The 57,671-nt window shown below is 69.4% G+C and carries 44 protein-coding genes and 4 pseudogenes (2 of these 48 cut by a window edge); 26 read left to right on the top strand and 22 right to left on the bottom strand.

Features of this window, described 5'->3' with window-relative positions; all coding sequences use genetic code 11:
• Nucleotides 1-238 carry the start of a TauD/TfdA family dioxygenase gene (locus tag BX286_RS31810; RefSeq protein ID WP_121017137.1) on the bottom strand. The gene continues 542 nt to the left of window position 1, outside the view, so 238 of the gene's 780 nt are visible here — the first part of the coding sequence; its start codon is at nucleotides 236-238; the stop codon falls past the left edge of the window.
• A gap of 168 nt (nucleotides 239-406) precedes the next feature.
• Between BX286_RS31810 and BX286_RS31815 the strand changes: the two genes are divergently transcribed.
• The 4 genes from BX286_RS31815 to BX286_RS31830 all read left to right on the top strand — a co-directional run bounded on the left by BX286_RS31815 (nucleotide 407) and on the right by BX286_RS31830 (nucleotide 4,480).
• A complete protein-coding gene (locus BX286_RS31815) occupies nucleotides 407-853 on the top strand; it encodes an NUDIX domain-containing protein (RefSeq protein ID WP_121017139.1) in 447 nt (148 codons plus the stop codon).
• 3 nt (nucleotides 854-856) lie between these two features.
• On the top strand, nucleotides 857-2,026 hold the full coding sequence (locus tag BX286_RS36815) for a helix-turn-helix transcriptional regulator (protein WP_187344236.1): 1,170 nt from the start codon (nucleotides 857-859) through the stop codon (nucleotides 2,024-2,026).
• Between the two features lie 379 nt (nucleotides 2,027-2,405).
• Nucleotides 2,406-3,776: a helix-turn-helix domain-containing protein gene (locus BX286_RS31825; RefSeq protein ID WP_261993567.1), complete on the top strand. Its 1,371-nt coding sequence runs from the start codon at nucleotides 2,406-2,408 to the stop codon at nucleotides 3,774-3,776.
• Nucleotides 3,773-4,480 carry an HAD family hydrolase gene (locus tag BX286_RS31830; RefSeq protein ID WP_121017141.1) on the top strand — a complete coding sequence of 236 codons (708 nt, stop codon included), beginning with the start codon at nucleotides 3,773-3,775 and terminating at the stop codon, nucleotides 4,478-4,480. The genes BX286_RS31825 and BX286_RS31830 overlap by 4 nt, the downstream gene beginning before the upstream one ends.
• A gap of 350 nt (nucleotides 4,481-4,830) precedes the next feature.
• On the opposite strand, the gene BX286_RS31835 is transcribed toward BX286_RS31830, so the two are convergent.
• Nucleotides 4,831-5,442: a hypothetical protein gene (locus tag BX286_RS31835; RefSeq protein WP_121017143.1), complete on the bottom strand. Its 612-nt coding sequence runs from the start codon at nucleotides 5,440-5,442 to the stop codon at nucleotides 4,831-4,833.
• Between the two features lie 388 nt (nucleotides 5,443-5,830).
• Here BX286_RS31835 and BX286_RS31840 point away from each other — a divergent pair, with 388 nt between their 5' ends.
• From BX286_RS31840 to BX286_RS31850, 3 genes are all read left to right on the top strand, one after another.
• Nucleotides 5,831-6,505, top strand: a complete 675-nt coding sequence (locus tag BX286_RS31840; protein ID WP_121017790.1) for a hypothetical protein — start codon at nucleotides 5,831-5,833, stop codon at nucleotides 6,503-6,505.
• Nucleotides 6,506-6,992: 487 nt separating this feature from the next.
• Nucleotides 6,993-7,172: a helix-turn-helix domain-containing protein gene (locus BX286_RS31845; protein WP_121017145.1), complete on the top strand. Its 180-nt coding sequence runs from the start codon at nucleotides 6,993-6,995 to the stop codon at nucleotides 7,170-7,172.
• A 49-nt stretch (nucleotides 7,173-7,221) separates the two neighbouring features.
• Nucleotides 7,222-8,502, top strand: a complete 1,281-nt coding sequence (locus tag BX286_RS31850) for a site-specific integrase (RefSeq protein ID WP_148710315.1) — start codon at nucleotides 7,222-7,224, stop codon at nucleotides 8,500-8,502.
• A gap of 926 nt (nucleotides 8,503-9,428) precedes the next feature.
• On the opposite strand, the gene BX286_RS31855 is transcribed toward BX286_RS31850, so the two are convergent.
• The gene (locus BX286_RS31855; RefSeq protein WP_079423945.1) at nucleotides 9,429-10,052 is read right to left on the bottom strand and encodes a DUF6461 domain-containing protein; all 624 of its coding nucleotides are present in this window, start codon (nucleotides 10,050-10,052) and stop codon (nucleotides 9,429-9,431) included.
• Between the two features lie 294 nt (nucleotides 10,053-10,346).
• On the opposite strand from BX286_RS31855, the gene BX286_RS31860 reads away from it, so the two are divergent.
• Entirely contained in the window at nucleotides 10,347-13,592 is a 3,246-nt protein-coding gene (locus BX286_RS31860; RefSeq protein ID WP_148710316.1) for a NucA/NucB deoxyribonuclease domain-containing protein, read from the top strand.
• Nucleotides 13,593-14,657: 1,065 nt separating this feature from the next.
• Here the strand turns inward: BX286_RS31860 and BX286_RS31875 are convergent.
• Nucleotides 14,658-15,065: pseudogene (locus tag BX286_RS31875) on the bottom strand (transposase); the annotation flags it as partial.
• Between the two features lie 548 nt (nucleotides 15,066-15,613).
• Between BX286_RS31875 and BX286_RS37650 the strand changes: the two are divergent.
• The 3 genes from BX286_RS37650 to BX286_RS31890 all read left to right on the top strand — a co-directional run bounded on the left by BX286_RS37650 (nucleotide 15,614) and on the right by BX286_RS31890 (nucleotide 18,206).
• Nucleotides 15,614-16,171 carry a hypothetical protein gene (locus BX286_RS37650; RefSeq protein ID WP_261993568.1) on the top strand — a complete coding sequence of 186 codons (558 nt, stop codon included), beginning with the start codon at nucleotides 15,614-15,616 and terminating at the stop codon, nucleotides 16,169-16,171.
• A gap of 233 nt (nucleotides 16,172-16,404) precedes the next feature.
• Entirely contained in the window at nucleotides 16,405-17,259 is an 855-nt protein-coding gene (locus BX286_RS31885) for a papain-like cysteine protease family protein (protein ID WP_159036886.1), read from the top strand.
• 14 nt (nucleotides 17,260-17,273) lie between these two features.
• Nucleotides 17,274-18,206 (top strand): hypothetical protein, encoded by a 933-nt coding sequence (locus BX286_RS31890; protein WP_079423937.1) that lies wholly within the window; start codon nucleotides 17,274-17,276, stop codon nucleotides 18,204-18,206.
• Between the two features lie 175 nt (nucleotides 18,207-18,381).
• Here BX286_RS31890 and BX286_RS31895 read toward each other — a convergent pair whose 3' ends face one another.
• A complete protein-coding gene (locus BX286_RS31895; protein ID WP_261993569.1) occupies nucleotides 18,382-18,867 on the bottom strand; it encodes a hypothetical protein in 486 nt (161 codons plus the stop codon).
• Between the two features lie 210 nt (nucleotides 18,868-19,077).
• On the opposite strand from BX286_RS31895, the gene BX286_RS31900 reads away from it, so the two are divergent.
• Both BX286_RS31900 and BX286_RS31905 read left to right on the top strand, forming a co-directional pair.
• A complete protein-coding gene (locus BX286_RS31900) occupies nucleotides 19,078-19,314 on the top strand; it encodes a hypothetical protein (protein WP_187344237.1) in 237 nt (78 codons plus the stop codon).
• 462 nt (nucleotides 19,315-19,776) lie between these two features.
• A complete protein-coding gene (locus BX286_RS31905) occupies nucleotides 19,777-20,253 on the top strand; it encodes a cupin domain-containing protein (RefSeq protein ID WP_079423935.1) in 477 nt (158 codons plus the stop codon).
• 563 nt (nucleotides 20,254-20,816) lie between these two features.
• Here the strand turns inward: BX286_RS31905 and BX286_RS31910 are convergent.
• The 3 genes from BX286_RS31910 to BX286_RS31920 form a co-directional block, all read right to left on the bottom strand.
• Nucleotides 20,817-22,790: a fructose-specific PTS transporter subunit EIIC gene (locus BX286_RS31910; RefSeq protein ID WP_121017150.1), complete on the bottom strand. Its 1,974-nt coding sequence runs from the start codon at nucleotides 22,788-22,790 to the stop codon at nucleotides 20,817-20,819.
• Between the two features lie 201 nt (nucleotides 22,791-22,991).
• Complete coding sequence (pfkB, locus tag BX286_RS31915; protein ID WP_079423932.1) at nucleotides 22,992-23,936, bottom strand: 1-phosphofructokinase; 945 nt, start codon at nucleotides 23,934-23,936, stop codon at nucleotides 22,992-22,994.
• On the bottom strand, nucleotides 23,933-24,694 hold the full coding sequence (locus BX286_RS31920) for a DeoR/GlpR family DNA-binding transcription regulator (protein WP_079423930.1): 762 nt from the start codon (nucleotides 24,692-24,694) through the stop codon (nucleotides 23,933-23,935). The genes pfkB and BX286_RS31920 overlap by 4 nt, the downstream gene beginning before the upstream one ends.
• A gap of 339 nt (nucleotides 24,695-25,033) precedes the next feature.
• Between BX286_RS31920 and BX286_RS31925 the strand changes: the two genes are divergently transcribed.
• Both BX286_RS31925 and ptsP read left to right on the top strand, forming a co-directional pair.
• Nucleotides 25,034-25,306 (top strand): HPr family phosphocarrier protein, encoded by a 273-nt coding sequence (locus BX286_RS31925; protein WP_079423928.1) that lies wholly within the window; start codon nucleotides 25,034-25,036, stop codon nucleotides 25,304-25,306.
• Nucleotides 25,303-26,961, top strand: a complete 1,659-nt coding sequence (gene ptsP, locus BX286_RS31930; RefSeq protein ID WP_121017152.1) for a phosphoenolpyruvate--protein phosphotransferase — start codon at nucleotides 25,303-25,305, stop codon at nucleotides 26,959-26,961. The genes BX286_RS31925 and ptsP overlap by 4 nt, the downstream gene beginning before the upstream one ends.
• Nucleotides 26,962-27,303: 342 nt before the next feature.
• Here ptsP and BX286_RS31935 read toward each other — a convergent pair whose 3' ends face one another.
• Both BX286_RS31935 and BX286_RS31940 read right to left on the bottom strand, forming a co-directional pair.
• Nucleotides 27,304-28,722 (bottom strand): non-reducing end alpha-L-arabinofuranosidase family hydrolase, encoded by a 1,419-nt coding sequence (locus BX286_RS31935; RefSeq protein ID WP_121017153.1) that lies wholly within the window; start codon nucleotides 28,720-28,722, stop codon nucleotides 27,304-27,306.
• A 90-nt stretch (nucleotides 28,723-28,812) separates the two neighbouring features.
• Nucleotides 28,813-29,909: pseudogene (locus BX286_RS31940) on the bottom strand (glycoside hydrolase family 43 protein).
• A gap of 420 nt (nucleotides 29,910-30,329) precedes the next feature.
• Between BX286_RS31940 and chvE the strand changes: the two are divergent.
• The 3 genes from chvE (at nucleotide 30,330) to mmsB (ending at nucleotide 34,323) form a co-directional block, all read left to right on the top strand.
• Nucleotides 30,330-31,412, top strand: a complete 1,083-nt coding sequence (chvE, locus tag BX286_RS31945; RefSeq protein ID WP_107438220.1) for a multiple monosaccharide ABC transporter substrate-binding protein — start codon at nucleotides 30,330-30,332, stop codon at nucleotides 31,410-31,412.
• 106 nt (nucleotides 31,413-31,518) lie between these two features.
• Complete coding sequence (gene mmsA / locus BX286_RS31950; RefSeq protein WP_079423920.1) at nucleotides 31,519-33,066, top strand: multiple monosaccharide ABC transporter ATP-binding protein; 1,548 nt, start codon at nucleotides 31,519-31,521, stop codon at nucleotides 33,064-33,066.
• A 3-nt stretch (nucleotides 33,067-33,069) separates the two neighbouring features.
• Nucleotides 33,070-34,323, top strand: coding sequence for a multiple monosaccharide ABC transporter permease (mmsB, locus tag BX286_RS31955; RefSeq protein WP_121017155.1), 1,254 nt, complete (start codon nucleotides 33,070-33,072; stop codon nucleotides 34,321-34,323).
• 58 nt (nucleotides 34,324-34,381) lie between these two features.
• On the opposite strand, the pseudogene BX286_RS31960 reads toward mmsB, so the two are convergent.
• The 9 genes and pseudogenes from BX286_RS31960 to BX286_RS32000 form a co-directional block, all read right to left on the bottom strand.
• Nucleotides 34,382-34,516, bottom strand: a pseudogene (locus tag BX286_RS31960) (AbfB domain-containing protein); the annotation flags it as partial.
• A gap of 123 nt (nucleotides 34,517-34,639) precedes the next feature.
• Nucleotides 34,640-36,151 carry an L-arabinose isomerase gene (araA, locus tag BX286_RS31965; RefSeq protein ID WP_121017157.1) on the bottom strand — a complete coding sequence of 504 codons (1,512 nt, stop codon included), beginning with the start codon at nucleotides 36,149-36,151 and terminating at the stop codon, nucleotides 34,640-34,642.
• A gap of 16 nt (nucleotides 36,152-36,167) precedes the next feature.
• The gene (locus BX286_RS31970) at nucleotides 36,168-36,839 is read right to left on the bottom strand and encodes an L-ribulose-5-phosphate 4-epimerase (protein WP_121017158.1); all 672 of its coding nucleotides are present in this window, start codon (nucleotides 36,837-36,839) and stop codon (nucleotides 36,168-36,170) included.
• Nucleotides 36,836-38,569: a ribulokinase gene (locus BX286_RS31975; protein ID WP_121017160.1), complete on the bottom strand. Its 1,734-nt coding sequence runs from the start codon at nucleotides 38,567-38,569 to the stop codon at nucleotides 36,836-36,838. The genes BX286_RS31970 and BX286_RS31975 overlap by 4 nt, the downstream gene beginning before the upstream one ends.
• 112 nt (nucleotides 38,570-38,681) lie before the next feature.
• Entirely contained in the window at nucleotides 38,682-39,656 is a 975-nt protein-coding gene (gene yjfF / locus BX286_RS31980) for a galactofuranose ABC transporter, permease protein YjfF (RefSeq protein WP_121017162.1), read from the bottom strand.
• Nucleotides 39,653-40,699: an ABC transporter permease gene (locus BX286_RS31985; protein WP_121017164.1), complete on the bottom strand. Its 1,047-nt coding sequence runs from the start codon at nucleotides 40,697-40,699 to the stop codon at nucleotides 39,653-39,655. The genes yjfF and BX286_RS31985 overlap by 4 nt, the downstream gene beginning before the upstream one ends.
• Nucleotides 40,696-42,231, bottom strand: a complete 1,536-nt coding sequence (locus BX286_RS31990) for a sugar ABC transporter ATP-binding protein (RefSeq protein ID WP_121017166.1) — start codon at nucleotides 42,229-42,231, stop codon at nucleotides 40,696-40,698. The genes BX286_RS31985 and BX286_RS31990 overlap by 4 nt, the downstream gene beginning before the upstream one ends.
• A 73-nt stretch (nucleotides 42,232-42,304) precedes the next feature.
• Entirely contained in the window at nucleotides 42,305-43,285 is a 981-nt protein-coding gene (locus BX286_RS31995) for an ABC transporter substrate-binding protein (protein WP_121017168.1), read from the bottom strand.
• A gap of 284 nt (nucleotides 43,286-43,569) precedes the next feature.
• On the bottom strand, nucleotides 43,570-44,613 hold the full coding sequence (locus BX286_RS32000) for a LacI family DNA-binding transcriptional regulator (protein ID WP_121017169.1): 1,044 nt from the start codon (nucleotides 44,611-44,613) through the stop codon (nucleotides 43,570-43,572).
• 980 nt (nucleotides 44,614-45,593) lie between these two features.
• Between BX286_RS32000 and BX286_RS32005 the strand changes: the two genes are divergently transcribed.
• From BX286_RS32005 to BX286_RS36820, 7 genes are all read left to right on the top strand, one after another.
• Complete coding sequence (locus tag BX286_RS32005) at nucleotides 45,594-48,242, top strand: RICIN domain-containing protein (protein ID WP_121017171.1); 2,649 nt, start codon at nucleotides 45,594-45,596, stop codon at nucleotides 48,240-48,242.
• A gap of 146 nt (nucleotides 48,243-48,388) precedes the next feature.
• On the top strand, nucleotides 48,389-49,336 hold the full coding sequence (locus BX286_RS32010; RefSeq protein ID WP_121017172.1) for an expansin EXLX1 family cellulose-binding protein: 948 nt from the start codon (nucleotides 48,389-48,391) through the stop codon (nucleotides 49,334-49,336).
• 128 nt (nucleotides 49,337-49,464) lie between these two features.
• Entirely contained in the window at nucleotides 49,465-49,995 is a 531-nt protein-coding gene (locus BX286_RS32015; protein ID WP_121017174.1) for a SigE family RNA polymerase sigma factor, read from the top strand.
• Nucleotides 49,992-50,771, top strand: a complete 780-nt coding sequence (locus BX286_RS32020) for a hypothetical protein (RefSeq protein ID WP_121017176.1) — start codon at nucleotides 49,992-49,994, stop codon at nucleotides 50,769-50,771. The genes BX286_RS32015 and BX286_RS32020 overlap by 4 nt, the downstream gene beginning before the upstream one ends.
• A gap of 179 nt (nucleotides 50,772-50,950) precedes the next feature.
• On the top strand, nucleotides 50,951-52,492 hold the full coding sequence (locus BX286_RS32025) for a sigma-70 family RNA polymerase sigma factor (protein WP_261993570.1): 1,542 nt from the start codon (nucleotides 50,951-50,953) through the stop codon (nucleotides 52,490-52,492).
• Nucleotides 52,493-52,791: 299 nt separating this feature from the next.
• Nucleotides 52,792-55,155, top strand: a complete 2,364-nt coding sequence (locus tag BX286_RS32030) for a non-reducing end alpha-L-arabinofuranosidase family hydrolase (protein ID WP_121017179.1) — start codon at nucleotides 52,792-52,794, stop codon at nucleotides 55,153-55,155.
• 207 nt (nucleotides 55,156-55,362) lie between these two features.
• Entirely contained in the window at nucleotides 55,363-55,881 is a 519-nt protein-coding gene (locus BX286_RS36820; protein WP_187344318.1) for a WecB/TagA/CpsF family glycosyltransferase, read from the top strand.
• A gap of 72 nt (nucleotides 55,882-55,953) precedes the next feature.
• On the opposite strand, the pseudogene BX286_RS37655 reads toward BX286_RS36820, so the two are convergent.
• Nucleotides 55,954-56,075 (bottom strand): annotated as a pseudogene (locus BX286_RS37655) (IS5/IS1182 family transposase); the annotation flags it as partial.
• A gap of 59 nt (nucleotides 56,076-56,134) precedes the next feature.
• Between BX286_RS37655 and BX286_RS32045 the strand changes: the two are divergent.
• Nucleotides 56,135-56,461 carry a hypothetical protein gene (locus tag BX286_RS32045; protein WP_237292589.1) on the top strand — a complete coding sequence of 109 codons (327 nt, stop codon included), beginning with the start codon at nucleotides 56,135-56,137 and terminating at the stop codon, nucleotides 56,459-56,461.
• A 143-nt stretch (nucleotides 56,462-56,604) separates the two neighbouring features.
• Here the strand turns inward: BX286_RS32045 and BX286_RS32050 are convergent, their stop codons facing one another.
• Complete coding sequence (locus BX286_RS32050; RefSeq protein WP_100864682.1) at nucleotides 56,605-57,174, bottom strand: GNAT family N-acetyltransferase; 570 nt, start codon at nucleotides 57,172-57,174, stop codon at nucleotides 56,605-56,607.
• A gap of 446 nt (nucleotides 57,175-57,620) precedes the next feature.
• Nucleotides 57,621-57,671, bottom strand: partial view of a DUF5988 family protein gene (locus BX286_RS32055; RefSeq protein WP_100864876.1) — the 3' portion only. It continues 162 nt past the right edge of the window; only the last 51 of its 213 coding nucleotides appear in the window; its start codon lies beyond the right edge, outside the window — the gene reads right to left on this strand; the stop codon is at nucleotides 57,621-57,623.

Consider the following 57,671-nt stretch of genomic DNA (forward strand, 5'->3'; position numbering starts at 1 on the left):
GCTGCCGTGCGCGGGCTCCGATGTTCCGCAAGGTCGTCAGCCCGTCCGAGTCACTGTCGCGGTGCGGTTCCACCACCATGAGCCGAGCTGCGAAGTCCAGAACGCGGGTCCGGGTGGTCAGACCGGAGACCAGCGCCATGCCCGTCGCCGCCACTGCCTCCGCCACTGTCGGCGCGTTGGGCAAACCGAACGGCTCGGGACGGGGCAGTCCGTAGCGGGTGAGCGACATGGTCGACATTGACTGGCTCCTCACGTGATGGGCGGAGGTCTCAGGCTGCGGACACGTGCGGCCGCTGGTAAAGCGACAATTTGTCGACTCGGACAATCCGCTCAGCCCGACGTCCGGACGCGCGATGGCTGCTACGGTCCGAACGGCCGAACGCCCAGATCGCCGTGGGGATGAGTCATGCACTACAAACCGTCGCTGTGGCCCGTTTCCGTCAAGGGCGTCGCCCTCGACCGCGAACTGCGGGTCCTTCTCCTGCGCAACGAGCGCGATGAGTGGGAACTGCCCGGCGGCAGGCTGGAGATCGGACCGGCAGGAGGCGGATCCGCGGCTCCGGACAGCAGCCCCGCGGAGACCTTGGAGCGAGAGCTCCTGGAGGAGACCGGCTGGCGCGTCACGGTGGGGCCGCAGTTGGAGGCCGGCACGTGGATCTACGAGCCGATCCCCGACCGCCGAGTGCTGATCCTCACCTACGGCTGTATCGTCCAGACCCCCGACCAGAAGCCGGTCCTGAGCCACGAGCACAAACAGCTCGGCCTCTTCCACCGCCGTGAAGTGCCGGACCTGAACATGCCCGAGGGATACAAGCGAGCTATCGCCGCCTGGTACGAACAGACCGTCGAGTAGGCCATGGCCGCCCCCGACAACCTGCGCCAGCGCTCCGGCCGCCTCCTGTCCTGGCACTGGGCCACCCCTGAGGCCCAGGCTGTGCTGGCTACCCGCGATGTGGGAGCCATCCTGCGCTACTACCGCCGCGTGTACGCCGAGAGTCAGTCCGCGACGGGCGAGCGCCTCGGCTACGACAAGACCTACGTCTCCGCCCTGGAGCTGGGTAAACGGCGCCTGGCGGACGTCGGCAGCCTGCGCCACATCGCCGAGCAGCTGTCCCTGCCCCCGCATGTCCTGGGCGTCACCGATCTCGCCGACACCGACCACCGGGCCATGTGCCAGTTTGGACACTCCACCATCCGCCTCGCCGAGATCGCACGCCAGACCGGGCACGCGGCAGAAGCCGTCGCTGAACTCTGGCCTTTGGTCGCCCGCCTGGAGGCGCGTGCCCGCGACGGCTACATCGAACGTGAGGTCCTCAGGCTCCTGGCGGAAGCCCGTCTCGGTCTCGGCACCGCCCTCGGCAACGTCCTCCCAGAGGAGCGTTTGGCCACGGCCGCGCACTGGACGGCCAAAAGCCTCGAGGTGACGAAGGCCTTCGATGACCCAACGCTGACCGCGACCGCCCTGCGGATGCACGGGAATGAGCTGCGCAAGCTGGGACTGGCAGGCGCGGCTGTTCAACGCCTGGCCCAAGCCGCCTCGGTGGCGCCGAACATCGCCGACCGGGCTGCGGTCCTCCCGCTCCTTGCACGTGCCGCCGGCGTTCTCGGCAACCAGGCGCTTTTCGATCGGGCCGTACGCGAGGTCCACCAGCTGATGGACACCGTCGACCACACCAGCCTCGTCAACCCCGTAGCCCTCCACGAGATCCACCTTCGAGGCCTGATCAGCACAGGACGGGCCCGCGAGGCCATAAGACTTGCTGAGGGACCTGTGCCCTCTCCCACGATCACCGTCGCGCCCCAGTGGCGCGTCATCGAGCTCATCACCACCGGACGGGTCCGCCTCCTCGCCGGCGACCGGCACGGGGCCACCCAGCTGCTCGAGACGGCCGTGCAGCAAGCGCGAGCGCAGCGCCTGCCCCACCAGCTCCAACGGGTCCTGCGAGCCGGCGGTGAGGCCCTGCCCCAGGTGACCAGTGCTGCCAGTCTCGCGCTGGAGGAACTGCGCACCGAGATGGCCGCCTGAGCTCAGCCGCGATCGACGCGGCACGCTCTCCCCGCTGCACCTGGAGTCCGATCTGATTCCTCGCACTGGACTCCTCCTCCCGACGGCCGGACGAGCACCCAGCGGTTGTGGGTGCCTCAGCGGTGAGAAGAGTCTGAGGGCCACCGAGATCTGAAGCCCTCGCTGTCGCGATATCGCTGCTGCGATACCGATCTGCCCATAGCCTGTGGAGGGGGCCCATCCCCTCCGAACCGGACACCGGGAAGGCAACGTGAACTCGCCGCAACGCGTCTGCCGCCAGTGCGGTCACGCACTGAGCCAGTACAACCCCGACGACCGCTGCGCCTCCTGCGCGCGGGCCGGCGCCACATGTCAGGTACCCGACCGAGCCTGGCGCGACATGGATGTCCAGCGCGCCCTCTCTACCTGGGATTTCGGCCTTCTCCTCAAGCGGGTCCGCTGCCGCGCCGGACTGTCTCAGAAGACGGTCCAGTCCCTGACGGGTCTGGCGCAGAGCTTCATCTCGGACCTGGAGAACGGCCACCGACAGCTCGGCGGACGTGATTCGATCATCGACCTGCTGACCGGTCTCGGGCTGCCCGCCGACCTCCGCCCGCTCCTCCTCACCCCCCTGGAACGAGCCGACGCGCAGGGCCGGGCAGAGACCTACGACCCGTCTCTGCCGTGGACCACGGCTCGTATGGTGGCGTCACTGGAGACGGCAGTCGGAGGCGCCATGAACACGTTGACCCGCCGGAGCGCGCTCGCGGCTCTGAGCGGCGCCGCGCTCGGGCAGTTCGTACTGCAATCGGTCATCGCACCGACCGAAGCCATCGCGTCCACCTCACGCGACGGCATTCGAGTGTCGACCCCGCTCTTGGATGGCCTGCAGGCCACCACTGATGCCCTGCGTCTGGCCGATGCCAGCCAGGGCAGTGGCAAGCTCGCGGCAACAGCGCGCACGCACCTCACGGTCCTCCTGCGGATGCTGAAGGACGGGACCTTCGACGAGGAAACCGGCCGGCGCCTCGCCGCCGTCACCGCTGACACAGCCATCCAGGCCGGCTGGTACCTCTTCGACAGTGGCGCCCACGCCGCCGCCCAGGAACTCCTCCGCGGTGCGCTGCGCGCGGCCCACGCCTCCGGCGACTCGAGGCTGCACGCCGGTGCCCTGTCCTTCCTGGCCATCCACAGCTACAGCGTCGGTGACCCCCGCGACGCGATCAGCGCCGCCCGCGTCGCCCGCCAGGCCATCACCAGCCAGGACAGCCCGTCCCTCCACGCCATGCTGCTCACCCGGCAGGCACGCGGCCACGCTCGCCTCCGCGAAGACCGCCAGGCCCGGGCCGCGCTCGAGGAAGCCGAAACCCTATGCGCCGCCGGGGCTGGCGAGGACGACCCTCACTGGCTGTACTGGATCAACCAAGGCGAAATCCACGGTCAGGCCGGGAGCTGCTACCTCGACCTCGGGCGCCCCGCCGAGGCCGCGCAGGCGTTCGCCGCCGCCCGCGGAGAGCTTGGCGCTGACGACATCCGTACCCGGGCCCAGTTCCTCTCCCGCGCGGCAACCGCGCAAATGCGCGCCGGCGATGCCGACGCCGGATGCGCCACTGGCCACGAAGTCCTCTCCCTCGTCACCGGGGTCCAGTCAGCGCGCCTGGACGAGAACCTCGACTCCATGCTCGCCGAGCTACGACGCTTCGGCTCGGCGCCCGCAGCAGTCGAGCTCCACGAGCGTGGACTGGCCGTCATGAGGGACCGAGCCGCGTGAAACTCGTGCTCTGGGACATCGACCGCACCCTCGTCTACACCGGTGGCATCGACCGCCAGGTCTACAGGGAGGCGTTCACCGCCGTCGTCGGGCGACCCCCGGAAGCTCTGCCCGCCAAGGGCACGGGCGTCACCATGCCACTGGCCGTACGCGAACTCCTCCTGTCCAACCACGTTCCTCCAGACCGCCTGGACGAACTGGCGGACAGCATCATCGAGCAGCTGCCCTGGAGACTCAACGCCCACCGTGAACTCATCGCGCGTGAGGGCATTGTCCTGCCAGGTGCCCGCGAGGCCCTCGCAGCAGTACACGACGACGAACTGTTGGTCCCATCGGTGGTGACAGGCAACCTTCGCGGGAGTGCGCTGGTGAAGCTGTCCGAGCTGAACCTGGCCCAGTATCTCGACATGAGTGTCGGTGCCTACGCCTCCGACGACGCTCACAGGCCATCCCTGGTCAGAATTGCCCAGGAGCGAGCAACATTGGCCTACGGATGCGCCTTCGACCGGATCAACACCGTCATCATCGGGGACTCGCTACAGGATGTGATCACCGGGCAGCAGGGGGGCGCACAGGTCATCGGCGTCGCATCGGGCACCACGTCCGCTGAAAGTCTCATGGCTGCTGGCGCCGACCATGTGCTTCCCGACCTGACCGCCACCGACTGGCTGCTGCACCTTCTCACCCACCGCAACACTGAATGACTGAACCGGCGTCCCCCGAGAGCCTGCTGCGCATTTGAACCGGCGCGGTGGAACACCGCCGGGCTGGGGGCCGGACCATGCCGCCGCTGCCCGTCGCCGGGGTGCGTCGTTGCCGGACCGGAAAATGGGGCCTCTTCGAGCTCCACCCGCCGGGCTTCTTCGGGCCCACGCGTCTGAGGAAGCCGGGCGGCGTGCCCTGCCGGGCGAGTGGTTCTACCGGCCGCCAGGAGGGACGGCGCTGGTCGGCGTGGCCCTGCTTGGTGCCGGTCTTCGACCGGTGGTGGCGGGCGGGCGAGGAATTCCTACGGCGCGGATCCGAGCCTCGCTGTGACAGATCGGAGCGGTGGCCATCAAGGCCGGTACGGGCTCCAGCGTCCCAGGCGGGCGAGTTCGCGGCGGGCGGCGGCTTCGGTCAGGCCGAGTGCGGTGGCGGCCTGGGCCGGGGTGGTGTCGTGCTGGGCGGAGCGGGCTATCCAGTACCCCGCCGCGTGGGCGGCGGCCTCCAGCCGGCGGACGGCGCGGACCGCGGCGAGGGGCGAGTTGTCGCCGAGCTTGCCGATCTCGGCTTGCAGTTGCTCAACGAGGTGGGTGACAGACTCGGGGAGCGGGATCGTGGCCGCTTCGACGGCGGTCGTGTGGTCGTCCCAGTCCTGGCTGCACGCGTCTGCCTGTTCATCGGCGGCGTCTTCCAGGTCCTGTTTGCCGATCGCCTCCCAGTCCAGGGGGTGTTCGGGGCCGGTCCATCCGCACGAGCAGGTTCCGCGGAGGGCGGCCGCGCGCGGGATGTGCGTGAAGCGGCCGTCGTAGACGGACCAGTGGGATGTCTGGTGGACGTCGGGGCCCGACCCGGTGTTGAAGAGCGCCGGCGCGGGGACGGTGCCGTCGGCCAGGAGGACCCCGACCCAGCCCTCGTGGGAGGTCCCGAACTCTTCCGTCGTCCACGTCTCCCTGTCGCTGGCCATAACGCCCCTTCACCGCCTGGCAGGGCCCGCCCGGCTGCGGGCCCGTCTGCCACGACCTTCGCGCACCGGCGCCGTCTGGTCAGGCGAACCGGGGAAATCCGTCCCGAAAGGCTGACCACGAAGGAAGGGAGCGGCGGGGAGAAGCCGGACAGCGGCTCAACCGTCGACGGACCGGGGCTGGTCGCTCTTCGGTGGCCGAGGACAGCAAACTCTGGCAAACCGGCAGGTGGACAGCGCACCTCCTCGCGGCCACGAATCCGGACCGAGTCACGGAAACCGTGCCGGGACCCGAACCAGAGCGTTACTGAGGTCGGCGTTTCAGGGTGACGGCTGCGGTCCCACCCGTCGGCGGCGTGACCGCCTGGACGCGGTGGTTAGGCTGCGGAGCATGCTCGTTGCCGCTGCCGTCTGTCCCTGCCTGCCATCGCTCACGTTCGCGACGGACGTGAGCGCGCCTGCCGCGCCGGAGCGGCTGCGCGCGGCGTGCGCGGAGGCGGTGGCAGCGGTACTGGCCGAGGATCCCGAGATCGTGGCCGTGGTCGGCCCCGGTACGCGATCCTTTCTCCACGAGGAGGGAGCCCTGCGACTTGGCCACGGCCGGGCCGCAAAGGCACCGACGAGCAGGCTGCCGGTCGCGCTCAGCGTCGGTGCGTGGCTGCTCCAACAGGCAGGCTGGACCGGTCCGGTGCGCGCCTACGAGCTGAACGACGCCCGGAATTGGCCCACGAACGGCGAGGACGGCGTCCATCTGGCGGGATGGGCGGACCGCGTAGGGCTGCTGGTGATGGGGAACGGTCCGACTCGCGCCGGCGCGGACGGAGCCCGGCGCCCCGACCCGCGAGTCGAGGAGATCGACGCGGGCATCGGTGCCGCGCTGGCCAGCGGTGACGTGGACGGATTCTTCCCGACCATGGACGAGGACCTCGCTCGTGAGCTAAAGGTGTCGGGCCGCTCCCCCTGGCAGCTGCTGGACGGGGCCGACTGGGACCTGACTACTCACCGTCTCCTGTACGCCGAGACCGTGGACAGCGTCAGCTGCTTCGTGGCGACTTGGTCACCCTGAAGCACGCCGGTGATCTCCCGCAAGGGCACACCGAACATCAAGGGTCGGATTGGGTGCTTGCGCAGTCCTTCCCGGTTCGGGTTCGAGTCGTAGCCCTTGTCGCCGAGCAGGGCTTCGGGGCAGCTGCGGGGGCGTCCGGGTCTGCGAGTCCAGGACAGTCGCGCGCCGCTGATGAAAGTTTTCCGTCTGCTACTGCCTCCTGCACTGTCGATCCGGTGGGGCCACATGTCTGGCACGCAAGGGTGTTGACACGGCATTCGCCCACGGCAGACAGGAATCACCCTCATCCGGGTGGAATTTCACCTTCGGTCATGTGAACCTACAACACTCCCGAGAAGCGGTGCCTGTGTTCAGGGCATCTCTTCGTATAGCAGGCGATCCCCGGTTAGCCAAACCGGGGATCGCCCGCACCATGGAAGGAGTGTGCGTCGCCGGAGCAGCTGGCGCGACATTTGGCAGTGGTATTCGGCGGAGAGGAACAGATTTGATGCGTGGAGGAAGTTACGTTCTGCTGACGCCAGCAGAGGTGGCGGACTGGCTGAAGGTGAGCGAAGGGACCGTCAAGAACAAGTATCGAACATGGGGGCTTAGGTCGCAGAAAGTGGGGCGGCTGTTGCGATTTCGTGAGCGAGATGTCGTTGATTACCTCGACCGGAAATATGGATAGAGGTTGACACTGTACGTGAACCGGGCTGCAGAAGGATAGGGGCACTAGTTTGGCCAAGGTTTTCCAGAAGTGCAAGGAAGGGCAACGGGGTAAGGACCCCTGTAGCGGTGTTCGCTGTGGTCACCCTTGGACTGTCAGGTATAGAGAGCCAGGTGGTCGTAGCGGCCGCCAACGTGAGGAATCCTTCGACAAGAAGGGGGCAGCAGACGCGTTCGCGGCGAAGGTCGAACGTGAAAAGGACCTTGGTACCTATATAGAACCGCTTGGGTTCATGACGCCGCTTGTTGCGGTGTACCAGGAGTTCATTGCGTCCGGAGACCGCGTCAATGGCACGCGCTACCAATACGAGACCAGTCTCCGTCTGCACGTCGAGCCGTACTTTCAGCGCAAGCCGATTGGAGCGGTCAAGCCCAAGGATCTCACGGCCTGGCTGCGGTGGATGGTTGAGGAACGCGGCTACGAATCGAGCACAGCCGTGAACCGGTACGAGACCCTCAGTGGTGTCTTCAGCTTCGCCGTTGCCAATGACTACATCATCAAGAACCCCTGCCAGCACGTACAGGCTGGTCGGAGGAAGGCCAAGCGGCGGATCAAGAAGACGATCCACCTACCTACGCTGGAGGAGATCGCTGCGCTCGCCGCGCACCTTCCGGGGCCCTACCAACTGTTGGTGTGGCTGATGGCCGGATGCGGGCTTCGTATCGGCGAGGCGAGCGCAGTGTCCCTCCAGCAGATCGATTTCGAGGCAGGGGTCCTTTACGTCGATAGACAGATCACCCAGGATGGGGAGAACGAGGAGCCTAGGACCCGACGACAGAAAGCCGCAACCAAGGGGCGGGGGAGAGCGCACTGCATCCGCCACTTGAAGTGGCGTGATCAAGATGAAGGGCGCGGGGTCCCGATTCCGACCACGATCGCGGCCAAGATCCGGGACCACATCGACAAGTACGGTACCTACCGTGTCGAGACCGGGCTGAACCGGATCGAGGGTGACTACCTGTTTTCGAACGTGGGTCGTACCAACATTCTCATGTACTCCCTTGTGGACAGGCTGTGGCGGACGGCAAAGAGGGCCGCCGGCATCACCAGGAAGATCACACCTCACTGGCTCCGGCACTTCTTCGCCTCGGCCGGATTGTCCAAGGGCGTGCCGGTGACCGACATGGCTGAATGGCTCGGACACCGCGACCCCAAGATCACCTATCAGACGTACGCGCACGTGATGCCGGACGCGCCACAGCGTCTGCGCGTGGTCATGGACTCGGTGTTCACGCTCGACGTGGAGCTGTCGCTGCCTCTGTCGTTCGAGGCGCTGACCGAGGCGGCGTAAGCGTGCCAAGCCGACCCCCGGCCACGTCAAGCAGGAACGGCGTCGTCGCGGCCACTGCCTGGAGCGGGCTCGCCTCGGTGGGTGGGACTTGCCGCCCGCCCGCTCGCCTCCCGCGGCGGCACCCACGCCGCGAGCGTCACCCAGCCAGCGCACACCACCACGGCTTCCGCTACCTCGCGGCAGGCGACCAGTGGTCCGACGAGAGCGACGCCGATGTTACCCACAGTCGCCCCGCCCCGTAACCAGCGGCCTGGGCCGCTTGACGGGCTATGCCGGCGGTCACGTAATTCGGCTCCGTCGGGGACCCTTTGATGGCGCAGAGCCAAGCTGGGGCGCCTATGCGGAAGGGTTCGGAATGGTGCCCTGCAGACGGTGCAGATCGCCGACGCCTGGCATCTGTGGCGGAATGTCGCGGATGCTAGAGACAACGGTCGGCTCACGCTACGGGTGCATCCAGGCCGCGTTCGCGGCGAACCGCGGTCATGGCGGAGGCAACCGCGAGGGGCCTGGTCGCGCCGGAGCCGTTTAGTCCGGTGGCCGTGCCGTTCGTCCCGCCGGACGGCACCCTCGCCGTTCATGGGCCAGCCCCGGCGCCTGGTGGCTCCGAGACGTGAAGATGTGAGGCAGTCCAGGCGCTGCTGACTGAGGGAAGGTTCCTGGCCGCGATCGGCCGGACACCGTGGCTGGACCGCTCCACCGTCCGCCGTTTCGCGCGCACTGGCAGCCTCGACGACATGCGCTGCGCCGCCCGCCGCGGAGTTGACCCGACCGGCCCGACACCCGGATCTCGATGAATGGCGGATGGGAGAGGCTGATCGGGACTCCAAGGAGGTTCCGGTCGCGGAACATGGCGAAGAACCCGTCGGCCGCCGCCTGGTCAGGCATGCCGGCAGGTGGTGGCGGTCCGTTCGATGACGGGCGGGGCGCTACGGTGAGCTGCGGAGTGTGGAGCGGTTGCTTCGACCGGTCACAGCGGTCAGAGCGGTATCCAGGAACTCGGGCTTCAGGCGGATGGCGGTGACGTGCTCGGTGAGGGCGAGCAGCATGGGGAGGGTGTACTCGACATATTGAGGGTCGTCGTCGAGTTCCTCAAGGTCGGGCGGGATGTCCGGGTCGAGGCCGATGAGGCGCATGGCGTCCACGAAGCGGTCGGGTTCAGTACCGTGGCGCGTATGGGGGGACAGGGCGTCGAAATACGTGAGTGTCTGGCCGTCGGCTGCGTAGCGGAAGCGGTAGTGGGCGAGAACGTTGGTGTGGATGCTGACGGCTTCCGTGCCGAGTGACAGCTGGCCCAGCAGGCTGGGATCGGAGCCGCGGGATCGCTCTTCTTCGAACGCCACGGTCCACTCGCCGAGCTCGATCCAGCTCACCAGGTCCGGGAACGCTGGGTGGGTGCGGCGCTCGTGCGTGGTCAGGGGTACCGCAGCTCGGGGGTCGGCACCGTAGTAGCGGGCGGTTTCGGCCGGATTCCTGCCCCGGACGAAGGTGAGGCAGCCGTAGTTGAGTCCTTCGTTTTCCGCCCATATATAGGGCTGGTATCCGATTCCCATCCGGTCTTCCTGACTCTTTGGCGGCAAGTATCCGCTTCTTCCCTGCACCCACAGGAACAGGTCACAGTGGCCATACGCTAGCTGACTAGGCGTTAGGTTATCCGCTGCTCGGCGGCACAGGCCGCCCGCAGCACAGCCTAAGGGGGACGTGTGAGACGCAGGTTCAGTACGCGGCGGGGTGCCCTCGCCTGGCTCGTTGCTTTAACGATCCTGCTGCCCGTTCTCGCACCTGGAGGCGCCGTCGCCACGGCCTCCAGCGCGATCGGTGGGCAGCAAGTAGGCGGTGCGCAAGAGGTGACCACGGTCGGGCCCGCCGCTTCGGCGAACGGCGCGGCCGACCGGCCGGCATCGCCCGCCCCCGGCCCCGCCGCGATCCCGGAAGCCCCGTCCGCGACCGTCCGGCCGCCGGACGCTTCGACGGCCACGTTGCCGCATGAGGAAGCACCTCGCGCTTCGGCCCAGTCCGGCAGTCCGGCGGCTGGTGCCGCGGAGATACCGGCCGGCGCGAGCGGCCCGGTGAACATCCTGCGCACCGTCCCGGATCCGCAACTGGCAGGCCGGCAGCCGCTGGAGTTCTTCCCCGGTACCTCCATACCCAAGGAGACATCCGAGCAGTTCGCCGACCGGAAGGCAGTTGCCGAAGCGGACGCGGCTACGGCCCGGGCGGCCACCGGTTCCCGCTCCAAGGCGCTCGCCGGGGCGGGAGCCGCTTCCAGCACGGTGCCCGACCTCTCGGTCGAGGAGTGCCGCAAGCGCCCGTCGGCCGAGTTTCACCGCGGGCTGGTGGTCAGTCACCGGTTCATGTGCCAGGTCCAGCGAGTAGAGGCCAAGCGTATGGTCTGCTCGACGGGAGAGTGCGAGGAAGTCGGCAAGTACACCTTCCGGGTCACGACGATCGGCAGGGTCTCCTACGACACCCAGGGCCGCGTGACGTTCAACATCCTCGTCGACGACTGGAAGCAGTCCGGCACCCCCGATCCGACCGCGTTCCTGCGCATCGACGTCGGGTGCACGGCGGGCCCGTACTCGTGCGGCGCGGAACCTACGAACGGGCTCGATGACACGATCACGAACTGGCAGCGGAACGGCCTGACGTTCGCCGCGTTCAACCCGCCGGCCTTCCAGAGTCCGCCGAGCGCCCCGGAGGGGGAGATAGCCGACTTCCCGTTTTACGTCCGGGTCAGCATGCCCGGTTACCGGGGCGTCGGCGACGTCTTCGCGGACAACGAGTTCCGTTGCGACGCGGACCCCAAGGTAGGGGGACCGAAGGCCGGCTGCGTCTTCCAAAATGTCGTCGAAGAGCTCATCATGGACCGGAATATTGGAGAGTACAAGTATTCGGCCCAGCACATCTGGGACGCCCAGTACAGGCCCGAGTCCACGGAACCCAAAGTGGCAGGCAAGAAGATCCCGGGGAGTGTGCAGAGCGGGGTCCCGCTGACCCGCCTCGCGCCGGGCGATGCCTCAGCGATCAAGAAGAACCGGGGCCGCTCAACCAGGACCTGCACGCGCGTCTTCGGCGCGAACTACGCGCAGTACGATCCCGCGACCAACACCCATCTCTACGACTGCGACGAGTACCCGTTCGCCAGCACCCAGCAGGGCGCCCAGATACCCCGCGGAAACACGAACTTCTCGGTCCGAGCCCTGCCGGAAGCCGACAACCAGGCGGGTGGCCGGGTCCTGGGCGACTTCTACCGCACGCAGCGGATCATCAAGGACGACCGCTTCTACGTAACGATCACCGGTCCGGCGATCCCTCCGGCGCCTGGGGCACCGGCTCCTCTGCCCGGGATGGAGACGTGGGGGCGCTGCGAGCAGTTCGACACCCCCTCCGGCGGCGAAGCCGACGTGTGCGGTCCGATCCTGGACAAGTACAAGGAGCGCGGCGGGCCCGCGAGTCTGGGTTACCCGCTGGACAATGACGTGATCGCCCCGGACGGCACGGGGCGTTTCCAGCACTTCAGCAACGACGCTTCCATCTACTGGAGCCCTGACACCGGCGCCCACACGGTCCGTAAGGCGATCCGTGACAAGTGGGCCGAGCTCGGTTGGGAGAGCGGGCTGGGTTACCCGACGACCGATGAGTCGGGTACTCCGGACGGCGTCGGGGCCTTCAATCATTTCCGCCGCACCGATGGCTGGGAGAACTCCGTCTACTGGACGGCCGGGACCGGAGCCCATGCGGTCATGGGCGAGATCCGCAAGAAGTGGGCGGCACTCGGCTGGGAACAGGGCTTGGGCTACCCCACCACCGACGAGGCGATCACCCCTGACGGGGTGGGACGCTTCAATCATTTCCGCCGGCTCGACGGCTGGGAGAACTCCGTCTACTGGACTGCGGGGACCGGTGCTCACGCGGTGATGGGTGAGATCCGTAAGAAGTGGGCGGCTTACGGCTGGGAACAGGGCCTCGGCTACCCGACCACGGACGAGAGCGCCGCGCCTGACGGTGTCGGGCGCTACAACCATTTCACCAACGACGCCTCGATCTACTGGACACCCGACACCGGCGCCCACACGGTCCGTAAGGCGATCCGTGACAAGTGGGCCGAGCTCGGTTGGGAGAGCGGGCTGGGTTACCCGACGACCGATGAGTCGGGTACTCCGGACGGCGTCGGGGCCTTCAATCATTTCCGCCGGCTCGACGGCTGGGAGAACTCCGTCTACTGGACTGCGGGGACCGGTGCTCACGCGGTGATGGGTGAGATCCGTAAGAAGTGGGCGGCTTACGGCTGGGAACAGGGCCTCGGCTACCCGACCACGGACGAGAGCGCCGCGCCTGACGGTGTCGGGCGCTACAACCATTTCACCAACGACGCCTCGATCTACTGGACACCCGACACCGGCGCCCACACGGTCCGTAAGGCGATCCGTGACAAGTGGGCCGCCTATGGCTGGGAGCGAGGACTGGGCTACCCCACGACCGATGAGTCGGGCACCCCGGACGGGGTCGGAGCCTTCAACCACTTCACCAACGGCGCCTCGATCTACTGGAGCCCGGACACCGGAGCGCATACCGTACGCATGGCGATCCGTGACAAGTGGGCCGAGCTCGGTTGGGAGAGCGGGCTGGGTTACCCGACGACCGATGAGTCGGGTACTCCGGACGGGGGCGGGGCCTTCAATCATTTCCGTCGGCTCGATGGCTGGGAGAACTCCGTCTACTGGAGCCCTTCCACCGGCGCTCACGCGGTCATGGGGGAGATCCGCAAGAAGTGGGCGGCGCTCGGCTGGGAGGGCGGCCTCGGCTATCCGACCACGGACGAGAACACCACCCCCGACGGTGTCGGACGCTACAACCACTTCCGCCGCACCGATGGCTGGGAGAACTCCGTCTACTGGACGCCCGGCACCGGGGCTCACGAGGTCCTGGGGGAGATCCGGAAGCGGTGGGCATCGCTCGGCTGGGAGCGGAGCTGGCTCGGCTACCCTACCAGCGGCGAGTACGCCGTCTCGGGCGGACGCCGGACCGACTTCCAGCACGGCTACGCCTTCTGGAACGCCGCCAACAACACCGTGACAACTATCGCCTACTGACCGAACGCAAGGCTCCAGCCGCGGCAGTCAGGGCCATCCATAAGTTGCGTGAGATGGCCTGGACCATTGTTCCAGGCGAGGCACCCCGTTGCCCCTTTCGGCGGACGGGCTGTGGGTCTCCGGGCCTCGATACCATCGGCCGCGGACTGCCGTCGCCTTGGCCTCACTGAAGTGCTCGGGCCCTGCCTTCGGCGGGGCCCGAGCCACGGCATCCCTGAGACACCAGGTTCCTCTTGAGGCGGTTGATCCCGCACTCGACCGCGTGACGGGGGTCGGCCGCCGCGGGAGGCTAGACCTGGCCGACGATGTCCTCGGTGAGGACGAGGTGTCGGGTTGGGGCACGGACGAGAGCGCCGACGACCTCGCCGCCCTGCCCGGGGGCTGGGGGCGAGGGTGTGCAGGCTGGCTGTGCAGCGGCCAACGGCGGCTTTGCACGGCTGACCCGGCCTGACCGCGTCGGGCGATGAGGGCCCCTCCACGCCCGATGGAGGGGCGCGGTCTGCCCGTCTCATTGCTGGGGCGTCCGGGTGTCTGCTGGGGAGTGTCGGGCCCTACAGCGGCGAGCCGCCCCACTGACTGCAGGCGGTTACGATCCCGTTCTCCTGAAAGCCTGTTGGCGTAGTGGATCGGGCCGCCGCCTGGCCGTCGCCCTCAGCTCCTGGCTCACTCCGGTGCTGGTTCGGTGCTGACTTTTGGTCGTCAGAGACAGGGAAGCCCCAGGTCATAGCGTCGATCGGATGAGTTGTCGTACCACTCGATGGTGGTCCCGACGAGACTGGCGGCGACGATCCTCCGTATGCCGGACGGGCTCGTTCTGCTCGCTGCGGGGGAGACCATGTGCACCACTTCCAGGGGGTCTGCGGGGACGTCGGGTGTGGCCACAACGTAGAAGTCCCTAGGTCAGCGGCATATGTGGCAGACCATCACAATCGCAGGCCATCTTGTGTGCCGGATCACCACGCGACCGCCGCTTGCTCATTCCCTGCCCCCGGAGGAAGCCCATCCACATCGTGTCGGATGTGCAGAATTCCGCCGGTTTTGGAGGGACGGTACTGACTCCCGAAGCCGACCGGCATGCAGTGTCCGGGGTTTGAAGTGTCGGCCGCGGTGGGCGTCGTTTCTCGTTTGGTGACCGAGGACCATGGGCTTCAGGGCCTGGCTGTCGTGGGTGTTGGCGGCCGAGAGGCCGGACAACGAGGGGCAGTCCGGCCGCGTCCGGCAGGCCCCGCACTCCGGCCCTCGACCTGATCAGGAACCGGCGGTGGGCGGTCGACTTCAATATCCCGAAGCAGGGCGGCAGGGCCCGCCAGGCACACCCGGAGACCAGTACATAGATGATCGCCGCGAACAGCGTGTCGTCAGGCGTGTCCTGCGTACCGCCGCCCTGCGGCCGCACCCTCGACGGCGGGATCAGCGGCTTGGCGGTCTCCCACAACCCGTCGGAACAATCCAACTCCACGTACCCCGCCCCATGCCGAGCCCAACGACCCATCGCCACAGATAGGACACGGTCTGGACTCCAGGGCCGTGACACGCGGCCCGGCCCACGCCGATCACCCGTGCCGGGGGCGTGGGAGCGAGGGGATGCGCGACGAACGTCCGGGCATAGGGGGTCAGTTCGACCCCAGGCCGTGCGACCCGTCGGCAGCTGGACCTGTCGCGCATCAAAGCCCTTCGCATCGCCGAGTTGTCACCCTCGGGCGGAGCGAGGGATTCCTTACCGCTCGTAACAGGGGAAATTCGTCCGGTAGTAATTAGGTGAATCGTTGACTGAATTTCCGTCAGCAAGCCTCGCCTGGTTATCTCGATTCCATAACGACATCACCGAAATGGCCTGGACCTGCACGTGTCCATGCGTGCAACTTGCCGTATTTTAAAGCTACTTGATAGATCATCAGATTCGGCCACCAAGGTAACAGTCAGATATCTCGAAGCCCATTCCTGTTTGTCCGAATTCTCCACCGTGCCCGTCTGGCAGGCTTCCGTGCACCCACTCCTCCGTCGCAGAAATTGAGGTGCGCATGACGGCCTACCGTCGAGAGAAAGGCGAACGCCGACGCACACCCCGCCGGTTGTTACTCCTCACCACCGCCATGGCCTCGGCCGCGGTGTTAGCGCTCGGCGACAATGCCCAGGCAGGGACCGCCGCTCAGGCGTACGCAGCCGCGGACGTCCCCACACCGGCCGCCGCTCCGGCCCGCCCGGAGGCCGGCGAAGTGGCTGCCGCCGAAGTCAGCGGGCGTCCTCAGGACGTGCCCGCCGGGCCCGCCGGGCAGACCGTCCGGTGCGACGGTGACGGCAGCACCGGCAACCGCGTCCAGGTCGGCTACGTGCACGGCCCCGACCGCGATCGGTACTCCGGGCCTCACCTCGTTCCGCAAGTGGGCGGCCGACGCCGACCTCATCCACGCGGCGAGCACGCAGGAGACAGGCGGCATCCGACACATCCGCTACGTGACGGCCGCGGACTGCGCGCCGACCACGTGAGCAACCGCCCGCACTACGGCGCACGGCTGCTCGACCTCCAGCGCGCCGACGGGCGCGCAACGCAGGTCTGGACGGTCCAGAAGGTCGGCTGACCTCCGACCGTCTGATCAACCGCCGGCGCACGGTCACCTTCCCCTGCGGCCGTCCGCCGGTCCCTCACAGCACCACGCCTCCACCGCACCACCGTGGTGGCAGCCAGTGGGCTGACTTGCCATCACCTGACGGTGCCACCGCCGAGCCAGGCGCCCTTCGGCATCTGTCGCGCAGACCGGACGATCCGGCTGCCGGGCAAGCAAGTTCCCGCATTTTCAGATCAAGGAGCATGATGCACAAACGTCGCGCGTCCCGCCGCAAGAAGGCGCTGACAGCCACGGTCACCGCCGCACTCTCCGGCGGCCTGCTGTTCGGCTTCGGTGCGCTCGCCCAAGCCGATGTGGTGAGCGGCACGGTCATCGGCGGCCAGGGCAACTACACGACCGTCAACCACCGGGCCAAGCCGTCCCTCTCGGCCCAGGTGAACGGTTCCTCGAAGGTAGGCGACAGGATCCAGATGTCCTGCCGGACCACCGGCGACACCGTGGAGAACAACCCGCGGTGGATCTACACCGGCTCGTACTACATCGCTGACGCCTTCATCAACGAGAACACCACGGCCCTGCCGGTCTGCGGTTCGACGCCGAACCCGAAACCCACCCCCACCACCGTGAAGACGCTCAACATCGAGATGCAGAAGCAGGTCAGGACCCAGTGGTGCTGGGACGCCTCCGGCGTGACCATCGCCAAGCACTGGGGCCGCTCCGTCAGCCAGGAGCAGTTCTGCCAACTCGCCGCCCAGGGCTCCTGGGTGGACTGCAACAACCAGCCCGCGACGCTGGAAGACATGGCCAACGGCCTGGCCAGGCTGGGGCTGAGCAACAGCGGCCGCAGCCTGTATCGCAACGCTTCGTTCAGCGAGTCGGTCGCCGAGATAGCCGCGGGCCGGCCGTTCGCCGTCCGGATCGGCTGGCGCACCGGCGGTGGTCACATGAACGTCATCTACGGCTACGACAGCGCCACCAACATGGTCGCGGTCGGGGACCCGTGGCAGACCACCCAGACCTACACCTGGTGGAACCACGCCACTTACGTGAACAACAACTCGTTCCAGTGGACCCACTCCCGCATCGGGATCCAGGGCTGAGGAGTAGACCGACCATGCAGACCACCCGACACACCAAGCACACGGCAGTCCGGGCCGCCGTCCTCGCCACGGCCGCGCTCGCCGCGGCCCTGAGCGGAATCGTTCCCGCACAGGCTGCGGAGGGCGACGGCATCGCGGGTTACCCGTCCGCCCAGCAGGCCGTCCGCAGCGACCAACTCCGTGACACGGTCTCCCGCTTCCTGGTCTCGGCCCGGCAGCACGGCACGGGCACCGGCGCGGACGGCGGCACCGTCGGCACCCCCGGCAACGCACCCGCCGCGGTCGCCGCGCCGCCGGGGTTCGCTCTCAAGGACCCGGTGCCGATGTTCGAGATCAGCCCCGAGTTCGTGACCGGCAAGGCCCCGGCGACCCCGCAGACCGCGATCCGGCTCTCCTACCTGGCCTCCCGGGTGACCGCCTCCGACGGCAAGAACGCCGCCGTACTGCTCGCACCCAAGGGGGCTGCCGCTACGACGGGAAGCGGCCCGCAGAACGTCGGTGCCGAGGGCTGGCAGCTGGCCGGCATCCGGGACGGGGACGCCGAGGTCGGCTTCGCCGAGCGCGGCACCGCACAGGCCCGTACCTTCACCGAGCCGCAGATCCACGCCTGGTACCGGCTCACCGCCGACGGTATGGTCGAGCCGCTCAACGAGGAAGCGACCACCGGCCTCGGCGGAAAGCGCGGCGTCACCCTCGCCGCCTACCAGAAGCTGGTCACCAGCCGCTACGGCGACAAGATGCCCGGCTCGGAGTACGACCGCAAGGGACTGGCCGGCGGGTTCGCCGGCCTCGCGGAGGAACAGCCGGAACAGGTCGCCGCCGCATCCGGGACACCGGCGGCCGAGGCGTCGTGGCAGCCGGTCTCCGCCACCGCGGCCGCAGCGCTGGCGGCGATCGGCGGTGCGGTGGTGTACGTGCGCCGCCGGCAGACGGCGGCCCTCCGCTGACCTGACCCCATGAGGGCCGGGTCCCCTCCGTGCGCGGCGCCCAAGCAGCGGACGCAGGTCAGCGCGCACTGCGCCGCAGGACCGAAGCCCAGTCTCCCCCTGCCTCGTTGTCGCGCGGGTGATGACCGCAGCGACAGCTGCCCGGCAGGTGGCAAAGGGGTGCCTGACCTGCTGTTCATGCGGAGGGCTGGGCCAGGTCCGGGTGGCGGCGGCGCCAGTCCGCGTAGACCGGGCTGGCGGTGCAGGTCTCCAGGTAGCCGGCCGCCACCGTGCGCAGGACGGCGTCGCCGTGGGGGGCCAGCGGGCCGTCATGGTGCCAGGCCAGGACGTGGCGGTACCAGAGCGGGTTGCCCGCGAGGGGGCGGACGGTGACGCCGGGGGTGACCGCCGCCTCCAGGCGGCCGGCGGCCAGGACCTCGGCGTCGGGCAGCAACGTTCCTATGGCCAGCACGAGGTGGCCGATGAGGGGAGCGCCGACCGATCCGACGCGGACCCGGTCCGGGGACGCCAAGTGCCGGGCGGTGTCGGCGAGGAGCGCGTCGATGCCCGGCAGGACGGCGTGGGCCCGGGCCGGCACCAGTTCGCCGAAGGCCGTGGGCGTGGCTCCGGCCCGCCGCCGGTCGAAGAGCACACCGCCGAGCATCGACTCGATGCGACGCAATCGGCCATCAAGAACGGCCGCCAGGTCGACTTCGTGGTCAAGGTCCGCTACGCCAAGACCACAGACGACGGCAGGTACGAAGCGCCCGGGGCGAAGGGGAAGGCCGGAGTCAGCACGGCCTGGTGCCGGGGGATGCAGAAATGCCCGTCATGGGTCAACTGACCTGCTCCGAGGACTGCCTCGCCCGCGCTGTTCCTACTTGTCCCGCGGGTGTCGGGTGGACTGCCCGTCCCGCCGCGGCGCGTCGTCGCGGGGCTGATGCGGCTCGGCCGCAGTACGTACCTGTTCGGCTCTGTCGGGCGGCGCTTCGACGGCAAACTCCTCCTCGACGGCAGCGCTCTGGTGGAGGGCGGGGGCCGGCCCTGCCTGTGTGACGGTGCCCCGGAACCCGAAGGGCCGCGGGGCTTCTACTTCGAGCGCCCCGGCGAACCGAGGCGCTACCCATGACCGGCGGCCGGGATGAGATCCCCTTCGTCCTGCGGGCTGATGGATGCTCTTGACGATGGTGCGGGCGGGGGCCGTGCTGACTGGCGAAGCGAGCGGCGACTGAGGGCGTTGGTGGATCAGTGCTCGATCTGGAAGCGGCTTTGGCTGATGACGGACTGCCGGATGCGGTTGGTGAATTCGGGGCTTCGGGCGATCCGGTCGACCCCGCCGGCCTTGTTGTTGCGCAGGCTCACTCCGGAGCTGACGACCGGGCTGGACCTGCCCGCCCGGACCTCGACTCCTGCCCGGCCCTCGCCCGGCTGCGCGGCGAGGGCGCGGCCGCCCCCGCGTCCTGGCGCCCGTGACAGCCCGGCTCGAGTGTTACTGGCGTCGGGCCACAACACCCCGGTGAGTCTGGAAGGGTTGGCCCGGCGCAAGACCTGCGCCCGAGCGCGCACCACCTCCGTCGACCGGGAGAGAAGCATGAACATCAAGGACATCGGGCCCGAACCTCAGAGTTTCGACCTGGAGCAGGCGACGCTGGAGAACGCCAACTACCGCTCGGTCGCCTGGTCCGGGAAGTACCTCCAGCTGACCCTCATGTCCATCCCGGTGGGTGAGGACATCGGCCTGGAGGCACACCCGGAGACCGACCAGTTCCTCCGGCTCGACGCGGGCCGCGGCCGCGTCCAGATGGGCAGCGCGAAGGACCGTCTCGACTTCGACCAGGAGGTCGAGGACGGCTGGGCGGTCTTCGTACCCGCCGGCACGTGGCACAACGTCACCAACACCGGCGACGAGCCCATGCAGCTCTACGCCGTCTACGCCCCGGTCCACCACGCCCCGGACAAGATCCACGCAACCTTCGCCGACGCGGAAAGCGACGAGGACTCGGGCAACGACGAACCCCCGGCCTGGTCGGTCCAGCCCACCCGCCACCCCGCGGACAAGCACGCCTGACCACCAGCGGGGGCCCAGGAAACAAACAAGCCCCAGGTCGCTGACCTGGGGCTTTGCTATGGAGCGGATGCCGAATCCGTATCAACTTCCGGCACACGATCCGCCAGGGCGAATACGACGGCCTTCTGCTGTCCGTCCTCCACGCCGAAAGAGGAACTTCGGACACCGTAGGACTCGCCTTCGCAGGACACGGGACGTTCACCGAGCGGGACCGCACGGGATAGCGCCCCGGCCGGGAGGCCCGTTGCCCGATCGCGGCACCGGCACGAGAATGTGCGGTACCGGCGCCGGAGCTGCTCGCCTGTGTGGGGGAGCGGTTGCCGGGACGCCGTCCGGGCGGGGCGGGTGGATCGACCCGAGCGCGGCCGGGTTGTTCGCGGCACTCTTCTGGCGGTGATCGACGCCTGAGGTGATGGCCGGCCGGGACCGGTCGGGCGGGTGGTGGCCGTCCGGACGCCCCCGCCACGGCCGGAACTCGAAGGCTCCTGTGGCGGAAGTGCTCACGCGGGCGGCTACGGAACCGGGGATTCCCCGGTTCCGTAGCTCCCATCAGGCGGCTCCCGTCAGGCGGCGACCAGCTCCCGTCCGGCGACGGGGGAGCCGGGGGCCGGCGGGGCGGCGGGCTTCCGCATCCCCTTCAGCACGACCACCACCGCCGCGGTGACCGCCGTGCCCGCCGCGACCGCGATCAGGTACAGCAACGGGCTGCCGATCAGCGGGAGCACCCAGATTCCGCCGTGAGGGGCCCGCAGGGTGGAGCCGAAGGCCATCACCAGGCCGCCGGCGGTCATGCTGCCGACGATGTTGGCCGGGATGACCCGCAGCGGGTCGGCCGCCGCGAACGGGATCGCACCTTCGGTGATGAACGACGCGCCGAGCACCCACGCAGCCTTGCCGTTCTCCCGCTCCTCGGCGGTGAACAGCCGACGCCGGACGACGGTCGCCAAGGCCATGCCCAGGGGCGGGGTCATACCGGCGGCCATCACGGCGGCCATCACCTTGAGACTGCCGGAGTCCGGGGTGGTACCCGCGGCGGTGAGCGCACCGGCGGCGAAGGTGTAGGCGACCTTGTTGAGCGGACCGCCCATGTCGAAGGCCATCATCGCGCCGAGCAGCGTGCCGAGCAGGATCGCGTTGGAGCCGGAGAGGCCGTTCAGCCAGTCGGTCAGGCCGTGCATGGCCGAGGCGATCGGTGAGCCGGCCACCACGAACATCACGAAGCCGACCACCCCCACCGACAGCAGCGGGATCACCACCACCGGCATGATGCCCTTGATCGCCTGCGGCACGTTCCACCGGATCATCCACAGCACCAGGAAGCCCGCGATCAGACCTGACACGATGCCGCCGAGGAAGCCCGCGCCGACTGCCACCGAGACGGCACCGCCGGCTATCCCGGCGGCCAGTGCTGCCCGGTCCGCGATCGCCCAGGCGATGTATCCGGAGAGGATCGGGACCAGGAAGCCGAAGGAGGCCTTGCCGGTCTGGAACAGCATCGCCGCCCAGCTGTGCGACGAGGTCCATTCGAAGTGGCCCAGTACGGACGGGGCGGAGGCGATCTGGTAGCCGCCGATCGCGAAGGCGAGGGCGATCAGCAGACCACCGGCCGCGACGAACGGGATCATGTAACTGACGCCCGTCATCAGGTACGTGCGCAGTCGCTGGGCCCAGTGCTCGCCCGCCGGCGCGCTCGGTGCCGCGACCGGTGCGGCGGCGGCACGTGCGCCGCCGCCGGTCTCGGTGACCAGCCTGGCGGCCCGGGAGATCAGGTCGTCGGCGCGGTTGACGGCGGCCTTCACGCCCACGTCCACGGTCGGCTTGCCGGCGAAGCGGGCGCGGTCCCGGACCTCGACGTCATGGGCGAAGATCACCGCATCGGCGGCTGCGATCATCTCGGGGGCCAGCGGCGTCGTCCCGGCCGAGCCCTGGGTCTCGACCTGGATCTGCGCACCCGCCCGGGCGGCGGCCAGTTCCAGGGCCTTGGCGGCCATGTAGGTGTGGGCGATGCCGGTCGGGCAGGATGTCACCGCGACCAGCCGCAGCCCACCGCCGGGGGCGGCCGTCTCCGGAGCGGCGGCCGGCGCCTCCTCTCCGTTGATCCGGGCCGCGACCGCGTTCGGGCTCTCGGCATCGCGCAGGGCGCCGGTGAAAGCGGGGTCCATCAGGCGGCGGGCCAGCGCGGCGAGGATCTGCAGATGGGTGTCGTCCGCACCGGCCGGTGCCGCGATCAGGAAGATCAGGTCGGCGGGCCGTCCGTCCGGGGCGTCGAAGTCCACCCCCCTCGCGCTGCGGCCGAAGGCCAGGCTCGGCTGCGTGACATGGGGTGATCTGCAGTGTGGAATGCCGATTCCCTCACCCATCCCGGTCGGGGCCTGGGCCTCGCGGGCGGCGACATCGGCGAGGAAGCCGTCGAGGTCGGTGACCCGGCCCTCGGCGACCAGCCGCTGGGCGAGGGCGCGGAGAGCTTCGCTCTTGTCCTCGGGGGCGAGATGCAGATCAACGAGTGCGGGTGTGATCAGTCCGCTGGTGTCGCTCATCGTGTCGATCCTTCAACTGGTGGCTGACAGTGTTCTCTTGCCCCCGGGGTCGCCCTTCCGTCCCACACGGTCGGGCGTGGTGCCTCCGGCAGGGATGCCGGACGCTCGCCTGCGGGTGCCCGCTCGGCCGCTGTGGTCGCAGCCGCGCCGGTGTCGCGCTCGGCGTTCGTCCGTCGGCGTCCCTCCCTCAGGAGGCCGTTCTCAACCGCGAAGCGGTCGTTCGAGCGGGATGTCCGCCGTAACGAGCACCGCGGCCGGGTCCAGATCGGCCGGGGTCGGCATGACGCTCCCCGGCAGTTGTACGGCGGCGGCGCCGTGCGCCAGGGCCGCCGCGAGTGCCCCGGGGCCGGTACCACCGGCTCCGAGGAAGCCTGCGAGTGAGGCGTCGCCCGCTCCCACGTCGCTGCGGACGGCCGCGACCGGTGCGCTGCCGTACCAGCTGCCCTCCTCGGCGATCAGCAGCATCCCGTCCGCACCGAGGCTCGTGAGGACCTGCTGGGCGCCGCGCTTGCGCAGCTCCCCGGCCGCGTCCACGGCGTCGCCGACGGTGACGACCGGGCGGCCCACGGCCTCCGCGAGTTCCTCCCGGTTGGGTTTGACCACGTCGGGGCGGGCCGAGAGCGCGGCGAGCAGTGCGGGCCCGGAGGTGTCCAGGGCGATCCGGGTGCCACCCGAGTGCACCTGCGCGACCAACTCGGCGTACCACTCGGGTCCCAGTCCGCGCGGCAGGCTGCCGCAGCAGGCCAGCCAGCCGATGTCGTTCCCGGTGCAGTCGACGCGGACGAGCGCCAGCAGGGCGGCCGACTCGGCGGCGCTGAGCTCCGGACCCACCGAGTTGATCTTGGTGAGGCCGCCGCCGTCCTCGGCGATCGAGACGTTGATCCGGGTGTCGCCCGAGATCGCCACTGCCGCGACCTCGATGCCCTGGCGGCGCAGCAGATCGGAGAGCAGCTGCCCGGAGAAGCCGCCCAGTGGCAGGACGGCACGGGTGCGGTGGCCGGCGGCCGTGAGCGCACGGGAGACGTTGACGCCCTTGCCGCCCGGGTCCAGCCGGTCGTGCGCGGCCCGGTTCACCTCGCCCAGGGCGAGCGTTGCCAGCTCGTAGGTGCGGTCGAGGCTGGGGTTCGGGGTGATGGTGACGATCATGCGCGGATGACTTCCGGTCCGTGGTTCTCGATCTCGGCGGCCTGCACGTCGGTCAGTCCGGTGTCCGTGACCAGGACGTCGACCTCGTCCAGAGAGCCGAACCGGGCGAAATGGCGGGCGCCGAACTTGGAGGAATCGGCCACCAGGACCACCCGTCCGGCACCGGTGAGCATGGCCCGTTTGACGGCCGCCTCGGCGAGGTCCGGCGTCGAAAGACCGCCCTCCGGGGAGAAGCCGTTGGTGGCGATCACCGCGACGTCCGCGTGGATGTCGGCCAGGTCGCGCAGGGCCCAGGCGTCGACGGCGGCATGGGTGCGGTGGCGCAGCCGCCCTCCGACGAGGTGGAGGGCGAGCCCGGGATGGTCGGCCAGCCGGGCTGCGACCGGGAGAGCGTTGGTGACGACGGTGAGGGCGCAGTCGGCGGGGAGCAGGCCGGCCAACCGGGAGACCGTCGTCCCCGCGTCCAGGATCACGCTGCCCTCGCTCGGGAGCAGGGCCAGGGCCGCCCTGGCGATGCGTTCCTTCTCGGCGCCGGCCGTGGAGTCCCGTTCGGCCAGGCCGGGCTCCAGGTGCAGTGCGCCGACGGGCAGTGCGCCGCCGTGCACCCGGTGCAGCAGACCGGCCCGGTCGAGGGCGCTCAGGTCACGGCGGACGGTCTCCTGCGTGACGCCGAAGTCCTCGGCCAGCGTCGGCACGTCCACCCTGCCCTGCTCTTGGGCGAGGCGGAGGATGCGTTGCTGCCGCTCGGGTGCATACATGTGGGATTGGGTCCGTTTCATGTCTGTTTACGCCTGGTGAAGCCCGACCATACGCGCTCCGGACGAAAAAGCAACACGTCGGCCAGTCTGCCTTCGCAGCCCCTTGGTCTTGCCCGAATGTGTTGACATCCCTCGCTGACCGGGCGTAAAACCAATCGAAACAACACGTTGACGGGCGTGAAACCACGCACCGCCCGGTCTCCGCGACTGCCCCCGTACGCGAAGACCGGGCACGAACCACGAGGGCCGCGCTTCACCCTCTGCGCGGGCCGCCGTGCCCGACTCTCCCGCCGACCCGGTTCCCACCCGGGTCGGCGATCGTCTCCCCAAGGAATTCCCATGCACTCGATCCAGGTCACCGTCGGCTCCGAGAGCGGCCTGCACGCCCGCCCGGCGTCACTGTTCGTCCAGGCCGCCGCCCGGCAGCCGGCCAAGGTCACCATCGGCCGCCCGGGCCAGGCCCCGGTCGACGCCCGCAGCCTGCTGTCCGTCCTCGCCCTGGCCGCCGGCAGCGGCGAGACCCTGGAGCTCACCGCCTCCGGCGACCGGGCCCAGGACTCGCTGAAGGCGCTGGCCGCCCTGCTCGCCTCCGACCTCGACGCAGCGGCATGAGTGATCTGATACGCGGGATCGGCGTCGGCACCGGCAGTGCGGCAGGGCCTGTCGCCCGGATGGCACCCGTACCCACGCTGCCCGCCCCGAGGGCCGTCGCAGACCCGGCGGCCGAGGCGGCGGCGGTCCGCGCCGCCCTCGGTGCGGTCGTCACCGGCCTGCACGAGCGCGCCGCCCGCGTGAGCGGCACCGGCTCCGAGGTGCTCGCGGCCCAGGCCATGATGGCCGCCGACCCGGTCCTCGCCGACCGGGCCGCCGCCCTCGCAGAGCAGGGCACCGACGGCGCCCACGCGCTCGCCACCGCCTTCGACGGCTTCCGCGCCGCGCTGGTCGCCGCCGGCGGGTACTTCGCGGAACGCGCCGCCGACTTGGACGACCTGCGCGACCGAGCGGTGGCGTACCTGCTCGGCCTGCCCCTGCCCGGCCCGCCCGACCCCGGGCACCCGTACGTCCTGGTCGCCGACGACCTGGCCCCCGCCGACACCGCGCTGCTCGACCCCGAGCGGGTGCTGGCCCTCGTCACCGTCCGCGGCGGGCCGACCAGTCACACGGCCATCCTCGCCAAGGCGCTCGGTCTGCCCGCCGTCGTCGGCTGCACCGCCGCCGCGGAACTGGAGGACGGCCGGCAGGTCCTGGTGCACGGCGCGGACGGTGTGATCGAGCCCGACCCGAGTCCGGAGGCGGTCGAGCGGGCCGCCGAGCGGGACCGCCGTTGCCGCGAGCTACTGGCCGGGTTCCAGGGACCGGGCCGGACCGCCGACGGCCACCCGGTTTCACTGCTGGTCAACCTCGGTGCGCCGCACGAGCTGGCCGGTGCGGCTGCCGCCGACGCCGAGGGCGTGGGCCTGTTCCGCACCGAATTCCTCTTCCTGGACCGCACCGAGGCACCGGGCCGTGCCGAACAGGCCGCCGCCTACCGGCAGGTCTTCTCGGCCTTCGCCGGGCGCCGGGTGGTCGTCCGCACGCTGGACGCGGGCGCGGACAAGCCGCTGCCCTTCGCCACCTCCGCCGACGAGGAGAACCCGGCCCTGGGCGTCCGCGGCCTGCGGACGGCCGCCCGGGATCCGCAGCTCCTGGAGTCCCAGCTCGCCGCGATCGCCGAGGCCGCCCGGGACAGCACCGCGCAGGTCTGGGTGATGGCCCCCATGGTGTCGGTACCGCGAGAGGCCGCCGCATTCGCCTCCCGGGTCCGTGCGCACGGCCTGCCGGTGGCCGGGGCGATGATCGAGGTCCCGGCCGCAGCCCTGCGGACCGACCGGCTGGCCGAGGTCTGCGACTTCTTCAGCATCGGCACCAATGACCTGGCCCAGTACACCTTCGCGGCCGACCGGACGCTCGGCTCCCTCGCCGAGCTGCTCGACCCGTGGCAGCCCGCCCTGCTCGCGCTGGTCGCCACCGCCGCTGCATCGGCGGCTGAGCACGGCCGTCCGATCGGCGTGTGCGGCGAGGCCGCCGCCGACCCGGCACTGGCCCTGGTGCTGGTCGGTCTCGGGATCACCAGCCTGTCCGCCGCGCCCGCCTCGCTCCCCGAGGTGCGGGCCGCCCTGGCCACACACACCCTCACCGAGTGCCGCGAACTCGCCGAGCTGGCCCTGCTCGCAGACGACGCCGACGACGCCCGCCGAAAGGTCCGGTCGAGCACGGCGGGACGCTGATCCACTCCATCGGGGCGCCGGGTCTATGCGGACCCGGCGCCCACGGACGTCCTGGGCCTCGCTCGCTCCCGTCCGTCATGACGACCGTCGGGCTCGGGAACACCGGCCGGTGGCGGACCGCCCCACACGACGCTCGGTCGCCGCGAAGGCCGGCCCCCGCCATCGCGCTGACGCGCCGCGCGACGCCGGCCGATGTCGGCCTGCCGATGGGCCGGTATGCCGGTTGGCCGTCGACCGAGGGTGGCAGGCCGCAGGAGGTACGGGGCGTGCGGGCCTCGTCCCGCCGGTGCGTCGTCCCCAGGCTGAGGTACGGTCATGAGCTTGTGATCACATGCGGGCAGGTCAGCGCCGCAGGGTGAGGACGCCCGGCCGGTAGGGCCACTTCTCGTAGGCGGTGCCTGCCGGTGTGGCGCCCCTGCCCTGGTAGAGGAACTGCAGGTTGCAGGGGTCGATGGTCATGGTCTGGTCGGGGTTGTCGCGGACCAGGTCGCCGTGGCTGATGTCGTCGGTCCAGGTGGCCCCGCTGTTGGCCTTGCCGGCGAAGGGGTTGCTCTCGGTGGCGGCCTGCGGGGTCCACGAACCGTTCAGGCTGGAGGCCGTGAACGAGCGGAAGTAGCGCCCGTTCGCACCCCGGGCCTCGACGATCATGAGGTACTGGTTCTGGCCCTGGACCTTGTAGACCTGCGGCGCCTCGAACAGGTTCTTCGCCGTGTCGCTCATGACCGTCGTGTACGAGGAGCCGAAGCTGCCCGGGAAGTTCCCGATCGGCATGCTCGCCCGGTAGATCTTGCCGTTGTCGCCGGCGAAGAACAGGTACATGTTCTGGTCGTCGGCGATCAGGGTCTGGTCGATCGGGCCGGTGGGGGAGTTGTCGGTGCTGGGGAGGCTGCCGGTGAACAGCGGCTGGGGCGAGGACCAGCCGTTGGGGTTGGTGGGATCACTGGACGTGCGGTAGATGAAGGGCCACGGACCCCACTGGTACGCGAGCACCCAGATGTTCCTGGGCGCGAAGTAGAACAGCGTGGGCGCCACCGCGTTCTGGTTCATCTTGGTCTGGCCGGCCGACGCCATGTCCGACCAGTTCGTGAAGGGACTGAACATCATCGAGCCCCAGTCCGACCCCGTGTAGTTCGTCCCGTAGACCAGGTGCTTGCCGTTGTACGTCACGGTGGTGAAGTCCTTCAGCGCGGCCCATCCGTTCGCCGGCTGCGCCAGCGCACCCGTCGACGTCCACCGGTAGGTCGACGGAAGAGAACACGTGCCGCTCGGTGGTGCGGACGGGCCGGTCCACTTCTGGTTGCCGGCGCCGTTGCACGTCGAGATCTCCACCGCCGTGCCGTTGGCCGTACCGGAGCCCGTAGCGGCCAGGCACAGCCCGGACTCCACGCCGACGATCGTGCCGTCGGAGTTCACCCGCCACTGCTGGTTCGTACCGCCGTTGCAGCTCCAGATCACCACCCGGGTACCGGCCGCGGTGGCGTGGCCCCGAACATCCAGGCACTTGTCGCCGTATACGGTGAGCTGGTTGTTGTCCGTCAGCGTCCACTGCTGGTTGGTCCCGCCCCAGCAGTCCCAGAGCTGCAGGTTCGTGCCATCGGTCCGGCCGGCGCCCGGCACATCCAGGCACCGGCCGGAACCGGCACCGCGCAAGGCACCGCTGGTGGCCGCCTGAGCCGGGCCGGCGACGAGCGTCGCCGCCGAAGCGACCAGGGCCGCGAGCACCACGGACAGATGTCTGCGGCTGAAACCCAGTCTGCGCATGGGAGCCCCATTCCTTGAGTAGGCGTTTCCCGTCGGCCCCGTCAGAGGCTGTCCGGACTGTCGATGCGCGGCGTCCTTGTCGGCGTCGGGTCAGTTCGTCACGCGGAAGGTGGCGTCGCCGCGCCCTGTCGCGGTGGTGATGGGGTCGAGGCGGAGCTGGTAGGCGTAGTGGCGGATATGGCGGTCGGGGTGGTTGTACGACTGGAACGAGGACCAGGCGGCATCGGCGAGGCCGGCGACCTGGCGGAAGGTGGCGTCCGCGGCGAACTGGGCGGTGCCGTCGTCGCGGACCAGCTGGAAGTCGTATCCGGTGTGCCGCAGGAAGTACCCGCGGTAGTTCACCGACTCGAAGGAGACGGTTCCCGTGCCCGCCAGGCCGGGCCGCAGCCGGAACTGGGCGTCCGGGCCGGTGATGTTCTGGTCGATGCGCACGTCGAAGCCGACGGCCAGGTGCCGAGGATCGAGTTGCTGCCCTCGAGGGTGATCTGGCCGTCGCCGGAGGCCCGCACGTAGCGGTGGCTGCCGACGCCGGCCGGCATCTCGACGATCTGGGTGTCGATGATTTCCTGCGGGCCGGGGCGCTCGATGTAGGTCTGCGGGGTGGTGATGGAGCGGAAGTCACTGGTGCGGGCGTAGAAGATGCGGTGCTTCTTCACGCCGTTGACGGGCTTGTTCGTCGCCCAGTAGAGGACGTAGTCGTTGGTCTCCGGGTTCCAGACCGCTTCCGGCGCCCAGGCGTTGCGCCCGTCGGGGATTGCGCCGGCGACGTTGAGCAGCCACGGCTGCGACCAGGTGACCAGGTCCGTCGACTCCCACACCACCAGGTCGCGGCTGCCGTTGTTCACGGCGGCCTCCCAGTTCTGCCCGCAGCTGATGCACAGGTCGGTGGCAATGATCCAGTACTTGTCACCGCCGGGGGATCTCACCAGCGCGGGGTCACGTACCCCCTTCGTGCCGATCGTGGAGCGCAGGATCGGTGCTCCGCCGTTGAGGTCGTTCCAGTGGAGGCCGTCCGTGCTGTGTGCGAGGTACATCTGCTGACCGGCCGCCCCCTCCCCGGTGAAGTGCAACATCAGGTAGCCCGGGTCGGCGGCGGCCGCCCGGTCCGGTGTGATCAAGGCCTGGGATGTGAAGAGCAGGCAGGCGGCGAGCAGTATCGCCGACAGCCGGGCGCGAAGCGCGGACATGTACGTCTCCTGTCGTTCTGCAGAGGCCGCCGCCGGGCGAAAAGCACCCGGATCGGGATGCGGGGCCTGCTCTTCGGCTTCGTCATGACCGCGTACCACGACTATTGTTAACGCTCACAATTTGGGGGTCAAGCCCCCGTCCTCGACCGTATCTCCCGTTGCCCCGCGCTATATCCAAAGGTGATCTCCGGGCCCTTGACGCGGTTTCTGTGAGCGTTAACACTCATGTAACACCCGCCCAGAGCGGCACCCACCGGGGCCTCCAGCGGGTTCACCCACCCCGCCGCCCGGTCGGCCGTACCGACCCCGAACGAACCCGGCCCGCTCCACCCCGGGCCGGTGCCCGACCCCGCTCGACCCGATCCGAGGCCCCTGCCGAGGTCGCGGCATACCACTGGAGGAATAGTGCGCAAGGTTTCGATGGGCCTCGCTGCCGCGGGCCTCACCTTGGCCCTGACGGCCTGCGGCCAGAGCGCCAACGGTGTGGGCGACGGCGCAAGCGGCGGCAACGCCAAGGGTGGCCTCGTCGGCATCGCGATGCCCACCAAGTCGTCGGAGCGCTGGATCAACGACGGCGACAACATGGTCAAGCAGTTCCAGGCCAAGGGCTACAAGACCGACCTGCAGTACGGCGACAACGTCGTCGAGAACCAGGTCTCGCAGATCGAAAACATGATTACGAAGGGCGCCAAGCTGCTGGTGGTGGCCGCCATCGACGGCTCCTCGCTCACGAACGTCCTCCAGAAGGCCTCCGATGCCAAGATTCCGGTGATCTCGTACGACCGCCTGATCCGCGGCACCGGGAACGTCGACTACTACGCGACCTTCGACAACTTCAAGGTCGGTGTCCTGCAGGGCAGTTACATCGTCGACAAGCTGGGTCTCGCGAGCGGCAAGGGCCCGTTCAACATCGAGCTGTTCGCCGGCTCGCCGGACGACAACAACGCCACCTTCTTCTTCCAGGGCGCGATGAGCGTGCTCCAGCCGTACATCGACCAGAAGAAGCTGGTCGTCCAGAGCGGTCAGACCAGCCTCAGCCAGGTCGGCACGCTGCGCTGGGACGGCGGTGTCGCACAATCCCGGATGGACAACCTGCTGAGCAAGTCGTACACATCGGCCGGTGTCGACGCGGTGCTCTCCCCCTATGACGGCATTTCCATCGGCATCCTGTCCTCCCTCAAGGGCGTCGGCTACGGCAGCCCGGGCAAGGCCCTGCCGATCGTCACCGGCCAGGACGCCGAGCTGGCCTCGGTGAAGTCCGTCATCGCGGGCGAGCAGACCCAGACCGTCTACAAGGACACCCGCGAGCTGGCCAAGGTCGCGGTCCAGATGGGCGACGCCCTGCTCACCGGCGGCCGGCCCGAGGTCAACGACACCAAGCAGTACGACAACGGGGTCAAGATCGTCCCGGCGTACCTGCTGCAGCCGGTCAGCGTCGACAAGGAGAACTACCAGAAGGTGCTGGTCGACGGCGGGCAGTACACCGCCGACCAGCTCAAGTAGCCGCGGGGCCTCAACGCAGGGCCACACCAGAGCCGGGCGCGTACGGGCGGGGCAGTCGACCTGACAGGCCCCGCCCGTACCGCCCCTGTCGAACGGATGCACCACCATGGCCGGACCCGTCCTCGAGATGCGTTCGATCAGCAAGTCCTTCCCCGGTGTCCAGGCGCTCTCCGACGTCACCCTGAGCGTCGCCCCCGGCGAGGTCCACGCCGTCTGCGGTGAGAACGGCGCCGGGAAGTCCACCCTGATGAAGGTGCTCAGCGGGGTCCACCCGCACGGCTCCTACGAGGGCGAGATCCTTTTCCAGGGCGAGTCCTGCGCGTTCAAGGACATCCGGGCCAGCGAACAGCGCGGCATCGTGATCATCCACCAGGAACTCGCCCTGGTGCCGTACCTCTCCATCGCGGAGAACATCTTCCTCGGCAACGAGCACGCCACCCGGGGCATCATCAGCTGGAGCACCACGCTCACCCACGCCAAGTCGCTCCTGAGGCGGGTCGGGCTGGACGAGAGCCCGCACACCCGGGTCGCCGACATCGGCGTGGGCAAGCAGCAGCTGATCGAGATCGCCAAGGCGCTCGCCAAGGAGGTCAAGCTGCTGATCCTGGACGAGCCCACGGCCGCCCTGAACGGTGAGGACAGCCGCAAGCTGCTCGACCTCATCCTGGAACTCAAGGCCCAGGGCATCTCCTGCATCCTCATCTCGCACAAGCTGGGCGAGATCGCCCAGGTCGCCGACTCCGTCACGATCCTGCGTGACGGCCGGACCATCGAGACCCTCGCGGTCGGCGCCGAGGGCATCTCCGAGGACCGGATCATCCGGGGCATGGTCGGCCGCGATCTGGAGCATCGCTACCCCGAGCGGACCCCCGAGCCGGGCGAGGTCGCCTTCGCCGTCGAGGACTGGACCGTCCACCACCCGATCGACCATCAGCGCAAGGTCGTCGACGGCGTGTCGCTCGAAGTGCGGCGCGGCGAGATCGTCGGTATCGCCGGCCTGATGGGCGCGGGCCGCACCGAGCTTGCGATGAGCGTCTTCGGCCGCTCGTACGGGCGCTGCACCGGAGGCCGGGTGCTGCTGAACGGCGAGGAGATCCGCACGCGCACCGTCCCGGAGTCGATCGGTCACGGCATCGCGTACGTCACCGAGGACCGCAAGCACCTCGGCCTGAACCTGATGGACGGCATCAGTCGCAACATCTCGCTGAGCGCGCTCGGCAAGGTCGCTCGGCGCGGGTGGGTGAACGAGCACGAGGAGACCCGGGTCGCGGAGTCCTTTCGCAAGACCATGAACATCAAGGCCCCTTCGGTGTTCGCGGAGACCGGGAAGCTCAGCGGCGGCAACCAGCAGAAGGTCGTCCTCAGCAAGTGGATCTTCTCCGAGCCGGACGTACTGATCCTCGACGAACCCACCCGGGGCATCGACATCGGCGCCAAGGCCGAGATCTACACCGTCATCGCCGAACTCGCGGCCCAGGGCAAGGCGGTGCTGATCATCTCCTCCGAACTCCCCGAGCTGCTCGGCATGTGCGACCGCATCTACGTGATGGCCGAGGGCCGGCTCACCGGTGAGGTGGACCGCGCGGACGCGACCCAGGAATCACTCATGCGCCTCATGACCGTGAGCGCTGCGACCGAGAACGAGCAGGTGTAAGGCATGGCCCCGACAGAGACCACGGACACCCCGGGCACCACGGACCTCACGACGGCCCTGCCCGTCCAGCCCGGCGGCGGTCGCGGCATCGGCCCCCTGCTGGTGAGGGCGCTGCGCGGCAACGTACGCCAGTACGGCATGCTGGTCGCGCTGGCGCTGATCGTCGTGGTGTTCCAGATCTGGACCGACGGCATCCTGCTCCAGCCCCTCAACGTCACCAACCTGATCCAGCAGAACAGCTACATCCTGATCCTGGCCATCGGCATGATGATCGTGATCATCGCCGGTCACATCGACCTCTCGGTCGGTTCGCTGGCCGCCTTCGTCGGCGCCGCCGCGGCCGCCATGATGGTCAGGCACGACGTGCCGTGGCCGCTCGCGCTGACCGCCGCCCTGCTGATCGGCGCGGCCGCCGGTGCCTGGCAGGGGTTCTGGATCGCGTACGTCGGCATCCCGTCCTTCATCGTCACGCTGGCCGGCATGCTGCTGTTCCGCGGCGGGACGCAGATCCTGCTGCAGGGCCAGTCGGTGGCTCCCTTCCCCAAGGGCTTCCAGGAGATCAGCAGCGGCTTCCTGCCGGAGGTCGGCCCGCGGACCGACTACCACAACCTCACTCTGCTGCTGGGGCTCGTCGTGCTCGTGGTGGCGGTCCTCCAGGAGGTCCGGGGCCGACGGCAGGCCGCCCGCTACGGCCTCGACCTGCTCCCGCTCGGCTTCTTCCTGGCCAAGCTTGGCGCCATCGGCGCCGCGGTACTGGTGTTCACCCTGCTGCTGGCGAGCTACCACGGCTTCCCGATCGTGCTGCTGATCCTCGGCGTGCTGCTGGTCGCCTTCGGCTACCTGATGCGCAACTCCATCCTGGGCCGCCACACCTACGCGATCGGCGGCAACGAGGCCGCGGCGAAGCTGTCGGGCGTCAAGAGCAAGCGCGTCGTCTTCCTCGCCTTCGTCAACATGGGTGTGCTGGCCGCCCTGGCCGGCATGGTCTTCGCGGCGCGTCTCAATGCGGGTACGCCGCAGGCCGGTATCAACTTCGAACTGGAGGCGATCGCCGCCGCGTTCATCGGGGGCGCCTCGGCCTCCGGTGGCGTCGGCACGGTGCTCGGCGCCCTCATCGGCGGCCTGGTGCTCGGCGTGCTCAACAACGGTATGTCGCTGGTCGGTATCGGCACCGACTACCAGCAGGTCATCAAGGGCCTGGTGCTGCTGGTTGCGGTCGGTTTCGACGTCTACAACAAGCGCAAGGCCGGCTCCTGAACCCGTTCCGCCCCGGTCCGGCCGCATCCCTGCGGGGGAGTGCGGCCGGACCCGGTCGTCACTGCCGGTGGAAGGTGGCGTCGCCCTTGGCGGGGGTGGTGGCGACGGGCTGGACGTGGAGCAGGAAGTCGTAGTGCCGCACGTACCGGCCCGCGGCGCCGTACGACTCGTAGGAGACCCCCGCCGGGTCCGCGAGGCCGGCGCGCTCGGCTCGCGCACCTCTGTGGCATCCCGGATGGGCGCGTCGGAGCCCTCGGGGCCGCCGTGCAGGGTGTGGCCGTTTCCCTGGGTCCGCAGCCGGTGGACGGCGCCTGCGTCAGAAGCCCTGGGCCAGGCGGTGGTAGGCCTGGTTCCAGCGGATCTCCTTGGTGAACCGGCGGATCGTGGTGTCCGCGTCGATGACCAGCAGCTCGGTGGCGAGGATGTCGGCGAGGTCGCCCAGCTCCTCGGTCCCGATCGCGCTGGACAGCACGGTGTGGTGGGGCCCGCCGGCGGTCAGCCACGCTTCGGTCGAGGTGCGCAGGTTCGGGCGCGGCTGCCAGACGGCGCGCGCGACGGGGAGGTTCGGCAGCGGTTCGAGGGGCTCGACCACGTCGATCTCGTTGGCGACCAGGCGGAACCGGTCGCCCATGTCGGCCAGCCCGACCACGACGGCGGGACCGGTCCGGGCGTCGAAGACGAGGCGGACCGGGTCCTCGCGGCCGCCTATGCCCAAGGGGTGGATCTCGCAGGACGGCACGTCCGATGCGATGGTCGGGCAGACCTCCAGCATGTGCGCGCCGAGGATCAACTCCCGCCCCGTCTCCAGGTGGTAGGTGTAGTCCTCCATGAAGGAGGTGCCGCCCTGCAGCCCGGTGGACATCACTTTGAGCGTGCGCAGCAGGACGGAGGTCTTCCAGTCGCCCTCGCCGCCGAATCCGTAGCCGTCGGCCATCAGCCGCTGCACCGCCAGGCCGGGTAGCTGGCGCAGGCCGCCGAGGTCTTCGAAGTTGGTGGTGAAGGCGTGGAAGCCGCCGTCCGTCAGGAATCCGCGCAGGCCGAGTTCGATGCGCGCGGCGTAACGCAGTGAGTCGTGCCGGTCCCCGTCCGCGCGGAGTTCGGGCGCGAGGCGGTAGGTGTCCTCGTACTCCTCGACCAGTTCGCTCACGCCGGCGTCGGTGGCCGCGTCGACGGCTGCGACCAGGTCGTTGACGCCGTACGTGTTGACCGAGACGCCGAAGCGGAGCTGGGCCTCGACCTTGTCGCCCTCGGTCACGGCGACGTCGCGCATGTTGTCGCCGAATCGCGCCAGCTTGAGGCTCTGAAGCTCGGAGCGGCCTGCCGCGGCCCGTGCCCAGGAGGCGATCCGGGCAGCGACCGAGGGGTCGCTGACGTGTCCGGCGACGGTCTTGCGTGCGACGCCGAGCCGGGACTGGATGTAGCCGAACTCGCGGTCTCCGTGGGCCGCTTGGTTCAGGTTCATGAAGTCCATGTCGATCGACGCCCAGGGCAGTGCGGCATCGGCCTGGGTGTGCAGGTGGAGCAACGGCTTGCGCAGGGCGTCCAGGCCCGCGATCCACATTTTCGCCGGGGAGAAGGTGTGCATCCAGGCGATGAGGCCGATGCAGGTGTCGTCTGCGTTGGCGTCCAGGCAGACCCGCCGGATCGCGCCGGCGTCGGTGAGTACGGGCTTCCAGACGATGTTCACCGGGATGCCGGAGTCGCCGAGTGCGTCGGCGATCCGGCGGGACTGCTCTGCGACCTGACGCAAGGTGTCGTCGCCGTACAGCCCTTGGCTGCCGGTCAGGAACCAGACTTCGCGGCCCTGGAATGCCTTCTGTGCCTTCATGGGGGCGTGGGTCTCCTTAGCGGGCAGCGCGCTGCTGGCCGTACACGTTCTGGTAGCGGTGGTTGAGGCGGTCGATGTCGTCCTGCGCTATCGGCAGGGGTTCGCCGAGCTGGCGGGAGATGTGGACGGTGCGGGCGACGTCCTCGCACATCACGGCGGCCTTGACGGCGGCCTTGGCGTCCTTGCCGATGGTGAAGACGCCGTGGCTCTTCATCAGGACGGCCGGCGAGCGGTGGCCCCGCAGGGTCTCGACGATGCCCCGGCCGATGGAGTCGTCGCCGATGAGCGCGAAGGGGCCGACGGGGATCTCGGCGCCGAACTCGTCGGCCATGGCGGTCAGTACGCAGGGCACGGCCTCTCCGCGCGCGGCCCAGGCGCTCGCGTACGTCGAGTGGGTGTGCACCACTGCGCCGACCTCGGGCATGTGGCGGTACACGTAGGCGTGCGCGGCGGTGTCCGAGGACGGGGACTGGTCGCCCTCGACGACCTTGCCGTCCAGGTCGCAGAGGATCATGTTCCGGGGCGTCAGCTCGTCGTACGAGACGCCGCTCGGCTTGATGACCATCAGGTCCTCGCCGGGGACGCGGGCGGAGACGTTGCCGGCCGTCCAGACGACGAGGCCGTAGCGGACCAGCTCCTGGTGGAGGTCGCTGACCTGGCGGCACAGCAGATCGATCGGGGAACTCATGGTCGGACCTCGCTCTTCTGGGCGGCCGGGGTGGCCTCGGGGTCGGTTCGCGGGGCGGTGAGCGCCGCGTTGCGGATGGCGCGGAGGCGGTGGAGGAGCTTGTCGGGGCCGGTGCCGAAGTGGTCGTGCAGGGTGCGGTACTCGGCGTAGAGGCGGTCGTAGGCGTCGGCGCGCGCGGTGTCCGGCTGGTGGACTCCGCGGCGTACGCGGCCCATGGCGGCGGCCGCTGTGCGTACGTCCGGGTGCGCGCCGGCGGCGACGGCGGCGTGGATGGCGGAGCCGAGGGCGGGGCCCTGGGCGGACTCGGCGAGGGAGACGGGCCGGCGCAGCACGTCGGCGTAGATCCGCATGAGCAGGGGGTTCTTCTTCAGCCCGCCGGTCACGATGAACTCCGTGACGGGGACGCCGCCCTGCTCCAGGGCCTCGATGATGGTGCGGGTGCCGAAGGCGGTGGCCTCCAGCAGGGCGCGGTAGATCTCCTCGGGGCGGGTGGTGAGGGTGAGGCCGACGATGACTCCGGAGAGGTGGTGGTCGACGAGGGTGGAGCGGTTTCCGTTCATCCAGTCGAGGGCGATCAGGCCGTGGCCGCCGACGGGCTGGTCGGCGATCTTGCGGGACAGCAGCTGGTGCAGGTCCTCGCCGGTGGCTTCGGCCTCTGCGCGGTAGTGGGTCGGCACGCCTTGGCGCAGCCACCAGGCGAAGATGTCGCCGACCGCGCTCTGCCCGGCCTCGTAGCCGTAGGCGCCCTCCACGATGCCGCCGTCGACGACTCCGCAGATTCCGGGGACGTCGGCGAGGGCGGGGCCGTTGACGACGTGGCAGGTGGAGGTGCCCATGATGGCGAGCAGCCGGCCGTTCTCGACGGCCTGGGCGGCAGGGGCCGCGACATGGGCGTCGACGTTGCCGGTGGCGACGGCGATGCCCTCGGGCAGCCCGGTCCAGGAGGCCGCCTCGGCGGTGAGGGAGCCGGCCCGCGATCCCAGCGGCGACAGCGGATGCTCCAGCCGGGTGCGGGCGAAGTCGGCGAAATCGGGGTGCAGGGCGGCGAGGTAGTCCTCGCTGGGGTAGTGGCCGTCCTGGTGGATGCCCTTGTATCCCGCCGTGCAGGTGTTGCGGGTCTCGACGCCTGCGAGCTGCCAGACGATCCAGTCCGCGGCCTCGATCCAGCGCTCGGTGGCGGCGTAGGTGTCCGGGTCCTCTTCGAGAACCTGGAGCGCCTTGGCGTACTGCCATTCGGCGGAGATCTTGCCGCCGTAGCGGGAGATCCACTTCTCGGCGCGCAGGTGGGCGAGGTGGTTGATGCGGTCGGCCTGGCCCTGGGCCGCGTGGTGCTTCCAGAGCTTGGGCCAGGCGTGCGGGCGAACGCCCAGCGCGGTCTCGGCGAGCGGGGTGCCGTCGGCCCGTACGGGGAGGACGGTGCAGGCGGTGAAGTCGGTGGCGATGCCGATGACGGCGGCCGGGTCGATGCCGCTCGCGGCCACTGCGGCGGGGACGGCGGTGCGCAGCACCTCGCGCCAGTCCTCGGGGTGCTGGAGGGCCCAGTCGGGCGGCAGGGGCTGACCCGTGGTGGGGAGTTCACGCTCGATGACGCCGTGCGGGTACACGTGGACGGCGGAGCCGACCTCCTCGCCGTCGCGGACGCGGACCACCACGGCCCGGCCGGAGAGAGTGCCGAAGTCGACACCCACGACATGGCTCTCCGCGGTCTGGGGGAGAGGGGTCACGGTCACTTCACATCCTTCGTACGGAGCCCCGAGAGGGCGCAGCGATGCCGCCGGGGCATCGCCGGGGATTGTTAGCGCTAACAATGAGCCTGTCAAGGCCGGGCTCGCCTTAAGCAGGTCAGACCTTGCGACGGCCGGTGATCAGGCGCTGGAACAGGATGAAGACGAACAGCAGGCCGCCGACCACGATCCTGGTCCACCACGAGCTGAGCGTGCCCTGGAAGGTGATGACGGTCTGGATCAGGCCCAGCACGAGCACCCCCAGCGCGGTCCCGAGCAGGTATCCGGACCCTCCGGTCAGGAGCGTCCCGCCGATCACCACGGCCGCAATCGCGTCCAGCTCCAGGCCCACCGCGTGGAGCCCGTAGCCGGAGAGCATGTAGAAGGTCAGCAATACTCCCCCGAGCGCCGAGCAGAAGCCGCTGACGGCGTACACGGCCATCTTCGTCCGCCCGGCCGGGAGCCCCATCAGCCGGGCCGACTGCTCGCTGCCGCCCAGCGCGTACACGTTCCGGCCCAGCCGTGTGTAGTGCAGGACCGCGAACGCGATCACCAGCACACCTACCGCGATCAGAACACTCGGCGAGACGAACAGGTCGCCGGGCAGGGGGATCCGGGTCTGGGCGAAGGCCGTATAGGCCGGGTCGGTGAGGGAGATCGAGTCGATGCTGATCGTGTAGCAGAGGCCACGGGCCAGGAACATGCCGGCGAGCGTCACGATGAACGGTTGGATCTCGAAGGAGTGGATCACCCACCCCATCGCGAGCCCGGCGCCCGTTCCCACCGCCAGGACCAGCGGGATCACCAGCAACGGCGGCCAGCCGTGCCGTTCCACCAGCCAGGCGGAGATCACCGTCGACAGTGCGACCATCGCGCCGACCGACAGGTCGATCCCTCCGGTCAGCACCACGAAGGTCATCCCGACGGCGACCACCAGCAGGAAGGCGTTGTCGATGAGCAGGTTGAGCAGCACCTGCCCGGAGAAGAATCCGTCGTACTGGACGGATCCGGCACCGAACATCGATATCAGCAGGGCCGATGTGACCAGCAGCGGGATGTACGGGCGGCCACGCGCTGCCGTGATCGCGCTCATGCCCCCACCTCCGTGTTCTCTGTCGTCAGCGGACGCGGCGTCGGGCCGCGCCCGGTCCGGGCCCGTCGGCGCGCGGCCTTGGCCCGGAAGGCGGGTGACTGGATCAGGCAGACCGCGATCACCACGAAGGCTTTGAAGACCAAGGTGGTCTCCGGCGGGATGCCGATGGTGTAGACGGTGGTGGACAGGGTCTGGATGAGCAGCGCACCGATCACCGTGCCGCCGAGCGAGAACCGCCCGCCGGTCAGCGCGGTGCCGCCGACCACCACGGCGAGGATGGCGTCCAGCTCGATCCAGAGCCCGGCGTTGTTGCCGTCCGCACTGGAGACGTTCGAGCTGATCATGAGCCCGGCGACCGCGGCGCACAGCGCGCTGAAGACGTACACCAGGCATATGAGGCCCATCGCCCGGATGCCGACCAGGCGACTGGCGACCGGGTTGCCGCCGACCGACTCCAGCAGCAGCCCGAGCGCCGTACGCCGGGTCAGCAGCGACGTCAGCAGCACCACCACGACCGCGAGCAGGATCGCGAACGGCATGGTGAGCCAGTAACCCCCGCCGATCAGCTTGTAGGGCTCGCTGGTGACGGTGACGATCTGGCCGTCCGTCACCAGCTGGGCGACACCGCGTCCGGCCACCATCAGGATGAGGGTGGCGATGATCGGCTGGACACCGACCCCCGCCACCAGTACGCCGTTGATCAGCCCCAGGACGAGGGCCACCGCCAGGGCGATGGCGACGGCGCCGAACACCGTGCCCGGGCTTGCCGGGTCGGCCGCGCCGCTGATGTGCAGGCAGGCCAGCGCGCCCGCGATGGCGACGGTGGAGCCGACCGAGAGGTCGATGCCGCTGGTCGCGATGACCAGCGTCATGCCCAGCGCCACCAGGATCAGCGGGGCGCCGAAGTGGAGGATGTCGATCAGGCTCCCGTACAGGTGCCCGTCCTTGACCCGGATCGCGAAGAAGTCCGGAGTGAACAGCACGTTGGCCAGCAACAGGGCCGCGAGCACGGTGGCGGGCCAGAAGAGGCGGTGCTTGGTCATGACCGGGCTCCGCTCGCGATCGTCGCCATGATGCGCTCGGGAGTGAGCGATCCGTCGTTCGGCAGCTCGGCGACCAGCCGGCGGTCCCGCAGCACGCCCACCCGGTGGCTGAGCCGCAGAACTTCCTCCAGCTCGGCCGAGATGAACAGCACCGACATGCCGTCCCGGGCCAGCGCGGCCACCAACTTCTGGATTTCGGCCTTGGCGCCGATGTCGATGCCCCGGGTCGGCTCGTCGAGGATCAACAGCTTGGGGTCGGTGATCAGCCAGCGAGCCAGCAGTACCTTCTGCTGGTTGCCGCCGCTGAGATGGCGCACCAGCGCCTCGGGGTTGTCCGGGCGGATGTCCAGTGACCGGATCCAGCGCAGCGCGATCTCGTCCTGCTTGGAGCGGGAGAGCGGACGCGTCCAGCCGCGGGCCGCCTGCAAGGCCAGGATGATGTTCTCGCGTACCGTCAACTCCGCCACCAGACCCTCGTTCTTGCGGTCCTCCGAGCAGAAGGCGATCCCGTACGAGATCGCGGCGCGCGGCGTGCGCAGCGCGACGGTGGCGTCCTCGATCCGCACCGAGCCCTGGGAACTGCGGTCGGCACCGAACAGCAGGCGGGCCGCTTCCGTACGCCCTGACCCCAACAGTCCTGCAAGTCCCACGACTTCACCGGGCCGGATGGTGAGGTCGTACGGCTCGATCGCGCCGGTGCGACCCAGGCCGTCGGCGCGCAGGAACGGAGTGGTCCTGGCTTCGGCGGCGGGCTCGTGACGACTGGTGCCCGACAGCTCCTCCAGGCTCCTCAGTTCGCCGCCGATCATGCGGGCGACCAGTTCGACCTGGCTCAACCCGCTGATCGGGTACTCGCCCTCCAGCTTGCCGTTGCGCAGGATGGTCATCCGGTCGCAGATCTCGTAGATCTGGTCCAGGAAGTGCGAGACGAACAGGATCGCCACGCCCTGATCGCGCAACCGGCGTATCACCGCGAACAGTTGCCGCACCTCGTCGCGGTCCAGGCTGGAGGTCGGCTCGTCCAGGATCAGCACCTTGGCCGAGACGTCCACCGCCCGGACGATCGCGATCAGTTGCTGGACCGCGATCGAGTAACTGCCCAGTGGGGCGGTGACGTCGATGTCCAGGCCGAGGTCGGCGACCAGCTCTGCGGCGCGGCGACGGAGGGCCGACCAGTGGATGAGTCCGAGGCGGCGCGGTTCACGGCCGATGAAGATGTTCTCCGCGACCGACAGGTTCAGGCAGAGGTTGACCTCCTGGTACACCGTGCTGATCCCGGCCTGCTGCGCCTGTAGCGGGCCGGTGATGTGCAAGGGCCGGCCGCTCAGTACGACCTCGCCGCCGTCCGAGGCGTAGACGCCGGTGAGCACCTTGATCAGCGTGGACTTGCCGGCGCCGTTCTCACCCATCAGGGCGTGCACCTCGCCGGGAAAGAGCCGGAAGTCGACCCCGTCCAGCGCCACCACGCCCGGGAACTCCTTGCGGATCCCGTGTACTTCCAGGACCGGGTGCTGTGCACGGTGCGCAGGCATCCGCCCCCTCCTCTCGTGGTCGCGACCGGGGCCGGCCGGGTCGGATCCGGGCAGCCCCTGGTCACCGGGCCGGTCAGTACTGGCGGGTCGGAAGGGCGGCCGCGGCCTGGTCCTGGGTGAAGACGCCCTCTTCGGTCTTGATCCGGCGCGGCACCTGTTCGCCGGCCTTGACCTTCTTGATCAGGTCCATCAGCTGGTCGCCCAGGAGGGGGTTGCACTCGACGAGGACGTTGATCTTGCCCTGGCTCATCGCGGTGAAGGCGTCCTTGACACCGTCGACCGAGATGATCTTGATGTCGGTGCCGGGCTTCTTGCCGGCTTCCTCGATGGCCTGGATGGCGCCGAGTGCCATGTCGTCGTTGTGCGCGTAGAGCACGTCGATCTTCGGCTGGGACTTCAGGAAGGCCTGCATGACCTCCTTGCCCTTGGCGCGTGTGAAGTCACCGGTCTGGGAGGCCGTGATCTTGAGCTTGGGGTCCGTCTTGATGACGTCGGCGAAGCCCGATTTGCGGTCGTTGGCCGGGGCGGAGCCGGTGGTGCCCTGCAGCTCCACGATGTTCACCGGGTCGCTCTTGCCCTGGTACTCCTTCACCAGCCAGTTGCCGGCCTTCTTGCCCTCCTCGACGAAGTCCGAACCGAGGAAGGTGGCATAGAGCGACTCATCCTTGGAGTCCACCGCGCGGTCCGTCAGGACGACCGGGATGTGGGCGGCCTTGGCCTCCTTGAGCACGGTGTCCCAGCCCGATTCGACCACCGGCGAGAAGGCGATGACGTCCACCTTCTGCTGGATGAACGAGCGGATGGCCTTGATCTGGTTCTCCTGCTTCTGCTGGGCGTCGGAGAACTTCAGCGTGATCCCGGCCTTCTTGGCCGCGTCCTGGACGGACTTGGTGTTGGCCGTGCGCCACCCGCTCTCCGCGCCGACCTGGGAGAAGCCCACGGTGAGCGGCCTTCCGGAGTCCTTGCCGCCGGCCGAGCCGCCGCCGGAACCGCAAGCGGACAGAACGGCGACCATCGTGCCGGCGACCAGGGCCGCCGCAGCTCTCTTGGACATCTGGGATTCCTCTCGAGTGGGGAGGCCGCTCTCGGCGCGGACGGATCGACCGCGGGCAGATGGACCAGGCGGGCCGGCCGGCGCGGGAGGCGGTGGGAACACCGTCGGGGGCGATGGGCGCCCGGTGCGGCGTTGGTGCAGGCGGCGGTGCGGTCCGCGCCGTCCATGTGAACAGGATGTAGCGGTGCCGTTTCGCTTGAGTGAGATTGTTAACGCTCACAATTCCATGGACAAGGGGACCGCCATGCCGTTACCCAATCTTGACCAGGCCGTCCGCGGGCGGCCTAACGCGCCACCGGGCCGGCGCTGCGCCGCAGCACCATCTCCGGCGAGATCAGCACGTGGCTGCGGGCGTGGCCGACGCCGGTCAGCTCCTCCACCAGCAGCTCAAGAGCGCGGCGACCCAGCTCACCGAAGTCCTGACGCACGGTGGTCAGCGGTGGGGCGAAGTATGCGGCTTCGGGAATGTCATCGAACCCGACCACGCTGATGTCCCCCGGAATCGCCCGTCCCGCCTCATGGAACGCGCGGAGCAGGCCGAGGGCCATGTGGTCGTTGGCGCAGAAGACCGCCGTGACCAGAGGATCCTCGGCGATCCGTAGTCCGGCCTCGTACCCGGACCTCGCGCTCCAGTCGCCGCTCTGTACCGGTGGCACCTCGGCGCCGCCGGCCTCGAGGGCCTTGCGCCAGCCGTCCTGTCGGGTCTTGGTCTCCAGCCAGCCGGGGGGGCCGGCGACGTGGTGGACCGTGGCATGCCCGAGGTCGAGCAGGTGTCGGGTGGCTGCCAGTGCCCCCGACTCGTTGTCGACGGCCACCATCGGCACTCGGGACTGGCTGCCCGATCCGACCGCGACCACCGGCACCGCGCTGGACAGCTTCGCCACCGCGCTCACCGCCGAGATCTGCGGCGCGATGACGACGATGCCCTCCACGCCCTGGTCGCGGAGCCGGTCCACCGCCTCCTGTACGGAGCGGCTGTCCAGGGAACGCAGGCTGGCGACGCTGACGAAGTACCCCGCACTGCGCGCGGCCTGCTCGATCCCGTCCAGCATCGAGGCGGGCCCGTAGAGTGCGCTGCCGAAACTGACCACCCCCAGGGTCTGGGAGCGGCGGGTGACCAGCGCGCGGGCTGCCGAGTTGGGACGGTAGTCCAGCTCCCGGATGGCGGCGAGCACCCGGTCCCGGGTGTCGGGCCGGACGTGCGGTGCACCGTTCAGCACCCGGGACACGGTCTGGTGGGACACGCCGGCGACCCGCGCCACATCCGCCATCACGGGCTGGCGGGACTCCGGCTCGGTGCTTGCAGTTCCCACTCGAGGCCCCCTCATCGGTCGTACCAGTATGGTTCACAGCCGCCCAGTGCCTACGAGTGACGGCGCTCGGCGGTTGGACCGCTGTCGGGATCCGGTCGATGGCGCAGGGCTTCGCAGACCTTACGACTGTCTCACGAGTGCTCACGAGAGTGTATTTGTTCGCGATCACATGGCCTGTCGCAGCCTGCGGTCCGGCCCCCGGGGCGGCCCCGGCACGCCCACTCCAGCCCCCAGGGTAGTCATGCGATGGCATTGGGTGATTGCCGTCGTGTTTCAAGGGAACCTCCTGGGGTGCGGAGTGTGACAGGGCGACCGAACGTGCCTGGGCGGGGTCTCGGTCGAGCCATACGGGGGCCTGCAGTCCGCCCTGGAAGATGGGTCAACGGAGAGTGCCTGCGCAGCAACAGCCCGGCACGGCCGCGGGGGTCCTCTCGTCGAAGAGCTTGATCCACGTGCGAATGCGGCGAGGGCCGTCAAGCCCGCGTCGACGGCCGCAGGCGGCAGGAGCCGCCACAGCGGCGTGCCCGTGCCCACCCGATCGCCACACACACATCCGAAGCCTTCCTCTCCGGGCGCCAAGCGCCCCAAGCTCCGGCCGTCTCCGGCCCAGCCCTCGTGTTCACCGCGGCCTGGTCCCGATTGTTTCGGCGCGGGCCGCTGGAGCACCTGCTCAACGGCGCCACCACGCTGGCGAAGTCCCTCCGATGAGGTCTCAGCTCTTCGCCCAGCCTGCCGTCGGAAACCGCCGCGCACGAGGCGGGCTGCTGAACGGACGCGACAGCCTCCCCCCTCCCCGATCTGACGCTGGAACGACGCGGTCTCAGTGGCCCGTACCGGACTTCGGCGGGCGGCAACCTTTTCCGGAGCGGCGGCAACTGACGGGCACACCAGAAGGCGATCACACCCGCGGGTCGCCCGATCTCCCGCCGCATGCCGCCGCGCACCGCTGACCTGAGCGGTTGTACGGGGCAGGGCCGAAGCAAGGAGTAGCCCCCATGAACGAGACGGATCCCACGGCGGACGGCCGCAGCCGGCGCAAGGCCGCGACTGGTGCTGAGCGGCGTACGCGCGGGCGCCACCGCCGGCGCGGGATATCGATCGGCCTGATGCTGGGCGTGCCTGGAGTCCTCGGCCCCTACCTGCTGTTCGTGCAGGCCGATTCGAACGCCGCGACGGTGGATGCCGACGCCTACTACACGCTGACCTCTGTCCGCAGCGACAAGGTGCTCGACGTGCCGGGGGCGGACACCTCGGACGGCGTCTGGATACGGCAGGCGAGCCGCGTGGCAGGTGCCGCGAGTCAGCAGTGGCGGTTGAGGCAGGCGGGGGACGGCTACTACGAGGTGGAGAACCGCAGCAGCCACAAGGTCCTCGGAGTGCGCGGCGCTTCCAAGGAGTCCGCGGCGGCCGTCGAGCAGCAGACCGACCACGGCTTTGCCACGCAGCAGTGGAAGATGCAGGACGTGGGCGATGGGGCGGTGAAGTTCGTCTCCCGGAGCAACGGCATGGTGCTGGACGTGTGGGGCGGCTCCACCGGCGAGGGGGCGCCGCTCATCCAGTACGCCGACCGGGGCAGCACCAACCAGCAGTGGAAGCTGGTGACGGTGGCCGGCTCGGGCAGGTACACCTGGCACAACGCGCAGATCGTCGGTGGCGGGTTCGTCACCGGGCTGGTCTTCAACCCCGCCCGCAAGGACCTGCTGTACGCCCGGACCGACATCGGCGGTGCCTACCGCTGGGACGCGACCGCCGCCCAATGGACCTCGTTGACCGACTGGATCGGTGGATCCGACTGGAACCTGCTCGGGATCGAGAGCCTGGCGACCGACCCCGTCGACCCGAACCGCCTGTACCTCGCGAGCGGCACCTACACCAATGACTGGGCGGGCAACGGCGCTATCCTCCGCTCCACCGACCAGGGCAAGACGTTCCAGCGCACCGACCTGCCGTTCAAACTGGGCGGCAACGAGGACGGCCGGTCCATGGGCGAGCGGCTGGTGGTGGACCCCGCCAACCACGGCACGCTCTACCTGGGCACCCGCAAGAACGGGCTCTGGCGCAGCACCGACTACGGCGTGACCTGGAGCCAGGTCGCCGCCTTCCCCGTCAAGGACGGTGCGAGCAGCGGCGTCGGCCTGTCCTTCGTGACCTTCGGCCCGGCCGGCAGCCGGACGATCTACGTCGGGGTGGCCGACAAGACCACCTCGCTGTACCGCTCCACCGACGGCGGCAGCAGCTGGCAGGCCGTGGCCGGCCAGCCCACGGGGCAGCTGCCGCAGCACGGTGTGCTGTCCGGTGACGGCTCGCTGTATCTGACGTACACCAATGCCCCGGGCCCCAACGGTGTGACGGCCGGTTCCGTGTGGAAGTACACGCCGTCCACCGGGGCCTGGAAGAACATTTCACCGTCCAGCGGTGGTTACGGCTTCGCCGGGCTGGCTGTCGATCCGCAGCGCCCGTCCACGGTGATGGTCACCACGCTGGACCGCTGGTGGCCCTCGGACGAGGTGTACCGGTCGACCGACGGCGGCGCCTCCTGGAAGGCGCTCGGCGCGACCTCGGTGCGGGACAACTCCGCTGCGCCGTACGTGGGCACGGGCATCGGGCACTGGATGGGCGCGCTGGCCATCAACCCCTTCGACTCCGGGCACGTGCTGTACGGCACCGGGTCGGGGATATGGGGCAGCCACGACGTGACCGCGGCGGACAAGGGGGGTGCCACGCACTGGACGGTCCCGGCCAAGGGGCTGGAGGAGACCGCGGTCCTCGGGCTGATCAAGCCCCCGGGCCTCCCGCTGATCAGTGCGCTCGGCGATGTCAGCGGATTCCGGCACGAGGACCTGACCAAGGTACCCGCCAAAGCACTCTCCGGACCGCTGTTCTCCAACACCACCGGCATCGACTTCGCGCAGGCGAAGCCGGGGTTCGTGGTCCGGGTCGGTCTCGGTGGCGAGCAGCACGGCGCCTATTCGACCGACGGCGGGGCCGGCTGGACGCCGTTCGCCGGGGAACCCGTGCGCGGAGCGGGCGGCGGGGCCGTGGCGGTCTCGGCGGACGGCGCCGCCGTCGTCTGGACGCCCGCGGGCCAGAGGCCGTTCCACTCGACGAACCGCGGTGCGACCTGGACGGCCGCCTCCGGTCTGCCCGCGGACTCGGCCGTGGTGGCCGACCGTTCGTCGGCGAACACGTTCTACGCCCTCAAGGGCGGCACCCTGTACGCCAGCGCCGATGGCGGCAAGAGCTTCACCGCCCGGGCCACCGGCCTGGGTGACGGACAGCTCAAGGCGGCCCCGGGCGTCGCCGGTGACCTGTGGATCACAGGCGGAGGCAACGGACTCCTGCACTCCACCAATGGCGGGGCGAGCTTCAACAAGCTCGCCGGGGTGCAGCAGGCGCACGGTGTCGGCTTCGGCAAGCCCGCCCCGGGCGCCACCTACCAGGCTCTCTACCTCAGCGGGACGCTGAAGGGCGTCACCGGGGTGTTCCGCTCCATCGACGGCGGTTCGACCTGGGTCCGGATCAACGACGACCAGCACCAGTTCGGCGGGAGCGTCATCTCCGTCATCATCGGCGACCCGGACGTGTACGGCCGGGTCTACCTGGGCGGCTACGGCCGTGGCGTGGTGTACGGCGAGGTGTCCTGATCGCCCCGGTCTCGGCGACATCGGCACCGGACCGGACCGGATCGGATCGGATTGGATCGGACCGGATTGGACCGGAGCGGCAACCTTTTCGCCTTCGGCGGCCACTGATAAGTGCGACGTCGACTCGATCTACCGAACGGATGGGCATGAGGACAACGAAACACGGTGCGCCGCGGCCGCGGCGCAGACGCGGGGCGGCCGTCGGCATTCCGTTGGCGGTGACGGCAGTCGGTGCGCTGGCCTGCCTGGCCCTCACGCTCCTCCCCGGGAGCCGGTCCGGTGCCGGGCTTCCCACCGGCGCATCCGTAGCGGCTGCCCCAACGAACGCACCGTCCAGTTCCGGGTGGCCGGCAGCAGAGGCCGGCGCCGCGACCGCATCGACGGAGCCGACGGTCACGAGCCCGCCCCCGCCGTCAGCCGCCGGTGTCCCGACGCCCTCGGCCTCCAGCCCGGCACGCACGCAGTCGCCGGCCTCTTCGGCGGGACGGATCAAGCCCTCGGTCAGCTACCAGGGAGTCGCGACTTCCTATGCCGCGGGTGACGGCAATGGTGCCTGCCTGTACGGACCGTCCGGTGATCTCATGATCGCGGCGATGAACCACACCGACTACGAGTCGGCCAAAGCGTGCGGGGCGTACGTGCGGGTCCGCGCCGCCAACGGGAACTCCATCACGGTGCGGATCGTCAACGAGTGCCCCCTGCCCTGCGCACCGGGGCAACTCGACCTCAGCCAACAGGCCTTCGCCAAGCTCGCGGACCCCTCACTCGGCCGGATCCCGATCACCTGGACGCTGCTGAGCCCCGCCGCGCCCGGCACGCTCTCCATCCGGTACAAGACCGGGTCCAGCCGTTCTTGGTGCGGCGTCCAGGTGATCGGGCATCGGAACCCGGTGGCGGTGCTCGAACTCCGGACCGCCAGCGGCTGGCGGAAACTGCCCCGCACCGACTACAACTACTTCCTCTCCGCCGGCGGCAGCGGATGCGGCGGAGCGATCAGGGTCACCGACCTCTACGGAGAACAACTGACCGTCGAGGGGATCGCACTGAAACCGGACGTCGCGCAACAGACCCGCGTCCAGTTCGCCCGGCATTGACCGTGCCGTCCACCCACCGTCACGGCTCTGCCCCCGCGGTCGGCCACTGTCCGGCCGCGGTGACGGGCACTGTTACGCTCGAGCCGATTGTTAACGCGCACATAGCAGGGAGAGGGCGACCGGGGGAGATGCTCCTTCATGACGCGTCCGCGGAGTTTCACGACTTCTTCGAACGCCACTACGCCGAACTGGCCCGTCTCGCCCATCTCCTGACCGGCGAGACGGACGCGGCCGACGACCTCGCCGCGGATGCCCTGGTCGCCCTGTGGCAGCGCTGGGACCGGCTTCGCAAGGCTGACCACCCGCTCGCCTACGCTCGCGGCGTGGTCGCCCACATGGCGCGGGAACGGATCCGCAGTGCGGTGCGCGAGCGGCGCCGGATCGCGCTGTTCTGGTCCCGCAGTCCGGAGCAGGTGGCGGGGCCGGACGTGGCGGCCGTGCTGGACGTACGTACGGCGCTCGCCCGGCTGCCGTTCCGGAAGCGGTCGTGCGTGGTGCTGCGCCACGCCTTCGACCTCTCGGAGAAGGACACCGCGGCGGCGCTGGGCATATCGGTCGGTACGGTCAAGAGCCAGACCTCGAAGGGAATGGCCGAGTTGGAACGGATACTTGGCACACGAGCGGTCGGCGACCTGGTGGCGGGGAGGAGGAACCGGTGAACGAGGACATCACCCGTCGGCTGCGCGACGCCGCCGAGGCCCACCAGCCCGATCGCGCCCGGATGCTGGCCCGCGTGGAACGCGGGGCGGCCGACGGCACCGTCCGTCACCGGACACCGTCCATCGCGAGATCCTGGCCCAAGGTCACCCTCGCAGTCCTCGCCATCACCGTCACCCTGGCCACGGGTGGTCTCGCGGTCGCGGGCATCGTCCGCACTCCGCCACCGTCGGACAGCGCCACCACCCCCGCGACCCCGTCCCCGACGTCTCCTTCCCGTCCGACGCCCTCTGCTCCCACCACCCCCGCCGCCCCGGCCCCGACTCCGACCACCACCACGGCCCCGGTCGGCCCGCGTCCCACTCCGCTGCCCAGCAGCCGGGTTCAGAACGGGCCCCTGTCGTCGGACGGCTCGGTGGATCCGCACAGCACCGTCTACTGGGCCCAGAGCAACCTCACTCTCAAGACCACACAGCCGCTCACCTCGCTCACCGTGGAACTGCGCATCGCCCAAACCGGCGGCGTGCAGAACACCGGCAACTGGCGCACCCTGCCGAGTGAAGACTTCATCGTCACCGTTCAGGAGGCCGGCGGAGCGCTGGTCTACCGCTGGGTCCTCAGACCGGGCCGTACCGTGCCGACCGGGCAGCATGAATTCGCCGGCCAGTACAACCACGCCACCGGCGTGCGCAACGCCAAGGACGACGGCTACCGCGTCGACACGCAGACCCCGGGCGGCTCCGTCGCGGTCTGGGGAAGGTTCACCCCGGCACGGTGAGGACCGGCCGGGTTCCGGCCGAGAGTCAGGGGCGTCGCGGGCGCAAGCCGATCGCCTCCTCCAGGAGCCCTCTCGGCGCGATCCAAGACGGCGGCTTGCGGACACACCCGGAGCCGCACCAGCTGACGCCCTTCGCGGCGAGCGTCCGGCCGCGGTTGAAGGAGGTGGGAATGGAACTCATGAATGCGGACCACGCGGGGCTGGTCGTCGCGGCGCAGGCCGGTGACGATCGGGCGCGCGAGGAGCTGATCGCCGCGTACCTGCCGCTGCTCTACAACATCGTCGGGCGAGCGCTGAACGGACATGCCGACGTCGACGACGTCGTCCAGGAAACCCTGCTGCGCGTGGTGCGGGACCTGCCTGCCCTGCGTGCCCCGGAGAGCTTCCGGTCCTGGCTGGTCTCGATCACGCTCCGCCAGATCGGTAACCACCGGCACCGGCAACGCGCCTTCGCCGGCCGGAGCACGGTCATCGACGAGGCACACCAGATACCGGACGCCGGCGCCGAACCCGGGGACATGACGATTCTGCGTCTGCATGTGTCGGACGAGCGCCGTCAGGTTGTCGAAGCCGGCCGGTGGCTCGACCCGGACCATCGGGTGCTGCTGTCGCTGTGGTGGCAGGAAGGCGCCGGCTTGCTGAGCCGTGACGACATCGCCGCCGCGACGGGGCTCACGGTCGCCCACGTCGGAGTGCGCCTGCAACGCATGCGCGAGCAGCTGGAACTGAGCCGGACGATCGTTGCCGCGTTGGAGGCCGACCCGCGCTGTCCGCAGTTGGACGAGGCCATCATCGGCTGGGACGGGCTGCGTACATCGGTGTGGCGCAAGCGGATCGCGCGGCACACCCGCGGATGCCCGGTCTGCGGGGCGACGACGACAGAACGGGTTCCGGTCGAGCGACTGCTCCTCGGTCTCGCACCCCTGGCGGTCCCGGCCGGGCTCGTCGCCGCCCTGGCCGCCAAGGGCCTGCTGTCGGGTACGGCCGCGAGCGCCGCCGGGCTGGCCACGGCACCCGTCGCCGTCGGCACGGCGACGGGCGGAGGCAGTCTGCACAGCCTGCTGATCGGCAAACTCCACGCGGTGACCGCTCATCCGCTGGTGGCCCTCGCCGCCGGCGCGGTCCTCGTCACCGGGACCGCCACCTACGTGACCTGGCCCGAACCGGCGCATCGGGTGCCCGGCGTCATCGCCGCTCCCACGGCCGGCCATCCCACGCCGATCCCGTCGAGCACCATCACGCCGGCCGGACCGTCCCCGGTGAGTCCGCCGGCCGTCGCGGGCACTGTTCCGCTGGGCGCACAGTCGCTGGAGTCCGTGGACGAGCCCGCCCTGTACCTCACGTATGCCGGGGACTTCGCGACGCTCGGCCGAGCCTCGGCGTCCAGCAGCGCGCAGACGCGGCAGCGGGTCACCTTCACGGTCGTCGGGGGGCTGGCCGACACTCGGTGCGTCACCTTCCTCGCCGCGGACGGCCGCTATCTGCGCCATCGTGACCTGCGGCTACGGCTGAGCACCAACGACGGCAGCGGACTGTTCCGTGAGGACGCCACCTTCTGTCCGACCCCCGGGGCGGTCGCCGGGTCGGTGACCTTGCACGCGCACAACTATCCCGGTTCCGTCCTCCGCCACCGCGACGGCGGCATCTGGCTCGATGGCTCCGACGGCACTCGGGCCTTCGCCGACCAGGCTTCCTTCGTCATGCGAAGGCCCTGGGCTTGAGAACCGCTCCTTGAGCATGTGGACCGAGTCGCGCAGTGACAGCTGGTGATCTGGGCAATCCTCCGCGCGGCGCCACTTTTCTGTTACGAGGACGTGCGTTCGGAAGCCTCCCTTGTGTGGGGTGCTCTTCCCGCCGCTCACCTTGACGGGCCGGCGTGGCAGGTCCCCCGACCTTTCCCGTTGACGTATCCCCTGAAGAGAGCAGCTCCCATGACGCGACACACCCACGCCTTCCCGGCGATCGGCAGGCAGGAACGGGCCCACGCCCTGCCCCGCACCCGCAGCCCCCGAGGAGAATCATGAAGGGCCTGCACCGGCTCGGCCGGCGTCGCCGAACAGTGGTGACAGGACTGTCGGCCGCGGCGCTGGTGGCCGGCGTCGTGACGCTCCTGCCCAGCTCCGCCGGAGCCGCCGCCCTGGGTACGCAGGCGGCCCCCTCGGGCAGGTACTTCGGCACCGCTGTGGCCGCCCGCAGGCTCGGCGACTCGAAGTACGCCGCGATCGCGGACCGGGAGTTCAACATGATCACCCCGGAGAACGAGATGAAGTGGGACGCCGTCGAACCGTCCCGCGGCAACTTCAACTTCGGCTCCGCCGACCAGATCGTCAACCGCGCCATGGCACACGGCCAGCGCATGCGTGGCCACACCACGGTCTGGCACTCGCAGCTCCCGTCCTGGGTCAGCTCCATCGGCGACGCGAACACACTGCGCAGCGTGATGAACAACCACATCACCACCGAGATGACCCACTTCAAGGGCAAGATCTACGCCTGGGACGTGGTCAACGAGGCCTTCGCCGACGGAGGCAGCGGCCGGCACCGCAGCTCGGTGTTCCAGAACGTGCTGGGCGACGGCTTCATCGAGGAGGCGTTCCGCACCGCCCGGGCGGCCGACTCCTCGGCCAAGCTCTGCTACAACGACTACAACATCGAGAACTGGTCGGACGCCAAGACCCAGGGCGTCTACAGCATGGTCAGGGACTTCAAGTCCCGCGGCGTGCCGATCGACTGCGTCGGCTTCCAGAGCCACTTCGGGACCGGCGGCCCGCCGTCCAGCTTCCAGACCACCTTGTCCCACTTCGCCGCCCTGGGCGTGGACGTCCAGATCACCGAGCTGGACATCGCCCAGGCGTCGTCCACCCACTACGCCAACGCGGTCAACGCCTGCCTGTCCGTGACCCGGTGCACCGGCCTCACGGTATGGGGCATCCGGGACAGCGACTCCTGGCGCAGCGGCGAGAGCCCCCTGCTGTTCGACAACAACGGCAACCCCAAGGCCGCCTACACCACCGTCATGAACGCCCTCAAGGCCGCCTCCGGTACCGCCCCGGGCGGGAAGCCCGGCGGAACCGGTACCGGGCAGATCAAGGGCGTCCCCTCCGGTCGTTGTATCGACATCAACGGTTCCACCCCTGTCAACGGCACCCAGGCGCAGCTGTCGGACTGCAACGGACAGACGAACCAGCGCTGGACCTACACCTCCGGCAAGCAGCTGATGATCAACGGCAACAAGTGCCTGGACGCCATGGCCAAGGGCACCAGCAACGGCACGAGGGTGGTCATCTGGGACTGCAACGGCGGCGCCAACCAGCAGTGGAAGATCAACACCAACGGCACGATCACCGGCGTCCAGTCCGGGCTGTGCCTCGACGCCGTCGGCGCGGCCACCGCCAACGGCACCAAGATCCAGCTGTACTCCTGCGCGTCCGTCGACAACCAGAAGTGGACCGCCCTGTCCGGGACGGGCGGCGGCACGTGTGCTCTTCCCTCGACGTACAAGTGGAGTTCGACAGGTGCCCTCGCACAGCCGTCGAACGGCTGGGCCGCGGTGAAGGACTTCACCCACGTGGTGCACAACGGCAAGCACGTGGTCTACGCGTCGAGCGCAGAGGGAACCTCGTACGGCTCGATGGCGTTCAGTCCCTTCACGAACTGGTCGGACATGGCGTCGGCCGGCCAGACCAAGATGAACCAGAACGCGGTGGCGCCCACGCTGTTCTACTTCGCGCCGAAGAAGATCTGGGTGCTGGCGTACCAGTGGGGTGCGTCGCCCTTCAGCTACCGCTTGTCGAGCGACCCCACCAACCCCAACGGCTGGTCCGCGCCGCAGCCGCTGTTCACCGGGAGCCTCCCCGACTCCGGCACCGGCCCGATCGACCAGACCCTGATCGCCGACGACCAGAACATGTACCTGTTCTTCGCCGGCGACAACGGCAAGATCTACCGGGCGAGCATGCCGATCGGGAACTTCCCGGGCAGCTTCGGCTCCTCGTACACGACGGTCATGAGCGACACGGCGAAGAACCTGTTCGAGGCGCCGCAGGTCTACAAGGTCCAGGGCCAGAACCAGTACCTCATGATCGTCGAGGCCCGGGGTGCGAATGAGCAGCGCTACTTCCGCTCGTTCACGGCCTCCAGCCTGAACGGTTCGTGGACCCCGCAGGCCGCCAGCGAGAGCAACCCCTTCGCCGGCAAGGCCAACAGCGGTGCCGGCTGGACCGACGACATCAGCCACGGCGACCTGGTCCGCGACAACCCCGACCAGACCATGACCATCGACCCCTGCAACCTGCAGTTCCTCTACCAGGGCAAGTCCCCCAACGCGGGCGGCCCATACGACCGACTGCCGTACCGGCCGGGCGTCCTCACCCTGCAGCGCTGACCTGTCTGATCCACGGTGATGTGCAAGGAGTACAGCTCGCGATGAAGAACGCCACAGCCGGCGGGCGACGCGGGCGTCACCGCCGTCGCTGGAGCGCCACCGGTCTGCCGCTCGGTGTGCCCGCCGTCCTCGTGCCGTACTTCCTGTTCGTGTAGGAGGACTCGCAGGCCGAGACCAGCCGGTAGTGCCTACTACCGGCTGGTCTCGGTGCGCAGCGGCAAGGTGCAGGCCGCCAAGGGCCAGGTCGGACTCGACCACTACCAGGTCCGCCACTGGACCGCCTGGCACCGGCACATCACGCTCGCCATGCTCGCCCTGGCCTTCCTGACCGCCATCGCCGCCAGCACGACCCCAAGGCGGCCCACCGACCCACACCACCACACTCGCGGCAGCGACCCGATCCCGTTGACCGTCGCGGAGATCCGCCACCTGCTCGCCGTGGTCCTCAACCCACCAGCCGTGACACCAGCCAGGATGCTGCACTGGTCCGACCGGCGCCGGCAACACCGGGCAACAGCCCGCCGCAGCCACTACCGGCGACACATCCTTTTCCTCGCCGTGCCGAGTCCGCGCAAGGAGTACTTCCTCGCGCGGACGCAGAAAGACCTGGGCTGCGCCCTGGTGGTGGGCGTCGGCGGATCCTTCGACGTGGTGCTGGACTGCGCAGCAGGGCACCACGGTGGATGCGGCGGGCCTGGCCATCACTTCGCAATGCCGTTGCGTTAGTACTGCAACGGTGTTTGCTGTGACGGTGGGGCAGGTCGGCGTTGGCCAGGTCGTGGGTGGGGAACTTGCTGATTTCCTGGAGACGAACGCGCGTCGTCCGCCTGCGGACGGCGGACCTGGATCTCAGTGGCATCCAGCCTCAGCTCGATGCCTTCGGCCTGGGCGCAAGCGAACACGTCAGGCAGCGTCCGAAGACTGTGACGACAAGGTCGGGAGCCGGCCCGGATGTATCGTGGACGGCCACACGGCCAACGTGACGTACCATCGGTCGCTCTACAAGGGGGCGGCCGTCGCCTACGAGTGGGCGCAGAAGAACCTCGCGGGCAAGTCCGGCACCCCCGGCCACTTGCTGAACCGGTGGCATGTCGACCCGCTTGACCCGAACGCCAAGGGCAGGCGTGCCCTGACCTGTGACCGTGGGCCGTACAAGTTTCCCCGGGGTGCCACCGGCATCCCCAACGACTCGTGTGACGAGTACCCGTTCGCCAAGTCGGTGCAGGGCGGGAACGACGGTGCCCTGTGTATCGACGTCACCCCGCGTGAGGTCGGCGGCGTGTGGGACGTCGCGAACGTCACCTGATCCGGGGTGACAGTGGCAGGAGCGGGCGCGTACAACGGCATGACAGGACCTCTTGGTGGAGCCCGGCTCCGACACCGCTGTTGCTACCAAGAGGTCCTGGCCTTTCGGGTCACTTCGCCGGTTCCGCCCTTAATCGCTCTGCATCAGTTGGTCGTGTCCCGCCGCGTGGTGTAGCCCGTGCGCATCTCTGCGGGGGTCCGGTACAGCACACACTGGCGAAGCGGCCCCTCGGGCACGCTCGGATCCTCGAAGTCATCGGCCGGGTCCCGGGTCATGCCGATCCGGCGCATCACCGCCTGGGAACGAAGGTTGTTGACGGTCGTCGACGCAACGATCTCCGGCAGCCCGAGGGCCTCGAAGCCAAAGGCCAGGCAGGCCAGGGCGGCCTCGGTGGCGTAACCGTGACCCCACGCCGAACGTATCAACCGCCACCCGACGTCCACCCCCGCGAACGGCATGTCCTTGCCCACCTCGTCCAAGCCGGCGCGGCCGATGAACTCACCGGTCTCCCGTGCTTCGAGCGCCCACCACCCAAAACCTCGCTCGTCGAACTCGGCCTGCATGAGTGCCACCGTGGCATCGCTTTGCTCCCGCGTCAGCAGTTCCCCCAGGTGTTCCCGAACTTCGGGATCGGCGTTCATCGCCGCCCACGGTTCGAGGTCAGACTCCCGCCACCGGCGGAGCAGAAGACGATCGGTACGCAGTTCCGGCATGCCGCCCAGCTAACGCCATCACGATCAGGGTGTCGACCGGTTATGTCGCGCCCTACGGTGATCTGGCTGCTGCGGGCAGCCTGGCCGCAGCGCTGGAACAGCTGGCGGCCGAACTCGGAGCCGATCTCACAGTGGTACCCGGCGATGGGGGCCCACTCGTTTCGGCCGGCATCGCCTCGTCGGTCCCTGAGCGCATGCCGTCAGGGCCGGAGCGGCATGGGGGCAGGGCAGGAGCCTGCGGGCGCTGTGGGCGGAACTGTCGTTCCTGCGCTCCGGCAAGCGCGCCGAAGCTCAGCATCTCGGGCGGAGGCCGTCCCTGGAAGCGCGCGGTCAACAGGAAGATCACCCCCCACTGGCTGAGGCACTTTTTCGCCTCGGCCGGACTGTCGAAGGGAGTGTGCCCGGCACCTCCCGGCGCACCTCCCGGGCACCCGGCGGCTGGGAGGTCAGCCCGGCAGCTCGGTGCGCTCCCACCACTCGTACACCGGCAGCCGCCC

This window comes from Streptomyces sp. 3211.6, assembly GCF_003634815.1.
In the GTDB taxonomy this organism is placed as follows: domain Bacteria; phylum Actinomycetota; class Actinomycetes; order Streptomycetales; family Streptomycetaceae; genus Streptomyces; species Streptomyces katrae_A.

What these genes read in the sequence shown, in the direction of transcription:
- BX286_RS31815 (WP_121017139.1), top strand. Translation starts at nt 407, where the DNA reads ATGCACTACAAACCGTCGCTGTGGCCCGTTTCCGTCAAGGGCGTCGCC.
- BX286_RS36815 (WP_187344236.1), top strand. Translation starts at nt 857, where the DNA reads ATGGCCGCCCCCGACAACCTGCGCCAGCGCTCCGGCCGCCTCCTGTCC.
- BX286_RS31825 (WP_261993567.1), top strand. Translation starts at nt 2,406, where the DNA reads ATGGATGTCCAGCGCGCCCTCTCTACCTGGGATTTCGGCCTTCTCCTC.
- BX286_RS31835 (WP_121017143.1), bottom strand. Translation starts at nt 5,442, where the DNA reads ATGGCCAGCGACAGGGAGACGTGGACGACGGAAGAGTTCGGGACCTCC.
- BX286_RS31840 (WP_121017790.1), top strand. Translation starts at nt 5,831, where the DNA reads ATGCTCGTTGCCGCTGCCGTCTGTCCCTGCCTGCCATCGCTCACGTTC.
- BX286_RS31845 (WP_121017145.1), top strand. Translation starts at nt 6,993, where the DNA reads ATGCGTGGAGGAAGTTACGTTCTGCTGACGCCAGCAGAGGTGGCGGAC.
- BX286_RS31855 (WP_079423945.1), bottom strand. Translation starts at nt 10,052, where the DNA reads ATGGGAATCGGATACCAGCCCTATATATGGGCGGAAAACGAAGGACTC.
- BX286_RS37650 (WP_261993568.1), top strand. Translation starts at nt 15,614, where the DNA reads ATGACGGCCTACCGTCGAGAGAAAGGCGAACGCCGACGCACACCCCGC.
- BX286_RS31885 (WP_159036886.1), top strand. Translation starts at nt 16,405, where the DNA reads ATGCACAAACGTCGCGCGTCCCGCCGCAAGAAGGCGCTGACAGCCACG.
- BX286_RS31890 (WP_079423937.1), top strand. Translation starts at nt 17,274, where the DNA reads ATGCAGACCACCCGACACACCAAGCACACGGCAGTCCGGGCCGCCGTC.
- BX286_RS31905 (WP_079423935.1), top strand. Translation starts at nt 19,777, where the DNA reads ATGAACATCAAGGACATCGGGCCCGAACCTCAGAGTTTCGACCTGGAG.
- BX286_RS31910 (WP_121017150.1), bottom strand. Translation starts at nt 22,790, where the DNA reads ATGAGCGACACCAGCGGACTGATCACACCCGCACTCGTTGATCTGCAT.
- pfkB (WP_079423932.1), bottom strand. Translation starts at nt 23,936, where the DNA reads ATGATCGTCACCATCACCCCGAACCCCAGCCTCGACCGCACCTACGAG.
- BX286_RS31920 (WP_079423930.1), bottom strand. Translation starts at nt 24,694, where the DNA reads ATGTATGCACCCGAGCGGCAGCAACGCATCCTCCGCCTCGCCCAAGAG.
- BX286_RS31925 (WP_079423928.1), top strand. Translation starts at nt 25,034, where the DNA reads ATGCACTCGATCCAGGTCACCGTCGGCTCCGAGAGCGGCCTGCACGCC.
- ptsP (WP_121017152.1), top strand. Translation starts at nt 25,303, where the DNA reads ATGAGTGATCTGATACGCGGGATCGGCGTCGGCACCGGCAGTGCGGCA.
- BX286_RS31935 (WP_121017153.1), bottom strand. Translation starts at nt 28,722, where the DNA reads ATGCGCAGACTGGGTTTCAGCCGCAGACATCTGTCCGTGGTGCTCGCG.
- chvE (WP_107438220.1), top strand. Translation starts at nt 30,330, where the DNA reads ATGGGCCTCGCTGCCGCGGGCCTCACCTTGGCCCTGACGGCCTGCGGC.
- mmsA (WP_079423920.1), top strand. Translation starts at nt 31,519, where the DNA reads ATGGCCGGACCCGTCCTCGAGATGCGTTCGATCAGCAAGTCCTTCCCC.
- mmsB (WP_121017155.1), top strand. Translation starts at nt 33,070, where the DNA reads ATGGCCCCGACAGAGACCACGGACACCCCGGGCACCACGGACCTCACG.
- araA (WP_121017157.1), bottom strand. Translation starts at nt 36,151, where the DNA reads ATGAAGGCACAGAAGGCATTCCAGGGCCGCGAAGTCTGGTTCCTGACC.
- BX286_RS31970 (WP_121017158.1), bottom strand. Translation starts at nt 36,839, where the DNA reads ATGAGTTCCCCGATCGATCTGCTGTGCCGCCAGGTCAGCGACCTCCAC.
- yjfF (WP_121017162.1), bottom strand. Translation starts at nt 39,656, where the DNA reads ATGAGCGCGATCACGGCAGCGCGTGGCCGCCCGTACATCCCGCTGCTG.
- BX286_RS31985 (WP_121017164.1), bottom strand. Translation starts at nt 40,699, where the DNA reads ATGACCAAGCACCGCCTCTTCTGGCCCGCCACCGTGCTCGCGGCCCTG.
- BX286_RS31990 (WP_121017166.1), bottom strand. Translation starts at nt 42,231, where the DNA reads ATGCCTGCGCACCGTGCACAGCACCCGGTCCTGGAAGTACACGGGATC.
- BX286_RS31995 (WP_121017168.1), bottom strand. Translation starts at nt 43,285, where the DNA reads ATGTCCAAGAGAGCTGCGGCGGCCCTGGTCGCCGGCACGATGGTCGCC.
- BX286_RS32000 (WP_121017169.1), bottom strand. Translation starts at nt 44,613, where the DNA reads ATGAGGGGGCCTCGAGTGGGAACTGCAAGCACCGAGCCGGAGTCCCGC.
- BX286_RS32005 (WP_121017171.1), top strand. Translation starts at nt 45,594, where the DNA reads ATGAACGAGACGGATCCCACGGCGGACGGCCGCAGCCGGCGCAAGGCC.
- BX286_RS32010 (WP_121017172.1), top strand. Translation starts at nt 48,389, where the DNA reads ATGAGGACAACGAAACACGGTGCGCCGCGGCCGCGGCGCAGACGCGGG.
- BX286_RS32015 (WP_121017174.1), top strand. Translation starts at nt 49,465, where the DNA reads ATGCTCCTTCATGACGCGTCCGCGGAGTTTCACGACTTCTTCGAACGC.
- BX286_RS32025 (WP_261993570.1), top strand. Translation starts at nt 50,951, where the DNA reads ATGAATGCGGACCACGCGGGGCTGGTCGTCGCGGCGCAGGCCGGTGAC.
- BX286_RS32030 (WP_121017179.1), top strand. Translation starts at nt 52,792, where the DNA reads ATGAAGGGCCTGCACCGGCTCGGCCGGCGTCGCCGAACAGTGGTGACA.
- BX286_RS32050 (WP_100864682.1), bottom strand. Translation starts at nt 57,174, where the DNA reads ATGCCGGAACTGCGTACCGATCGTCTTCTGCTCCGCCGGTGGCGGGAG.